General features: G+C 62.0%; 54 protein-coding genes. 19 read left to right on the forward strand and 35 right to left on the reverse strand.

Annotated features, from left to right (window positions below):
• Positions 1–11 precede the first annotated feature (11 nt).
• A complete protein-coding gene (amoA, locus tag EK23_RS19005) occupies positions 12–755 on the forward strand; it encodes a bacterial ammonia monooxygenase, subunit AmoA (RefSeq protein ID WP_045226820.1) in 744 nt (247 codons plus the stop codon).
• 129 nt (positions 756–884) lie between these two features.
• Positions 885–2,129: a bacterial ammonia monooxygenase, subunit AmoB gene (gene amoB / locus EK23_RS19010; protein WP_045226819.1), complete on the forward strand. Its 1,245-nt coding sequence runs from the start codon at positions 885–887 to the stop codon at positions 2,127–2,129.
• Between the two features lie 314 nt (positions 2,130–2,443).
• On the opposite strand, the gene EK23_RS19015 is transcribed toward amoB, so the two are convergent.
• Positions 2,444–3,754: a M18 family aminopeptidase gene (locus tag EK23_RS19015; protein WP_045227027.1), complete on the reverse strand. Its 1,311-nt coding sequence runs from the start codon at positions 3,752–3,754 to the stop codon at positions 2,444–2,446.
• 357 nt (positions 3,755–4,111) lie between these two features.
• Between EK23_RS19015 and EK23_RS19020 the strand changes: the two genes are divergently transcribed.
• The 6 genes from EK23_RS19020 (at position 4,112) to EK23_RS19045 (ending at position 9,860) form a co-directional block, all read left to right on the forward strand.
• Positions 4,112–5,728, forward strand: coding sequence for a multiheme c-type cytochrome (locus tag EK23_RS19020; RefSeq protein ID WP_082054349.1), 1,617 nt, complete (start codon positions 4,112–4,114; stop codon positions 5,726–5,728).
• Between the two features lie 19 nt (positions 5,729–5,747).
• Positions 5,748–6,728, forward strand: coding sequence for a hydroxylamine oxidation protein HaoB (haoB, locus tag EK23_RS19025; protein ID WP_052808361.1), 981 nt, complete (start codon positions 5,748–5,750; stop codon positions 6,726–6,728).
• A 112-nt stretch (positions 6,729–6,840) separates the two neighbouring features.
• Positions 6,841–7,479 carry a cytochrome c biogenesis heme-transporting ATPase CcmA gene (gene ccmA, locus EK23_RS19030; RefSeq protein WP_045226989.1) on the forward strand — a complete coding sequence of 213 codons (639 nt, stop codon included), beginning with the start codon at positions 6,841–6,843 and terminating at the stop codon, positions 7,477–7,479.
• Positions 7,476–8,153 (forward strand): heme exporter protein CcmB, encoded by a 678-nt coding sequence (ccmB, locus tag EK23_RS19035; RefSeq protein WP_097991038.1) that lies wholly within the window; start codon positions 7,476–7,478, stop codon positions 8,151–8,153. Before ccmA ends, ccmB begins: the two co-directional genes overlap by 4 nt.
• Positions 8,154–8,157: 4 nt before the next feature.
• Positions 8,158–8,904: a heme ABC transporter permease gene (locus EK23_RS19040; protein ID WP_045226991.1), complete on the forward strand. Its 747-nt coding sequence runs from the start codon at positions 8,158–8,160 to the stop codon at positions 8,902–8,904.
• Positions 8,905–8,987: 83 nt separating this feature from the next.
• Positions 8,988–9,860, forward strand: a complete 873-nt coding sequence (locus tag EK23_RS19045) for a DMT family transporter (protein WP_045226992.1) — start codon at positions 8,988–8,990, stop codon at positions 9,858–9,860.
• 19 nt (positions 9,861–9,879) lie between these two features.
• Here EK23_RS19045 and EK23_RS19050 read toward each other — a convergent pair whose 3' ends face one another.
• The 5 genes from EK23_RS19050 to EK23_RS19070 all read right to left on the reverse strand — a co-directional run bounded on the left by EK23_RS19050 (position 9,880) and on the right by EK23_RS19070 (position 16,039).
• Positions 9,880–10,629 (reverse strand): Aq_1264-related membrane protein, encoded by a 750-nt coding sequence (locus EK23_RS19050; protein ID WP_045226993.1) that lies wholly within the window; start codon positions 10,627–10,629, stop codon positions 9,880–9,882.
• Positions 10,630–10,719: 90 nt separating this feature from the next.
• Positions 10,720–12,960: a nitric oxide reductase activation protein NorD gene (locus EK23_RS19055; RefSeq protein WP_200892192.1), complete on the reverse strand. Its 2,241-nt coding sequence runs from the start codon at positions 12,958–12,960 to the stop codon at positions 10,720–10,722.
• Between the two features lie 23 nt (positions 12,961–12,983).
• Positions 12,984–13,796, reverse strand: a complete 813-nt coding sequence (locus tag EK23_RS19060) for a CbbQ/NirQ/NorQ/GpvN family protein (RefSeq protein WP_045226994.1) — start codon at positions 13,794–13,796, stop codon at positions 12,984–12,986.
• A 148-nt stretch (positions 13,797–13,944) separates the two neighbouring features.
• Positions 13,945–15,324 (reverse strand): ribulose-bisphosphate carboxylase, encoded by a 1,380-nt coding sequence (locus EK23_RS19065; protein WP_045226995.1) that lies wholly within the window; start codon positions 15,322–15,324, stop codon positions 13,945–13,947.
• A gap of 475 nt (positions 15,325–15,799) precedes the next feature.
• Positions 15,800–16,039, reverse strand: coding sequence for a hypothetical protein (locus tag EK23_RS19070; RefSeq protein WP_045226996.1), 240 nt, complete (start codon positions 16,037–16,039; stop codon positions 15,800–15,802).
• A gap of 188 nt (positions 16,040–16,227) precedes the next feature.
• Between EK23_RS19070 and EK23_RS19075 the strand changes: the two genes are divergently transcribed.
• The 5 genes from EK23_RS19075 (at position 16,228) to EK23_RS19095 (ending at position 18,768) form a co-directional block, all read left to right on the forward strand.
• Positions 16,228–16,440 carry a hypothetical protein gene (locus EK23_RS19075; protein ID WP_145998744.1) on the forward strand — a complete coding sequence of 71 codons (213 nt, stop codon included), beginning with the start codon at positions 16,228–16,230 and terminating at the stop codon, positions 16,438–16,440.
• Positions 16,441–16,531: 91 nt separating this feature from the next.
• Complete coding sequence (locus EK23_RS19080) at positions 16,532–16,924, forward strand: hypothetical protein (RefSeq protein WP_045226998.1); 393 nt, start codon at positions 16,532–16,534, stop codon at positions 16,922–16,924.
• Positions 16,925–16,980: 56 nt separating this feature from the next.
• Entirely contained in the window at positions 16,981–17,283 is a 303-nt protein-coding gene (locus tag EK23_RS19085) for a hypothetical protein (RefSeq protein WP_045226999.1), read from the forward strand.
• Between the two features lie 42 nt (positions 17,284–17,325).
• Positions 17,326–17,862 carry a CreA family protein gene (locus tag EK23_RS19090; protein ID WP_082054350.1) on the forward strand — a complete coding sequence of 179 codons (537 nt, stop codon included), beginning with the start codon at positions 17,326–17,328 and terminating at the stop codon, positions 17,860–17,862.
• A gap of 15 nt (positions 17,863–17,877) precedes the next feature.
• Complete coding sequence (locus EK23_RS19095) at positions 17,878–18,768, forward strand: SDR family oxidoreductase (protein WP_045227000.1); 891 nt, start codon at positions 17,878–17,880, stop codon at positions 18,766–18,768.
• A 10-nt stretch (positions 18,769–18,778) separates the two neighbouring features.
• On the opposite strand, the gene EK23_RS19100 is transcribed toward EK23_RS19095, so the two are convergent.
• From EK23_RS19100 to EK23_RS19125, 6 genes are read right to left on the reverse strand one after another with little or no spacing between them, the layout of a single operon-like run.
• Positions 18,779–19,435, reverse strand: a complete 657-nt coding sequence (locus tag EK23_RS19100; RefSeq protein WP_045227001.1) for an MlaD family protein — start codon at positions 19,433–19,435, stop codon at positions 18,779–18,781.
• Positions 19,436–19,461: 26 nt separating this feature from the next.
• Entirely contained in the window at positions 19,462–19,713 is a 252-nt protein-coding gene (locus tag EK23_RS19105; RefSeq protein WP_045227002.1) for a YfhL family 4Fe-4S dicluster ferredoxin, read from the reverse strand.
• A 4-nt stretch (positions 19,714–19,717) separates the two neighbouring features.
• Positions 19,718–20,209, reverse strand: a complete 492-nt coding sequence (coaD, locus tag EK23_RS19110; protein WP_045227003.1) for a pantetheine-phosphate adenylyltransferase — start codon at positions 20,207–20,209, stop codon at positions 19,718–19,720.
• 7 nt (positions 20,210–20,216) lie between these two features.
• Positions 20,217–20,783 (reverse strand): 16S rRNA (guanine(966)-N(2))-methyltransferase RsmD, encoded by a 567-nt coding sequence (gene rsmD, locus EK23_RS19115; protein WP_045227004.1) that lies wholly within the window; start codon positions 20,781–20,783, stop codon positions 20,217–20,219.
• Between the two features lie 42 nt (positions 20,784–20,825).
• On the reverse strand, positions 20,826–22,163 hold the full coding sequence (locus EK23_RS19120; protein WP_045227005.1) for a M16 family metallopeptidase: 1,338 nt from the start codon (positions 22,161–22,163) through the stop codon (positions 20,826–20,828).
• Positions 22,153–23,541, reverse strand: a complete 1,389-nt coding sequence (locus EK23_RS19125) for a M16 family metallopeptidase (protein WP_097991040.1) — start codon at positions 23,539–23,541, stop codon at positions 22,153–22,155. Before EK23_RS19125 ends, EK23_RS19120 begins: the two co-directional genes overlap by 11 nt.
• Before the next feature lie 95 nt (positions 23,542–23,636).
• Between EK23_RS19125 and cyoE the strand changes: the two genes are divergently transcribed.
• Complete coding sequence (cyoE, locus tag EK23_RS19130; RefSeq protein WP_045227006.1) at positions 23,637–24,533, forward strand: heme o synthase; 897 nt, start codon at positions 23,637–23,639, stop codon at positions 24,531–24,533.
• Between the two features lie 24 nt (positions 24,534–24,557).
• On the opposite strand, the gene EK23_RS22135 is transcribed toward cyoE, so the two are convergent.
• Positions 24,558–26,003, reverse strand: coding sequence for a toll/interleukin-1 receptor domain-containing protein (locus EK23_RS22135; RefSeq protein WP_052808362.1), 1,446 nt, complete (start codon positions 26,001–26,003; stop codon positions 24,558–24,560).
• Between the two features lie 511 nt (positions 26,004–26,514).
• Between EK23_RS22135 and EK23_RS19140 the strand changes: the two genes are divergently transcribed.
• The 5 genes from EK23_RS19140 to EK23_RS19160 all read left to right on the forward strand — a co-directional run bounded on the left by EK23_RS19140 (position 26,515) and on the right by EK23_RS19160 (position 31,482).
• The gene (locus EK23_RS19140; RefSeq protein WP_045227007.1) at positions 26,515–27,078 is read left to right on the forward strand and encodes an SGNH/GDSL hydrolase family protein; all 564 of its coding nucleotides are present in this window, start codon (positions 26,515–26,517) and stop codon (positions 27,076–27,078) included.
• Between the two features lie 12 nt (positions 27,079–27,090).
• Positions 27,091–28,140, forward strand: a complete 1,050-nt coding sequence (gene wecB, locus EK23_RS19145) for a non-hydrolyzing UDP-N-acetylglucosamine 2-epimerase (RefSeq protein WP_045227008.1) — start codon at positions 27,091–27,093, stop codon at positions 28,138–28,140.
• A gap of 98 nt (positions 28,141–28,238) precedes the next feature.
• Positions 28,239–29,462, forward strand: coding sequence for a glycosyltransferase family 4 protein (locus tag EK23_RS19150; RefSeq protein ID WP_045227009.1), 1,224 nt, complete (start codon positions 28,239–28,241; stop codon positions 29,460–29,462).
• Positions 29,459–30,634 (forward strand): radical SAM protein, encoded by a 1,176-nt coding sequence (locus EK23_RS19155; RefSeq protein WP_045227010.1) that lies wholly within the window; start codon positions 29,459–29,461, stop codon positions 30,632–30,634. Before EK23_RS19150 ends, EK23_RS19155 begins: the two co-directional genes overlap by 4 nt.
• A complete protein-coding gene (locus EK23_RS19160) occupies positions 30,631–31,482 on the forward strand; it encodes an SDR family NAD(P)-dependent oxidoreductase (protein ID WP_045227011.1) in 852 nt (283 codons plus the stop codon). Before EK23_RS19155 ends, EK23_RS19160 begins: the two co-directional genes overlap by 4 nt.
• A 214-nt stretch (positions 31,483–31,696) precedes the next feature.
• On the opposite strand, the gene rpoH is transcribed toward EK23_RS19160, so the two are convergent.
• From rpoH to EK23_RS23740, 22 genes are all read right to left on the reverse strand, one after another.
• Positions 31,697–32,554: an RNA polymerase sigma factor RpoH gene (rpoH, locus tag EK23_RS19165; protein WP_045227012.1), complete on the reverse strand. Its 858-nt coding sequence runs from the start codon at positions 32,552–32,554 to the stop codon at positions 31,697–31,699.
• 145 nt (positions 32,555–32,699) lie between these two features.
• Complete coding sequence (locus tag EK23_RS19170) at positions 32,700–33,941, reverse strand: formate/nitrite transporter family protein (RefSeq protein WP_052808364.1); 1,242 nt, start codon at positions 33,939–33,941, stop codon at positions 32,700–32,702.
• A gap of 34 nt (positions 33,942–33,975) precedes the next feature.
• Positions 33,976–34,743 carry a Nif3-like dinuclear metal center hexameric protein gene (locus EK23_RS19175; RefSeq protein ID WP_045227034.1) on the reverse strand — a complete coding sequence of 256 codons (768 nt, stop codon included), beginning with the start codon at positions 34,741–34,743 and terminating at the stop codon, positions 33,976–33,978.
• A 134-nt stretch (positions 34,744–34,877) separates the two neighbouring features.
• Entirely contained in the window at positions 34,878–35,342 is a 465-nt protein-coding gene (locus tag EK23_RS19180) for a ferritin family protein (protein WP_045227013.1), read from the reverse strand.
• 268 nt (positions 35,343–35,610) lie between these two features.
• Entirely contained in the window at positions 35,611–37,038 is a 1,428-nt protein-coding gene (locus EK23_RS19185; protein WP_045227014.1) for an NADH-quinone oxidoreductase subunit N, read from the reverse strand.
• Positions 37,035–38,498, reverse strand: coding sequence for an NADH-quinone oxidoreductase subunit M (gene nuoM, locus EK23_RS19190; RefSeq protein ID WP_045227015.1), 1,464 nt, complete (start codon positions 38,496–38,498; stop codon positions 37,035–37,037). The genes EK23_RS19185 and nuoM overlap by 4 nt, the downstream gene beginning before the upstream one ends.
• Positions 38,495–40,327: an NADH-quinone oxidoreductase subunit L gene (gene nuoL, locus EK23_RS19195; protein WP_045227016.1), complete on the reverse strand. Its 1,833-nt coding sequence runs from the start codon at positions 40,325–40,327 to the stop codon at positions 38,495–38,497. Before nuoL ends, nuoM begins: the two co-directional genes overlap by 4 nt.
• Positions 40,324–40,656: an NADH-quinone oxidoreductase subunit NuoK gene (gene nuoK / locus EK23_RS19200; RefSeq protein WP_045227017.1), complete on the reverse strand. Its 333-nt coding sequence runs from the start codon at positions 40,654–40,656 to the stop codon at positions 40,324–40,326. The genes nuoL and nuoK overlap by 4 nt, the downstream gene beginning before the upstream one ends.
• On the reverse strand, positions 40,653–41,159 hold the full coding sequence (nuoJ, locus tag EK23_RS19205) for an NADH-quinone oxidoreductase subunit J (RefSeq protein WP_045227018.1): 507 nt from the start codon (positions 41,157–41,159) through the stop codon (positions 40,653–40,655). Before nuoJ ends, nuoK begins: the two co-directional genes overlap by 4 nt.
• Positions 41,160–41,529: 370 nt before the next feature.
• On the reverse strand, positions 41,530–42,045 hold the full coding sequence (gene nuoI, locus EK23_RS19210) for an NADH-quinone oxidoreductase subunit NuoI (protein ID WP_045227019.1): 516 nt from the start codon (positions 42,043–42,045) through the stop codon (positions 41,530–41,532).
• 5 nt (positions 42,046–42,050) lie between these two features.
• Entirely contained in the window at positions 42,051–43,004 is a 954-nt protein-coding gene (nuoH, locus tag EK23_RS19215) for an NADH-quinone oxidoreductase subunit NuoH (protein ID WP_045227020.1), read from the reverse strand.
• A 360-nt stretch (positions 43,005–43,364) separates the two neighbouring features.
• Positions 43,365–46,109, reverse strand: coding sequence for an NADH-quinone oxidoreductase subunit NuoG (nuoG, locus tag EK23_RS19220; RefSeq protein ID WP_082054352.1), 2,745 nt, complete (start codon positions 46,107–46,109; stop codon positions 43,365–43,367).
• Positions 46,102–47,385 (reverse strand): NADH-quinone oxidoreductase subunit NuoF, encoded by a 1,284-nt coding sequence (gene nuoF, locus EK23_RS19225; RefSeq protein ID WP_045227021.1) that lies wholly within the window; start codon positions 47,383–47,385, stop codon positions 46,102–46,104. Before nuoF ends, nuoG begins: the two co-directional genes overlap by 8 nt.
• The gene (nuoE, locus tag EK23_RS19230) at positions 47,385–47,858 is read right to left on the reverse strand and encodes an NADH-quinone oxidoreductase subunit NuoE (RefSeq protein WP_045227022.1); all 474 of its coding nucleotides are present in this window, start codon (positions 47,856–47,858) and stop codon (positions 47,385–47,387) included. Before nuoE ends, nuoF begins: the two co-directional genes overlap by 1 nt.
• 1 nt (position 47,859) lies before the next feature.
• The gene (nuoC, locus tag EK23_RS19235) at positions 47,860–49,617 is read right to left on the reverse strand and encodes an NADH-quinone oxidoreductase subunit C/D (protein WP_268748198.1); all 1,758 of its coding nucleotides are present in this window, start codon (positions 49,615–49,617) and stop codon (positions 47,860–47,862) included.
• A gap of 25 nt (positions 49,618–49,642) precedes the next feature.
• Positions 49,643–50,284 (reverse strand): NADH-quinone oxidoreductase subunit B, encoded by a 642-nt coding sequence (locus EK23_RS19240; protein WP_045227023.1) that lies wholly within the window; start codon positions 50,282–50,284, stop codon positions 49,643–49,645.
• 13 nt (positions 50,285–50,297) lie between these two features.
• Entirely contained in the window at positions 50,298–50,717 is a 420-nt protein-coding gene (ndhC, locus tag EK23_RS19245) for an NADH-quinone oxidoreductase subunit A (protein WP_045227037.1), read from the reverse strand.
• Positions 50,718–50,926: 209 nt separating this feature from the next.
• Positions 50,927–51,085 (reverse strand): hypothetical protein, encoded by a 159-nt coding sequence (locus EK23_RS23735; protein ID WP_158002550.1) that lies wholly within the window; start codon positions 51,083–51,085, stop codon positions 50,927–50,929.
• 439 nt (positions 51,086–51,524) lie between these two features.
• Positions 51,525–51,800, reverse strand: coding sequence for a hypothetical protein (locus EK23_RS19250; RefSeq protein WP_045227024.1), 276 nt, complete (start codon positions 51,798–51,800; stop codon positions 51,525–51,527).
• A 101-nt stretch (positions 51,801–51,901) separates the two neighbouring features.
• On the reverse strand, positions 51,902–52,396 hold the full coding sequence (locus tag EK23_RS19255) for a hypothetical protein (RefSeq protein WP_045227025.1): 495 nt from the start codon (positions 52,394–52,396) through the stop codon (positions 51,902–51,904).
• 209 nt (positions 52,397–52,605) lie between these two features.
• Positions 52,606–52,869 carry a hypothetical protein gene (locus EK23_RS23480; RefSeq protein ID WP_145998745.1) on the reverse strand — a complete coding sequence of 88 codons (264 nt, stop codon included), beginning with the start codon at positions 52,867–52,869 and terminating at the stop codon, positions 52,606–52,608.
• A 33-nt stretch (positions 52,870–52,902) separates the two neighbouring features.
• Positions 52,903–55,923, reverse strand: a 3,021-nt coding sequence (locus tag EK23_RS23740) for a hypothetical protein (protein WP_045227026.1), incomplete at its 5' end; no start/stop codon positions are given.

Genomic DNA, 55,923 nt, shown 5'->3' on the forward strand with positions numbered 1-55,923 from the left:
GGAGGTAACTCATGAGCGCACTTCAGTCTGCGGTTCGGTCACACGCCGAAGCAGTACAAGTCTCTCGGACCGTTGATTACTTTGGTCTGTGGATTATTTTCATGGTACTGGTAGGTTCCTACCACATTCACGCGATGCTCACGATGGGTGACTGGGACTTCTGGGTTGACTGGAAGGATCGTCGTCTGTGGGTGACGGTGGTTCCGATCGTGCTGGTGACTTTCCCGGCTGCTGTTCAGGCGTTCCTGTGGGAGCGTTATCGTCTGCCTTGGGGCGCCACCGTGTGCGTCCTGGGTCTGCTGTTTGGTGAGTGGGTCAACCGCTACTTCAACTTCTGGGGTTGGACCTATTTCCCGATCACCCTGGTATTCCCGTCTCAGATCGTTCCGGGCGCCATCCTGCTGGATGTGGCTCTGATGCTGAGCGGCAGCTACCTGTTCACCGCGATCGTGGGTGCAATGGGCTGGGGTCTGATCTTCTACCCGGGCAACTGGCCGGTGATTGCGCCGTACCACGTACCGGTAGAGTACAACGGCATGCTGATGTCGGTTGCTGACCTGTTGGGCTACCACTATGTACGTACCGGCACCCCCGAGTACATCCGTATGGTAGAGAAGGGCACCCTGCGTACCTTCGGTAAGGACGTTGCGCCGGTGTCTGCGTTCTTCTCCGCGTTCATGTCCATCCTGATCTACTTCATCTGGCACTTTGTTGGCCGTTGGTTCTCCTCGGTCCGCTTCCTGAAGCAGAGCTAAGCGAGTAGTGGGATGCACGCGCCGGAGCGGTGAGCCGCTTCGGGGCGAGTAGACGAAAAAAAGACAATGCCGTGAGCCCTATTGGGGGTGGAGCGGCGAAAAATGAACATTCTCGAAAGAGGAGGAACTATGAAAGTAATCAGAGACAGGATCGCGCACTGGTCCTTGGTTGGTCTGCTGCTGGCATTTGCAGCGACCAGCTTCTACGCACCGAGCGCTTCGGCCCACGGCGAAAAGTCCCAGGCTGCGTTCATGCGTATGCGTACCATCCACTGGTTCGATCTGAGCTGGTCGAAGGAGAAGGTGAAGGTCAACGATACCGTGGAGATCACGGGTAAGTTCCACGTGTTCGAAGGTTGGCCGGAAACCGTCCGTGAGCCGAATGTTGCGTTCCTCAACATTGGTATCCCGGGTCCTGTGTTCATCCGCAAGGAGTCCTACATCGGTGGGCAGCTGGTGCCGCGTTCCGTCCGTCTGGAAATCGGCAAGACCTACGAGTTCAAGGTGGTTCTGAAGGCTCGTCGTCCTGGCGACTGGCACGTTCACACCATGATGAACGTCGAAGGCGGTGGTCCGATCATCGGCCCCGGCAAGTGGATCACCATCGACGGTTCTATGAGCGACTTCAAGAACCCGGTGACCACCCTGACCGGTCAGACGGTTGATCTGGAGACCTACGGCGAGAGCAACATTGCCTTCTGGCACGTGTTCTGGGCCGTGTTTGGTGTCGCTTGGATCGTGTACTGGATCCGTCGTCCGGTATTCCTGCCGCGTATCCTGCTGGCTGACGCTGGCCGCGCTGACGAGCTGATCTCTGGCACCGACCGCAAGGTGGCGATGGCCTTTGGTGCCGCGACCATCCTGATCGTGGTCATGTCCATGAGCGCAGCCAACAGCAAGTACCCGATCACCATTCCGCTGCAGGCTGGTACGATGCGCGGCATGGTTCCGATCGAGGACAAGAAGCCGACCATCGCTGTTAAAGTTGAAGATGCAAGCTACCGTGTGCCTGGCCGCGCCATGCGCATGAAGCTGACCATCACCAACAATGGCAGCAGCGCCGTGCGTCTGGGTGAGTTCTACACCGCTTCCGTGCGTTTCCTGGATTCCAGCGTCTACAAAGACACCTCTGGCTATCCGGAAGACCTGCTGGCTGAAGACGGTCTGAGCGTGTCTGACAACTCTCCGCTGGCTCCGGGCGAGACCCGCACCGTGGAAGTACAGGCTTCTGACGCCGCTTGGGAAGTCTATCGTCTGGCCGACATCATCTACGATCCGGACAGCCGTTTTGCTGGTCTGCTGTTCTTCTTCGACGCAGCTGGCACCCGTCAGATCGTACAGGTCGACGCTCCGCTGATCCCGTCCTTCATGTAAGGCGGGTTGAGCCGCCGCCGCAAGAGCGGCGGCTCAAGAAGCAATTGGCCTAATGGTCAAAAGCCCCTGGTGGATTTTCCATCAGGGGCTTTTTTAATTGGATTGGATATCGCGTCAGCGACGGCAAATGGCCGCTCTCCCTAATGCGCCAAGGACTGCACGCCCAGCCGTCTCAGAACCCGACCCCTTGTTTTGCTTTGAAAACCACTACGAGTCAGGATCCAACCGCGCGCTACGGCATGTCCAACGCGATCTGAGCGCCAACATGACCTCGCCCAGCCAGCGGGCCTAGCGGACAATGAGAGCGAAGTCTTTCATGCCTGTTTTTCCCAATACGCTTTGAGCACTTGAATCAGGCTGGAGTGATCCACAACTCCGGCGCTTTCGCGACAACTGTGCATCGCCCACATGGGGTTGCCAACGTCCACCGTACTGACACCCAGACGCGACGCGATGGTAGGTCCTATGGTGCTCCCGCAACCCAGATCCGTGCGGTGCGCGTACTGTTGATATCCGATATTAACCGACTCACAAAGGCTGATGAAGAAGGCCTCCGAAACGCTGTCCGTTGCATAGCGTTGATTGCTATTAGTCTTGATGACCGGACCTGCATTAACGTGCACCTGATGGTTGGGTTCATACGCTGCCGGAAAGTTAGGATGAAAGGCGTGCGCCATGTCGGCACTGATCATGAAGCTACGCGCCAGGGCTTGCTTGTAGGATTCGTGATCGAGGCCAAGCGCTCGAGTCATGCGTTCAAGCACATCCGAAAGAAAGGAACCGTCGGCGCCTTTGGCGCTCTCACTGCCAACTTCTTCGTGATCAAAAAAGCCACAAAGGCCCGTGCGCCAGGGAGCATCCAGTTCCATCAAAGCCGATAGACCGGCGTGGCAGGAAGCGAGATTATCCAACTGACTGTCCGCGATGAACTCCTGGTCCGCACCCCAGAAAGTTCCCTTTTGAGTATCGTAGACATGGAGCTCCCAATTGACGATTTGACCGGCATCCACCCCGGCAGAGGCGGCGAGCAACCCTCGAAAACGCCCTTCGGGGGCCAGCCCGTTCAGTTGCTCAGCCAGGAGAAGGGGAAGTTCGGACTGCTTGTTGAGCTTGAGGCCTTCCTCGTTAACACCGCGGTTCATGTGGATAGCCAGATTCGGCAACCGCACCAAGGGTTCTGCGATACGCACCAGCACGGACTTGGTGGCTCCGTTATTGCGGAGGTTGATTCTACCGGCCAGGGACAAATCCCGGTCTGTAAACGTTGCAAGAATTGGCCCTCCATATACCTCGACCCCGAGCCTCAAGAGCCGCTCCGACGTGTACGCCGCACGAGGCTTAACGCGCAATCCGGGCGAATCCGTATGAGCGCCCACCATAAAGACCCCGGTCTCGTCCGGCGGGGCTTGGCCGACAACAAAAGCAATAACGGAGGATCCTCCACGGGACACGAAATACCGTCCCCCAGTGCGAAGCGCCCATCGATCCGCCTCGCGCAGTTCCTCAAATCCAGCGCCTTGCAACAGCCTGCCGAGTGCCGCTCCTGCGTGCCATGGACTTGGGCTCGCATCGATAAAATCCAACAGTTCCTGCGCCCGTCGACGGGCTTCAGCGGTAATTACCATCGAAATAAATTCTCCCCTGGATTCGCGCGACTGGAAGGTCACGCAGAACATTTCTTGCCGGAGGTAGGGCGGAAATTGAAACCGCGCCTTGCTTCATACGAGAGAAGTTGACCAAAAACCCGCCTTACCCGTTCAATTGACACCCGAAAATCCCATTTAAATGACGCCCTATCAGCAGTTACCCGGATAGCACGCACGATAGATATGACCTAGAAGGTGCAATGAACGGCACTGTACGCCGGCCGGAGCAAAAAATATCGAGAAAAACCCTTCTAGCCCTCTTGCTGTTTTAAGTTCCGACCCGATACTATAGTGCTGCCGGAACCGCCGAAATCCAGTCAGAAATTGGGGATCGCCATGACAACAACAAAGTATCTCGCTCGCTTGCTTCTTGCACTGTTCCTAGTATGGACCGGGGCAAGCCAAGCAATCACCGCCAAAGACCCGCAACAATTGACCAGCCAATACTACGCCGACCATCCAGGCAAGGGGAGCCATGGCGAATATTGGCAACCTATCCCGATCCAAAAATACTGGAACCCGAAGGACTTCTATAAGCCACCCACTAGCGTGACCGGCGAAGTCACCCGCGACCAGTGCGTCGCCTGCCACCAAAGTCTCACACCGGGCGCCTACCATGCGTGGCAGAACAGCTCTCACGCCCACCTGGACCGAATTCGGTCCATCAACAACGGCCAGGATGCGCGCTTTTATAAAAAGGAGAAGCTGGCGGAAATCGAAAGCCACCTGGTGAAACAGGGGATCCTTGAATCCGGCGCGCAGTTAAAGGACGTGGGTTGTATCGACTGCCATGGCCCCGTCGGGGCGCAATCCATCCGACATGATAAGGATCTTGTGATGCCGGACCGTGCAAAGTGCGGAACCTGCCATGTCGACGAGTTCGCGCAAGCCGAATCGGAAAAGGATCAAGAATGGCCACAGAAGCAGTGGGGCAAGGGGCATCCCTCTCACGCAGTGGACTGGGCGGCTAATGTGGAAACCGCCGTATGGGCCGCAATGCCCGAAAGGGAAATCGCGCAGGGCTGCGACATGTGCCACTACCAGCAGAACAAGTGCGACGGATGCCATACCCGGCATACCTTCTCGGCGGCGGAGGCTCGCAAACCCGAGGCTTGCGCAACCTGTCATAACGGCGTGGACCACAATGAATTCGAGAACTTCATGCTATCCAAACACGGTACGGTGTACCAGACACAGCATGACGCCTGGAACTTCGAGGCACCGCTGAAAGACGCATTGACCAAGGGGAACTACACGGCTCCCACGTGTCAGTTCTGCCATTTCGAAGCGGACGGCGAGTTCTCTCACAATCTGGTCAAGAAGGTGCGCTGGGCGTTCAACCCACAGACCACCATCGCCGACAATCTGGACCACCCCTGGTTCAAGGACAGAAAAGCGCTCTGGATCAAGACCTGCTCCAATTGCCACTCGCCAAGCTTTGCGGACGCCTACCTGACCGCGGCGGACAAAGGTACCTTGTCGGGCATCAAGGTTGAGCAGGAAGCCAAGCAAGTCGTGGAGGCTCTGTACAAGGACGGTCTGCTCACAGGCCAGAAAACCAACCGGCCGGCACCCCCCGCGCCTGAAAAGGACGCTGCAGGTGGGTTCTTCCAGTTGTTCTGGTCCAAAGGAAACAACCCGTCCTATGTCGAGCGTGTCTATGCCGACATGTGGGAGCATGATCTGATCAAGCTCTACAAAGGACTGTTCCACGTGAATCCGGGTGGATTCACTTATACCGAAGGCTGGTCGGAACTGATGAGGGACTATGCGATCATCATGGATGAAAATACGAAACTTCGCGAAGGTAAGTCAGCCAAGCTCAGCGACGCCAAATCCGCGCCGCCCGAACGTTCGGTTCTGAACGCCTTCGCTCAAGACTTGTCCAATCGCTACGTCCTAGGCGGCTTGCTCATGGTGGCGGGGTTCGTGCTTGTCCGAAAGAAGAAATAACGACTGGATTGCACGGACTATGTCGAAACCGCAGGTGCGCGCCATGATCCCTTGGCGCCGCCTGACCGGCGGATTGTTCATCCTCGCAGGGATCCTCTATGTATTGTTCGGATGGCCCGATGGTCAGACGTCAATACGATACGAGGTGCCCCGCGAGGTGACGGCGCCGCCCCAGTGGGCGAAAGACCTAGCCCCGCACCTTGCAGCCGTCTCGGTCCGGGAATTCAATATCCGCCGCGATTCGGAGCAAACCCTCCGGATAAGCGCGGTCCAATACCGTGACGCCGAGGGAAAGGAGCGCTCCGCGCTCTTTTTGCCCCCATCCGGAGCAAGCTCCGAAAATTCCTTGCGGCTAGATCTCTGGAGGGAGACCGGCGCCGCCATCCGACAAAATGCCCAACCCGACGCTCTTTTTCTCACGTGGTGGGACAACGCTCAACGTGCTCGCTTCCTTGCCGGGGTGAACACCTGGGTGGATGCTCCGGAAGATGCCGCCTTCCCCGATCAGGATGCCCGTAACTTCTGGCAGAAGGCCGCAGGCGGCTTCATGTCGGGCGAGCGCAACAGGCAGTTGGCCAAGTGGCTGGCAATGAATGCCGAAAACGCGCTCGAGGAAATGAAAAAGGACCTTCCCAAAGACCAACCCGTGTACCTGCTCGTTTCTCTGGATGATCTTGCCAGGCTAAATGAAATCGAAACCCTCGCCGGTACTACCCTGCCGTTCGAGGTCAGGGTGTTTCCATCTTCGGGCAATATACACACACAGATTGCCGCAGTGCGCCGCTGGGCCTCCGACAAAGGGACAGGCTCATACCTGGTGCAACAACTCCCGACCGGCGATGTCAGAGCCTGGCGTATAACCAGCGAAGCGGGAACCCAGACCTTGTTGGCACGGCTCCTGCCGTTTACCTCTTCATTGATGAAGCCGATGGAGAGCCTGAAGTTGATTTATCAATCACGCTGGGGCGCTTACCTCTCACTCTACCAATGGCGGCCGTAAGGGTATATCATCGACCTCCGTAACGCGTTGTCCTCAGTTTATAACCCATGCCACGGGTCTTGTTCGTCCCGTTAAACCATCCGCCTCTCCCAGGTTCCTTGCGCCTCCCACAATGACATCACACAACGACCCTTCGCCCAGCCTGGCGGTGGTCGATCTGGAATGTTTCCGCGGTGATCAACTGCTGTTCAGTGGGCTGAACTTCAAACTCGGACCGTCCCAGTACCTACAAATTGAAGGCGCCAACGGCAGCGGAAAGACCAGTCTGCTTCGCTTGCTCGCCGCACTCAGCCTGCCCAATGCCGGCGAGGTGCGCTGGCGAGGTCTGGACATTCAAACGCATCGGTCCCGTTATTTCGCCGAAATGGCCTACCTGGGGCACCTACTCGGGATAAAGGGCGACCTGACACCTTTCGAGAACCTTAAAGTGTCCATGGCGCTCGGCGGGCTTCGTTGCGACGAATCCGATCTATACGGCGCCTTGGAGCAAACCGGATTGGAAGGGCGCGAGGATATACCGGCGCGCTCGCTGTCCGCCGGCCAGAAACAAAGAATCGCCCTGGCCCGCTTGCTGGTCAGGCCTGCCGCACTGTGGGTCATGGATGAACCCTTCACGGCGCTGGACGTTAGCGGCGTGGCGCTGGTGACGCGACTCATCGAGGAGCACCTCGCATCCGGTGGAATGGCGGTAATGACCTCGCATCAAGCCATCGAAGTGCGCGGCGACGCCGTCAAGGTGAGCCTGACGTGAACGGATTAACCGCGGCCTTTATCGCGATGCTGCGGCGTGACCTGTTGCTGGCCTTTCGCCATCGCGGGGAGTTGGCCAATCCCTTGTTGTTTTTCCTGATGATCGTGACGCTGTATCCCTTGGGTGTGAGTCCCGAGGTGGAATTGCTGCGCCGCATAGCGCCGGGCGTCATATGGATCGCTGCCCTCCTGGCGGCACTCTTTTCCCTGGAGAACCTCTTCCGCAGCGACTTCGAGGACGGTGCCCTGGAACAGATGCTGCTCAGCCCTCAGCCCTTGTCGATGCTGGTGCTGGCCAAGGTCATCGCCCATTGGCTGGTCAGTGGCTTGCCCATGCTGCTGCTGGCGCCGCTCCTCGGCCTGCTCCTCGCCATGCCGGATAAGGCCATGTCCGCCTTGCTACTGACGCTGGCCTTGGGGACCCCATTGCTCAGCCTGATCGGGGCCATTGGCGTGGCGCTGACAGTGGGCCTCAAACGCGGTGGGGTCCTATTGACCTTGCTCATTCTGCCCCTATACATTCCGGTTCTGATCTTCGCCACCAACGCGGTGACGGCATCGGCCGCCGGCATGCCCATCGAAGGGCAGATCTATTTCCTGGCGGCCCTGCTGGTGCTGGCCCTAACCCTAGCACCGCTGGCCATCGCCGCCGCCCTCAGAATCAGTGTGAGTTAATACCATGTGGTTATTTTTCCATAAGCTGGCCTCGCCCCGTTATTTCTACGACATTTCGGGCAAGCTCATTCCCTGGGTCGGTGCGCTGTGCCTGGGGACTATGATGTATGGTCTGTACCTGGGGCTTGTGGTGGCGCCGCCCGACTATCAGCAAGGTGAAAGTTACCGCATCATGTTCGTCCATGTGCCTGCGGCCTGGATGTCCATGTTCATCTACACCTTGATGGCTGTCCTCAGTGCCATCAACCTGATCTGGAATATCAAGCTGGCGGACGTCATGGCCAATAGCTCCGCCGCCATTGGCGCCAGCTTCACGTTCCTGGCGCTGGTCACCGGGTCGCTCTGGGGCAAGCCCATGTGGGGCGCCTGGTGGGTCTGGGATGCGCGCCTGACCTCGGAACTGATCCTGCTGTTCCTCTATCTGGGCTATATCGCCCTGGTATCCGCGATCGACGACAAGCGCACCGCGGCGCGGGCGGGCGGAGTCTTGATCCTCGTGGGTGTGGTCAACATTCCCATCATTCACTACTCGGTGGAATGGTGGAACACCCTGCATCAGGGACCGACGGTGACCAAGCTCGACAAGCCTTCCATCCACCTCAGCATGCTGGTTCCGCTGCTGGTGATGGCGGTGGCGTTCAAGCTGTATTACCTGGCCGTCGTGCTGATGCGTGCCCGCGTCGAAGTGCTGGACCGCGAGCGGCGCAGCGCCTGGGTGCAGGAACTGTTTGGCGCTGCGGATTCGCGCTGATTTCCCGAACACGGCCCCCTTGCGGGGTCGCGTAGTCGACGGGCCAGGGCGCGCTGGGTGCCCGCATGCCAGGACGCATAAACATGGCTGTCTCGCTGGCTTATCTGAGCGTGGTCCTGATCTGGTCCACCACGCCCCTGGCCATCAAGTGGAGCGGAGAGGGGCCCGGCTTCCTTTTCGGTGCCAGCGCGCGCATGGCGATTGGCGGCTGTTGCGTCTGGCTTCTGCTGTTACTGCTGCGTCAGCGCTTGCCCAGCGACAGAAAGTCGCTGCTGGCCTATGCGGGAGCCGCCATTCATATCTATGGTTCGATGCTGGCAGTGTACTGGGGAGCCCAGTTCATCCCATCGGGCTGGGTTGCCGTGATCTTTGGGCTCACACCCATGATGACCGCCCTTATGGCGGCCTTTTGGCTAGGTGAGCGCGGGGCCCTGCTGCCGCGTCTCACCGCTTATGGCCTGGGTATCGGGGGACTGTTCCTGATGATCGAGTCGGCGGCGGAAGTCGGGCCGCAGTCGTTGAAAGGCATCGTCGGCGTACTTCTGTCCGCGTTCCTTCAGGCGTCCAGTTCCATCTGGGTCAAGCGGGTGCATGCGCCACTGCCCTCACTCCAACTTCTGGGAGGGGGGCTGGCTCTCTCGGTACCGGCCTACCTCGCCACGTGGTGGGTCGCGGACGGTCAATGGCCGCAACAGGTCCCATCGGCGAGCCTGATTTCCATTGCGTACCTGGGGGCGGTGGCCACTACCGTCGGCTTTGCCTGCTATTTCTACGTGCTCAAACACCTGGCGGCCACCCGGGTAGCCTTGATTACCCTCGCCACGCCGGTGACGGCCCTTGCCCTGGGTCATCTCGCCAACCGCGAGCCAGTTTCCATCCAGGTTTTCGCGGGCGCCGGGCTCATCCTCTTTGCCCTTTTTATCCACGAGTTCAGCGGACGCCGGCGCGGACGCTGAATCGCCGCGCCGGATGCGTCTACTCCGTTTCCTCTTTTTTGGTCCAGTAAAGCATCCACTGGTTGCGCGGCAGCCACATCTGCGCCAGCGAGGTGAAGATCATGATGGTGGAAGCCAGGCTGTAACCGATGCCGCCGATCATGGTGAGCCAGGCGAAAATCGGCATCACCTTAGTCAGCCACCAGGACAGAATGTCCAGAATGAGGAAGATGAATGGGGTGGCGATCAGAATGAGCTTCCAGCGCGAGGGGTACTCGGCCATGGCAAAGATCCAGCCCACGAACAGGAAGATGAAGGCGATGCCGAACAAATGGATGTGGGAGACCCGGGTCAGGGTCGTGTACGTGGCGCCCTCGTCGACCTCGGCGGCTTTCTGCACCACCTCCTGCTTGGTGAAGTTGGGCAGGCTGGATTCGCCGTTGTGGCAGCTCACGCAGTACTGCTCCATGATGGGCTGAATCTTGCCGGCCCATTCCGTCGGCGGAGCGCCGTCACGCGCCCACTGAATCAGCACGAAGCGGGCTTCGTCCGGCGCCATGGCCTTCATTTGCCCTTCCAGCATGCTTTCCAGTTTGGAGCCGCTTCGGTTGCCGTAGTAGCTGTAGACGATATCGTTGATGGAAAGGCCGGCTTTGCCGTCCGCCTGGCCGTGGGTGAGCATGATCTGGGCGCCGGCCATCATGAGGCCGGTGCCGATGACCATCAGAAATCCGGTGAACAGGACCTTGTAGGCCTTGGGTAGAAGCGCGAGGGTAGTGATTTGTATCATGGGCTGGGCTTCCTGGTGGGTTGGTTATAGTTCTGGCGAACCGACAGTATGAACCAGCCGAACGCTTTAGGTTCAGGCTGCCGCGGGAAACTATTTGGTTAATGCCAGGAACAACTGCGGCAGTCGCTCGGGCAACCGCTGCACGTTGTCGATGACCGTATAGCGCTGATCGAAGATATCACTCACATAGGCGTCCGCTTTCGGGTCCAGGTTGATGCAATAGCTGTAGATCCCTCGCCGATCCAACTCGTGGACGGCTTTGCGCGCGTCCTCGATGAGCAGGCGTTCGTCCTTGCAGTCCACGTCGGCGGGCTCGCCGTCGGTGAGGACCAGCATCAGCTTTTTGTCGGCCTTGCGGCTCTCCAGGTAATGCGCGGCATGGCGCATGGCGGCGCCCATGCGCGTGGAATAGCCCGCCTGCATGGCGGCCAGCCGCGCCTTGACGCCATCGTCCCAGCTTTCGCTGAAGCCCTTGATGTGCAGGTAGCGCACCTCGTGCCGGGTGTTGGAATGAAAGCCGGCGATGGCCAGGGGGTCGCCCAGGCGGTCGATGGCCCAGGCCAGGAGCGAGACCGCCTCCTGGCTCAGCTCCAGGATGGTCTGCTGGCTGCCTGCGGCCTGCTCGCTCAAGGATTCGGAAAGGTCCAGCAGCAGCAGCACGGCGATATCGCGTGAATCGTGGCGATGGCTCATGTTGATGCGCGGGTCCGGCGTCGCGCCGCCCTTGAAGTCCACCAGGGAACGCAGCGCCACGTCCAGGTCCAGCTCGCTGCCCTCTTCCTGGAACCTGACGCGCACCTTGTTCTGCGGCTTGAGGGCATCCAGCAGCCGTTTCAAGCGCTTGGCCAACCCGGCGTGCTTGCACAGGAGATGGTCGATATCGGCGGCCTGCCCCGGCGGGTGCAGGGCCTCGTAGACGCTGACCCAGTCCGGTCGGTAGGTGCCACTGGAATAGTCCCATTCCGGGTAATGACGAGGAGGCAGCCCCGAAGGCTCTGCCTCCTCGGTCTGCCGGTGCTCCTCGAACATCTCCTCGTCATCGCTGAGTTCGTAGAACTTCCACAGGTGCCGGTTGTCGTCGCGGTAGTCGATCTCGGTGTCGAGAAAATGCACCCTGGGCAACTGGTCGCTCTGCCGACGGGTCTTGGCCACGAAGGCCGTGGCCAGTTCCGCGACCTCGGCGGTGCTGCCTCCGCCTTCGCGCATCAGGGCATGAAAACGCGCGGCGAACTCGATGATGTGCGGATTGACGTAACCGTGACCGGGATCGAGGACGGCGCGCGACAGCATGGCTAGGCGGTGGCGCACGGCCGATTCCTGCTCCGGGTCGCAGGCATCCTCACGCGGGTGCGGGTGGAGCGCCAGGAACAGCGGGCGCAGGCCGGGATACTCGCCCATGGCTAGGTACTCGACCCGCGAATCCTCCAGGAACTCGATGGCCATGCGCTGGAAGGGACTGTAGTTGTCCGCGAAGATCTGGCTGCTCCAGCGCCGGTGCGCGGCCATGTGCGCCAAGGTGGCGCGGTAGCGGTCGATGCCGCTGACGCCGGCCCGCTCGGTGTACACATCCGGCAGTCGTATCCCCAGGTGATCGTAATACGGGATTGGCTTGCGCAGCTCATGGAAACCCGTCGAATAGGGCACGAAATGCTCGCTGTCGCGCCACAGCGCCCGCAGATACAGGTCCAACTGGCGCTCATGATCCACCAGCAGGGTGCCTTGCCGTTCACGCTGCAGCATGGCGCGGCTGTCCGCCGACTGCAGGGCAAAATAATCGATCTGGCGCTCCGGGTGGTCGTGATAATTGCGGATCCCGTAGTCCACCCAGTGCTTCAGGCCCTCCACCGACAACTGGCTCACCAGGAAGGGTGCGTGGCGGAAGAATTCCGGCAGGCCCGGGCTGGCGAAGGTGGTATGGATGCCGTGGATGGAACCGGTGGTCCGGTGCATGAAATCCACCACCAGATCAAAAAAGTTCTGCATCTGCTCGTGGGAGTGCAGGCGCCTCGCCACCGCCGGCAGGGACTGCAGAAAAGGTGTGATGGCCTTGCCGTTGGGCGATTTGTGCAGGCTCCGAATGCAGGCGGCGACGGCGGGCAGGGCGGATTCACCCCAGGCGGCGGCGGTCTGCGGCCAGCCTTCGAGAAACGCCAAGACCGGCTCCGCACCGCGCCCAATGCGGTTCAGGAAGCGTGCTTCTTCCAGGTAGGCGGCGACGCCATCGCCGGACAGCACCTTGAGGGCTTCCTCCATGCATTCCTCGAAGACTTCCTTGACCTGGGCGAAGCCGCTGTCCAGTTGCTTCCAATAAACCTGCATGGCTTCATGCATGGTCGTCAGCTCCGGCAATCAGTTCAACCGAGGGTGGCGTCGATGGCGTGATCCAGGGTGGCGCGGATATCGGCGTCGTCCGTGATGGGTCGCACCAGCGCCATGCGGCAGGCGTCGCGAGCGGCGATGCCGCCCTTGATGAGCGTGGCCGCATACACCAGCAGACGGGTCGATATGCCTTCATCGAGCCCGTGGCCTTTCAGGTTGCGGGCCGCCACGCCGATCTTGACCAGCTTGCCCGCCAGTTCCGCGTCCAGCCCGGTTTCCTCGGCCAGAATCTTGGTTTCCAGGTCGCTGGTCGGATAATCGAAATCGAAGGCGGTGAAACGCTGCTTGGTGGACTGCTTCAGATCCTTGAGCAGGCTCTGATAGCCCGGGTTGTAGGAAATGACCAGTTGGAAGTCGGGGTGCGCGGATACCAGCTCGCCCTTCTTGTCCAAGGGCAGGGTGCGGCGGTGGTCGGTGAGCGGGTGGATGACCACGGTCGTGTCCTGGCGCGCCTCGACGATTTCGTCCAGATAGCAGATGGCGCCATGACGCGCCGCCTGGGTCAGCGGACCGTCCAGCCAGCGGGTGCCGTTGGCGTCGAGCAGATAGCGGCCCACCAGATCCGAGGCGGTCATGTCCTCGTTGCAGGCCACGGTGATCAGCGGCCGGCCGAGCTTCCAGGCCATGTATTCGACGAAGCGCGACTTGCCGCAGCCGGTGGGGCCCTTGAGCATTACCGGCAGGCGCGCGGCGTAGGCCGCTTCGTAGAGTTCGATCTCGTTGCCCTGGGGCAGATAGAAGGGTTGCTTGGTGACGCGGTATGGCTCGATGTCGAAGACCTGATTCATGGTGCCCTCAAGTTCTCGGCAGCTACGGGGCTGCGTGCGTAGAAAAGCCCCTGAGAGTCCGGCCCTCAGGGGCTCTGGTCATGGCCGCGCCAGAAGCGCGGCACTGCGGTTCCGAACGGAGTGTTCGGCCCGGCCGATCTGACCGGGCTTACTTGTGCACGCCCAGCTTTTCACGCCAGCCCGGGAACAGCTTGTCCGCATCCTGCGGGAAGGATTCGAAGGCGCGGGCGAATTCCTTGTGCTCCTTGGCCCACTGGATCGGGTCGGCGCCGGCTTTCCAGCATTCGTAGGCCTGACGCAGGGAACGCGCGCCGGCCGCCGGGCTGTCGATATGGCCATAGGAGCCGCCGCCGGCGGTGTTGATGACGTTGCCGTGGCCCAGATTCTCGAAGAAGCCCGGCAGGCGCAGCGCATTCATGCCGCCGGAGATGATCGGCGTGGTGGGCTTCATGCCGAACCATTCCTGATGGTAGGCGGGGCCGGTGTAGCTGTCGCGTTCGATGATATAGGCGATGGCGCGGTCGTCCTTCTCGCCTTCCATCTTGCCGTAGCCCATGGTGCCGACGTGGATGCCGGAAGCCCCCTGCAGTCGGGACAGCTTCGCCAAGACGTAGGCGGTGTAGCCGCGCTGGGACTGGGGCGAGGTCACGGCGCCGTGGCCGGCGCGGTGGTAGTGCAGGTACTGGTTGGGGAACCAGCGCCGTGCGGTGGTGATCATGCCGGGGCCGCCCACATAGCCGTCCACCAGGAAGGCCACCTTGTCGGCGTCGGGGCCGAACTGCTCGAGGATGTATTCGCCGCGGGCCAGCATTTCGGCGTGGTCGTCGGCGGTGATGTTGGCGGAGAAGATCTTGGCTTCGCCGGTTTCGTCCATCGCGCGCTTCATGGCGTCCACCACCAGCGGAATGGTCTTCTTCAGCGGCGCGAACACCTGGTTGCCCTGGGGTTCGTCGTTTTTGATGAAGTCGCCGCCCAGCCAGAATTCGTAGGCGGCCTTGGCGAAGGGCTCGGGACGCAGGCCAAGTTTCGGCTTGATGATAGTGCCGGCGATGTAGCCGCCGTCCTTAAGCGGTCGGCCCAGGATGCGCCACAGGTCGGAGATGTCCTTGGAGGGGCCGTCGAACAGTTGGATCGCCCGCGGCGGAACCCAGAAGTCGTACATCTTGCCGTATTCTACGTCGCCCATGCCCTGGTTATTGCCGATGGCCAGGGTCAGGAAGGAAACCACCATCATGCGGCCGTCGGTGATATTGCGGTCGAACAGGTCCAGGGGATACGCGATGCGCATTTCCTCGGTGGCTTCGTCGATGTGATAGACCAGCGCGTCAACGCCGCGGGTAAAGTCATCCGTGGTGCTCACTTCCACGTTGGTGCCGGTGGAGGATTCGGCGGCGAAGTGGGCGGCGGTTTCAAGGTAGCCATAACCGGTCTTGGGCTTCATCTTGTAGGCGACCAGGATATGGTTGCCTCCCTTGATTAGGTCTTCTTCTTTCAGACTCAGATCGGCGTATCGAGCGGACTGATCCATCGCTATCTCCTCATGTATTAGTAGTTATTGGTGGAAACCCGGGCAATTGCCCGTTCAACTTCGGGTATAGAGAGGGTCCTACAGATATGCGATCTAGTTCGAACTCGCGCTCCACAGTCGCACATTAAACCCGGCGCCGTCGCCGCACAATAGCGTGCTTGCTTCCGCGCCTGACCCGATGAAGGTCATGAACCGCACCTTCATGGGGCAGCACTATAAGCCCGCTTTTACATAAATTAAATTCAAAACATATGATGCCTTAAATAAGGGCGTCTTATGTTAGAGAGGGGCGGTATCCCGATCGAGGGGTTTAGGATAATCCAATGGGCAGGGCAGACCAAGAACGCGAGGGTGCCGAATACAGGCAGCGGGAGTAATCATTCAAACCGGCGCTGCGTGCTTCCGGCTGCGTGGTGCGGACCGGACACAGGGACTGCATTCGGCCCGCGAGACCCGGGCACTGAGGGGGGCGGGCTCAGGAATCGTTCTGGAAGCGCAAAGGGGCGGAGAAGCCGCGCTTTTTGTATTCGCGACGGATGATGTTCTTGAGAGCCGTCGGTGTCTTGGAGAGCTGGTACATGCTCAGCTCATATTCCAGAAAATAGTAGGCGGCGCGCGGGTCTCCAGAAATCATGTAGTCCACGTATTTCTTGGCGACCATTTCCCACAGGCGGACATCGGGGAACGGAATGATCTGGCAGGAATGCGTATTCATGGCGTCTTACCTCTGACCATTAGTTCGGCAGGAACCAACGGAAGTTCAGGCCCTCAGCATAATTTCCGCGCGACATGCCCGTATTCGATATAGGGTCTTTGCTGATTGCAAATTAAAAAAGCTTGGCGAATAATCGCCCTCCGCTCTGTTGCGTTTCGGTTTTCGTGATTGAGGTTCGGATCATGTTTATGCACTGCCTGAATTGCGCGGAGATCATTCATCACCAGATGGTGATTCCCCTGGTCATGCTCAAGAAGAGCTATTTCTCCTGGCCGGACGTGCAGGAAGAAGACGACAAGTTTTTCATTACATGCCCCAGTTGTAACAGGCGTAATTTCTTCATCAAGGAATACTCCGGCTATTCGGGAGCGAGCCTGCGTCTGTCTCACGTGGAGCAGTAAGGGCGCGACGTTTGGCCGAGGCGGCGAAACGGCACTTCCACGCGATTCTGGTGTCTGAAGTCTGGGAATAAAAACTTCACCCGGAGACGCCATGACTATCTTGCGATTCACCGCCCTGTTCCTCGTGATCCATGCCACCTCTGTTTCCACAGCCTATGCCTATGGCGGTGGTGGGAACAGTTCGAGCAGTTGCGCCGAACCCCAGTTTTACGAAGAGAATCCGCCCAAGAACAGCAAGCTGTCCTCGCTGAACGAGATTTCCGTGGTGGCCTCGGACAACACCGACACGGCCAGCCTGGAGTTGGAGGTGAATGGCAAGCGCCTGCAGCCGGAACTCTCCCAACGCCGCTCCGGCGAATGGCTGATCAAACAGCGACTGCCGGAAGCCATCACTCAGCCCGGCAAAGTCCGCGTCACCCTGACCGCCAAGAGCAAGGATGGCTGCTCGGCCTTTCATCCCTTTTATCTGGAAATCGCACCCTGAGGTGACCGGGACGGTTCGCTTGCCGTTCCCGACATGAGCAATGGTAAGATGTGGCCATGCAGGTTGAATGGTATCGAATCCGCTTGACCAGGGAGGAGGTGGCCGGCGGAGAACTGGAGATTTTGCGGGGCGCTTTCCGCGACGTGTATATTGCCCGCAACGCGCCGCGGGGCATGGCGTTGCTCGGAGCCTGGCACGAAGCCAGCCAGCGCTACCTGATCTATTGCACCCCCGCCGCCGTTCGCCACGTGCGGCCACTTTTGGATGCCTATTCGGCGGTGCGTGAGGCCCCGCGCTATCCGCGGGCCCTGGATTGCCTTTGCGGTGACGAAGCCAGTCTGTCCGTGCTGCTCTGTTGAGGCAGAACTACTCAGTCGTTTTTATAGGATCGGACCGAAGCCATGACACCGAGGAAAACTGCTGCCGGCGCTGCGAAACTGGAACGATCAACTGGTTTGCGGAGCGATTGCCGTCGCATCCTGCGGACGGGATTCCTCGGGGCCGCGATCCTTGCCGGATGCGCCGGGGTTCAGGCCGAAGAGGTGGGTTGCGTCACCACCGCCTGGAAACTAGTAGGCGCCAACCACAAAGTGTGCGTCGACGCCTTCGACGATCCCAAGGTCCCCGGCGTCACCTGTCATATCAGCCAGGCTCGCACCGGCGGCATTTCGGGGGGCTTGGGCTTGGCGGAAGATCCTTCGCATTTCTCTCTGGCCTGCCGTCAGACTGGCCCCATTACCCTGCCGGCGAAACTGCCGGATGACGAAACGGTGTTTTCCGAGGACACCTCCCTGCTGTTCAAGACCACCAAGATCGTGAGACTCTGGGACAAGAAGCACAACACCCTGGTGTACGTGGCCATCAGCCGGCGAATCATCGAAGGCGCGCCGGCCAACAGTGTCTCCACGGTGCCGATCATGGCCTGGGGCAAGCCGTAATCCCGGAGTCCCGCGGTGGCGAGATCTGCGGCCGGGGGCCGGCGCGATGTTCTCATCGTCGGGTGCGGTGATATAGGTCGGCGCGTAGCGGTACTGGAACAGGCCGAAGGGCACGATGTGGCGGGCAGCGCCCGCTCGGCCCAGGCTGAGGCCTCGCTAAGGGAACTCGGCATCCCTCCCTTGCGGATGGATCTGGACGATCCGGCGACGCTTTCGAGCCTCGACCTGCGCGATCAGGTGCTCTATTACTTCGCCCCGCCTCCGGCTTCCGGCGAGGGCGATCCCCGATTGTCCGCCCTGCTCGCCTCCATCAACCCACCGCACTATCCGATGAAGCTGGTCTACATCAGCACCAGCGGAGTGTATGGCGATTGTCAGGGGGCCTGGATCGATGAAACCCATCCACTGAACGCCAAGAGCGAGCGGGCGCGCCGGCGCGTCGCTGCCGAGGAACTGTTGCAAGCCTGGGGTCGTGCCACCGGCGTGCCTTTCGTTATTCTGCGGGTGCCCGGCATCTACGGGCCTGGCCGTTTGCCGGCGGAGCGTCTGCGTGCGGGGACGCCGGTCGTGTGCGAGGCTGAAGCCCCCTACAGCAACCGGATTCATGCGGACGACCTGGCCGCCGTCTGTCTGGCGGCCGCGCGCCATGGGCGGTCAGGGCAAGCGTATAACGTGAGTGATGGCCATCCCACCACCATGACCGATTACTTCTTCCGCGTGGCCGACATACTGGGCCTCAAGCGCCCGCCGACAATAAGCCTGGAAGAGGCAAGACGCGTACTGAGCCCTTCCATGCTGTCTTTCCTGGAAGAATCCAAACGCCTGGATAATCGCAAGATGCTGGCGGAATTGCAGATCAGCCTGCGTTATCCCGACTTGCAGACCGGCCTGCCCGCTTGTCTGTGAGCCGCGAGGCTCAGGTCTCTAGCGGCTTGCCGGGCTTCTTGGGCTCCTTCTGCAGTTCCTCCAGCTTCTTGCGCAGCACGTCCAGTTCTTCCTGCAGTTTCGGCACCACATCCTTGCGCAGTGTGCTTTCGGCCGAACTCTGGGCCTTCGTCAACTCGTCCAGGAGCTTGCGCCAGTCCTGCTGCAGCCGTTTGCCTTCCTCGGAATCCGGGAGCTTTTCAAATTCCTTGCGGTAGCGTTCCACCTGCCCGGTGAAATCCTTCATGGCCCGCCCTATCTCCTTGAACAGTTCACCGAAAGGGAAGTTACCTAAAGGCGTCGGGTAGGAGCCCTCCACGGTCGCCCCCTCAACGATCGGCTTGCCGCCGGGGCGGCTCTGCACGATCTCGATGCACTTCTGCGACGCGTCATTGGGAAGGTCGGCCAGCACGAACTGGGAATCTTCCGTTGCCACGGCCTGATGCTGGCGATCGATGGAAACGCCGACCAAATAGCCTTTTCCGGCGTCGCCTTCGATGCCCGTCACCTCGCCCACCGGCTGGCTGTCGGCGAGCACCGACGCGCCAGCCTTAAGGCCGCCGATGTCGGCAAAATGGACCTTGAAATTCAGATCCTGGCCGCAAGCGGTCAAGAGCAAGAACATGACTGTCAGGATGATCCTGTACATGGCGGGCCTCCTGGGCGGGTGCGGCGCTACTTGACCGCTGTGAGCTTCAGGTACTTCTGATGCAGGCTGTCCTTGTCCTCCGGATGGTCTGGGTCCAGGGTGATGCAGTCCACCGGACACACCTCGATGCACTGGGGCTTGTCGAAATGACCCACGCATTCGGTGCACAGGGCGGGGTTGATGACGTATATGTCCTCGCCCTGGGAGATCGCGCCGTTGGGGCATTCGGGTTCGCACACATCACAGTTGATGCATTCGTCGTGGATGATCAAAGCCATGGTTTCAACTCCTGGGTACTGAATATTTTTCCTGTAGCGCGAGCCGCACCGTTTCGGGAACGAAGCTGCTGACATCGCCACCGAGCTTGGCGATTTCGCGAATGACGGTCGAGGACACGAAGGCGTACTGCTCCGAGGGCGTCAGGAACATGGTCTCCAGTTCCTTGCACAGATGGCGGTTCATGCCTGCCAACTGGAATTCGAACTCGAAATCCGAGACCGCGCGCAGTCCGCGCAGGATCACGTCGGCGCCGCATTTCCGGGCACATTCCACCAGCAGGGTATCGAAGCCCACGACCTCGATATTGCCCATGCCCTCGAGGCAGTTGCGCGCCAGATTCACCCGTTCCTCGATGTTGAACAGCGGTGTCTTGTTCTTGTTTTCAGCGACCGCGACGATGACGCGGTCGAATATCTTGATCGCCCGCGTCACCAGATCGATGTGCCCATTGGTGATGGGGTCGAAGGTGCCCGGATAGATGGCGGCGCATTGCATGGCGAGGTCAGCCTGGTTGTGAGAGGGGGCGGCGGAACAGATGATATCCCACTTCGCCTGCGGTCTTGGTCTTCAGCAGTTCCCAGGATTCCGGCAATCCCTCTGGAACCCAATGGCGCTCGCTCTCGATGTAGATGCGCGCACCCGGCGCCAGCCAGCCGCGTTCCTCCAGCAAGCGGCAGGTGGGCGCGACCAGATCCTGATGAAAGGGCGGGTCGAGGAAGGCCACATCAAACGCCTCCGGTGTCCCCATCAGGTAGCGAGCCACGTCCTGCTGAACGACCTCGACATGATTGGCGTCCAAGAGCGCGCAGTTCTGCTTCAGTGCCGAGCAGGCTTCGCCCGAGCGCTCCACAGCAACCACGCGCGGAGCGCCGCGGGAGGCAGCCTCAAGGCCCAGGGCGCCACTGCCGGCGAAAAGATCCAGGCAACGGTAGCCCTCGAGATCCTGCCGCAGCCAGTTGAACAGGGTCTCGCGGATGCGGTCCGAGGTGGGCCGAAGGCCCGGGATCGCCGGAAACCTCAGCTTACGGCTGCGCCACTGGCCGCCGATGATCCTGAGTTCATTTTTCACACGCGAGCGCGTCAGTCCCGTAATGCAAGCCGAACAGTGCCATCATTTGGCCTTGGCGGGAGTGGCCGAGGTGCCCGCCTTGGCGCCCACCATCACGGTCTGCAGGCGGTTAGGGTCGATGCGCGACTTGAAGGCGCGCTGGACGTCCTGGGCGGTGACCGCTTCCACCTTGGCGATGAAGGTGTCCAGGTAATTCAGCGGCAAGCCGGATATGGCGATCGTCGCCACCTGCTCAGCGAGCTTCTGGTTGCTGTCCAGCCGCATGGGGAAGCCGCCGGTGATGTTCTTCTTGGAGTCCTGCAACTCCTTCTCGGTCGGACCCTTGGCAATGAACTCGCGCAGGGTGTCCTGCATCACCTTCACCGCTTCCTCGGCGCTGTCGTTCTTGGTCTGCAGGCCCATCAGGAATGGACCTTCCTGCCGGAACGGGTAGAAATAGCTGAAGGCGCTGTAGGACAAGCCGCGCTTTTCCCGCACTTCCTCGGAGATGCGCGAGACGAGTCCACTGCCGCCCAGGACGTGATTGCCCACGTACAGGGGGAAGTAGTCCGGGTCGCCCATCTTCATCGCTGGCACGCCGGAGTACACATGGGTCTGCGCCGAGGGGAAGCTCTTGCGCTCGGTCTTTGTGGCAACCGGGAGAGTCACCGGCGGCAGCGACGGTGCCGCTTCGCCAGCGGGCATGCCTTGCAGAAGGTCCTCCGCGATCTTTTCCGCCTGCGCTTTCTGCACGTCGCCGACGATGATCAGCATGGCGTTGCGGGTCACGTAATAACGCTGGTAGAAGGCCTTGAGATCGGCCGGCGTGAGCTTTTCCACCGTATCCAGATTGCCTTCCTTGGGATGGGCGTAGGGGTGGCTGCCATACAGGGCCTCAAAGAAGGCGATGCCGGCGATGTCGGCCGGAGATTCCTCACGCTGCTTGAGGCCCACCAGAAGGTTCTTCTTCTCCCGGTCGAAATCGGTCTGGTTGAAGGCCGGTTTGACCAGCACCTCGTGCGCCGTTTCCAGGGCTGTCTCCAGCAGCTTGGGCTGGGTCAGCGAGCGCAGCGACAGCCAGGCCGAATCCCGGGAAATGCCGGTGCCCATGCGCGCGCCGACGCCTTCCAGGCGCTGGGCGATGGTGTCCGCGTCCCAACTGCCGGCACCGGTGTCCAGGAGCCCCGAGGTCAGCGTCGCCAGGCCGAACTGGCTGCCGTCGCGGGCGCTGCCGGCATCGAAGACCACGCGCACGTCCACCATGGGCAGACCTTCGGTGGGCACGAAGAAGACGTGGCTGCCGCCCGTCGTGGTCCAGGTCTGGATCTTCGGCGTCGCCAGGGCATATGAATTCCAAAGCAGGCCGATGAAGGCGATCAGGATCAGGCGTTTAGCGGACATGGTCACCTCCCATGGGCGCGCGGTCCTCCGGCGCGGTCTCGCCCTCCGGGATGGGGAGAGGCTCTAGGTAGCCGACGGTCAGGCTATCCTCCACCAGGTATTTCTGGGCGACTTTCTGGATCTGCTCCGGGGTCACGGCGTTGATCTTGTCCACGTATTCTTCCACTTTCTTCCAGCCCAGGCCGACGGTTTCGGCGATGCCCAGTTGCATCGCCTGATAGAAGATCGAATCCCGCTCGTACACCTTGCTGGCCAGAACCTGCGCTTTCACGCGCTCCAGTTCTTCCGCCAGCACCGGTTCGTCCTGCAACTTCTTGACTTCGGCGAGCAGGGCTTTTTCAAGCGCCTGCAGGTTCTTGCCATCGACGGGCGTGCCTTCCAGCATGAACAGGGACGGCAGCCGCGAATACAGATCGTAGCCCGCGCCTGCCGATGAGGCGATTTGCTGACCACGCACCAGCCGGCTGGAGAAGCGCGCGCTGTTGCCGCCGTCGAGGATGCCGGCAGCGACTTCCAGGGCATAGGGTTCCCACTCTTCCTTGGCACCTTTCAGCGCCGGCGCTTTGTAGCCCATGGCCAGGTAGGGCAGCTTGGCCGGGACGCGCACGATCAGCCGACGCTCGCCCAGTTGCTCCACTTCGCCTCGCGGCTTGATGGGCGGCAGGGTGCTGGGCTTGAGCGGGCCGAAATGCTCCTTGGCCTGTTTGTAGACGCTTTTGGGGTCCACGTCGCCCACCACCACCAGGGTGGCGTTGTTGGGCGCATACCAGAGGGAATACCACTGGGACAGGTCCGATACGGTCAGGCCGGAGACATCATCCGGCCAGCCGATGACCGGGTTCTTGTACGGCGAATTGGTGTAGGCCACGGCATCGAAGTGCTCGGAGAGCTTGGCCCGCGGCTGGTCGTCGGTGCGCAAACGGCGCTCCTCCAGGACCACCTGCTGCTCCTTCTTGAACTCCTCGGGGAGCAGGCGCAAATGGCGCATGCGGTCGGCTTCCAGTTCGAAACTGACGGGCAGGCGCGATTTCTCCAGGGTCTGGAAATAGGCGGTATAGTCTTGTCCGGTAAAGGCGTTTTCACTCCCACCGTTTGTTGAGATAATGCGGGAGAATTCCCCTGGCGGATGCTTGTCCGTACCCTTGAACATCATGTGCTCCAGCATGTGGGAGATGCCGGTGATGCCGCCGTGTTCGTAGCTGGCACCGACCTTGTACCACACCTGGGTCACGGCGACGGGGGCGCGGTGGTCTTCCTGCACCAGGATCTTGAGGCCGTTGTCCAGCTTGAATTCGGTCACCTTGGGCGCGGCCGCATGCAGACTTAGCGGCGCGGCCAGGAGCAGGCTCAGACTGACGAGCCTTCGATTTGACACCATGTGCTTATTCTCCGTGATGGGGGCGGCGCGTACCGACGGATCGGCATTCGATAGGCACCGGGACAATTATTGTAAACGAAGTATCTGCTGAAACGATGACAACCAACGTCCATGCCGCCGCCGCCAGCCCGCCGTCCTGGAGGACCTATCTGGGACTGTGCAAACTGAATGTGGTCGGCCACATCGTGTTCACCGCGGTGATCGGCATGTTCCTGGCCGTGCCCGGCTGGCCGCCGCTGGACCTGGCCGCCTTCGGCAGTATCGGCATCGGATTGGCCGCGGCGTCCGCGGCGGCTCTCAACCATTTCCTCGACCGCAAGGCCGATGCGGAGATGGCCCGCACCAAGCGCAGGCCGCTTCCGCAGGGCCAGGTGAAACCCGGTCAGGTGGTCACCTTCGCCCTCATCCTGGGCGCGCTGTCCATGCTGATCCTGGGTCTCTTCGTCAATGCATTGACCGCCTTCCTGACATTTTTATCCCTGATCGGCTACGCCATCATCTACACCGTGTATCTGAAGCGGGCGACGCCCCAGAATATCGTCATCGGCGGCGCGGCGGGCGCGGCCCCGCCGGTACTGGGCTGGTGCGCGGTGACGGGCCAGGTGCATCCCTACGCCCTGCTGCTGTTCCTGCTGATCTTTGTCTGGACGCCGCCGCACTTCTGGGCCTATGCCATCGCCAAGCGCGACGATTACGCCAAGGTCAACATTCCCATGCTTCCGGTGACCCACGGCATTCCCATCACTCAACTGCACGTGCTGCTCTACACCGTCCTGCTGTTCCTGGTGAGTCTGCTGCCCTTCCTCACCGGCATGAGCGGCTGGATCTACCTGGCCGGCGCATTCGTGCTGGGCGGCATCTTCCTCTGGTATGCGTGGCGCTTGAAGCAGGACGCCAATGCCAAGCTTGCCATGAAGACCTTCGCCTATTCCCTGATTTATCTGGTGGGCATCTTCTCGTCCTTGCTGGTGGACCATTACCTGTCGTTCTAGGCGCCCGGGAACCCGGGCCGGCGCTCACTCTCGTGGCGTCGAGTATCTCGCCAGATCCCTTAGCACGCGGATGTTGCACTGGATGGCGCGGAACCAGGCGATGGCGGCGAGAAACCCGACAAAGCCAGCGACGCCCAGGGTTCCAAGCAGCACGGCGTTGGCGGTGGATGAGGCCCAGGGACTCAACATCAGGCCGGCGGCGATGGCGAGCATGGGCAGTGAGCCGGCCAGTGCCAGGTACTGCCAGCTCCGCCCCTCCAGGGTCTGCAGGGCGGCCTGGTCGGACTCCAGGGCCGAACCGGGCGGCGTCAACTCCGCATGCAGGAATTGGGTGCACAGCCAGGCCACGCCGAAGAAGGGATAGGCCGCGGCGATCAGCCCGCAGAAGAACAGGGATGCCGTGAAAAAGGCGTAGTCGCGGAGCAGCATGCTGCCGATCAAGGCCGGATAGACCGGGCCTGCCGCCAGCCACATGCCCGCGCCCAGCAGGGCCACCCAGTGGGCCAGCCGCAAACAGCGTTGGCGTGCTTGAGCGAGCACGTAACGGCCGACCAGATCGCCGGCGCGCAGGCTGTGCAGCACCTTGGCGAGGGGCCTCGTGAATCTCACGAAGGTGAAGATGGCCAGGGCGAAGGCAAGGCCGTTGACCAGCATCGAGGTACGCTCGAACAGCGACTCGGCGTCCGCGACCCCGCGCAATTGCATGGGATGCACGATGATCTGCCAGTTGTAGACATAGTTGAAGGCCCCCGCCAGGAGATTGGGCAGAAGGCCCAGCACGACCATCGCGACTACGGGAAATTCCCCGGCGATGCGCATCCAGCCGGCATGCCCCGGCCCCAGCCGCGCTGCCTGCTCTGCCAGTTCCCGCAGCGGTTGCAAGCGCTCGGCGCTGTCGCGGAAATCGGCGCGCTGCCGCACGATGTCCCCATAGATTTCCAGCGCCGCCCGCCACTGCCCCTGACGCGTCAACTGCCGCGCCTGCAGGTAGCTGCGCGAAAGCCGGGGCTCTTCGGTGACGGTCTCGATGGCGCGCAGCAGCCAGCGGATGTCATCGTTCCAGCGTTCGTGGGAGAGTTTCAGCGCCTGGAGCCGCGCGAGGGGCCCCAGGCATTCCGGCAGTTGCTCCTCGCCCGGCATCGGCGTGCTTTCCACCAGCACCGGAATGGTCGGTATGCCCTGCTGCAGCGCGCTCTGGATCTCCAAGCGAACGAAGTCGTCCGCCTGGTCCAGGCGCCGCTCCCCTTCCCCGTCGGTGATGTGCAGCCACTGCGGCCCGATAATGACCAGCAGCACTTCGCTGGCCCTGAGCGCGGTGTCGATGGTGTGGGCAAAATCCGTCCCGGCCTCGATGCTGGCCATATCCAGAAAGGCGGTTTCGTCACCGAAGGTCCGGTTGATTTCGTTCAACAGGGCACGGACGTACCCGGAGCAATCCTGGCGGCGGTAGCTGATGAAGATGGTACCCAACGCGACTCCCTCCTGGCGCTTTGCGGCCGTGCTATCCGGGTCGCGGATTTCCGGCCGGGCCGCTGATGATGGCTATCCCCCATGCGAGGGTGCCACGGCTACGCCGTCAATTTTGCATCAAGCGTTTCAGCCCCGCCATTCCGGGCCTACGACGGCCTTGGAGCGTGTGATCCCGAGCAGACGTCTTCGAGACATTTGGAGCGCGGTTGTGCTCCTCAATTAGCAGATGATTTGCGTCACGATTACATGCCATTCGGCGCTTTGACAAATCCACGGTGCATGGGCATGCTCTGTCATTTATGCGTAGGCGCACGTAAGAACTTTCTTGTGATTTCACGTAGATTTTGCCGAGTCGTTCGAAGCACGCCCGTAAAAGATTCGAAAGCAAGCCAAACCCCGATGATTTCCAGTTCATCCGGACGGTATAGCCGGGCTATGTCACGTTTTCATTTATACACTTAAGCCCCATAAGGATGGGGTGCATCTTGCGGATGCGTGCTGTTGTGTCGTTATGAATTATCAAAAGATCATCTGCTGGGGCGACAGCCAGACATTCGGCGCTCGTACTTATGGCTGCTACCCTCTGTATCTGGGGCAACTATTGGATTCGCGCACACGCTACGCCTGGCAGGTCATCAATTTCAGCGCGAATGGACACACCGCGCGCGACCTGTGGTTTCGAATGGGACGCGAACTGAACCAAGTCAAGGATGTTCATCAGGCCTGCATTTTGATTGGCGCTAATGATGTCGGAAACGGATCGCCGGTAGACGTGTTTGAAGAGTACTTTCGTCAGATTCTGACGGCGCTGCAAATCCACCGGTTTCGTGCGGTGTACTGTGGAGAGATTCCTCCGATCTGGCCAGACGGCCATGCCTTTTTCCCCGTGGATACCCGTGAGCGTCGATCGGCTTATAACGCCGCCATTCGCCGCTGCGTTGAAGCTTCAGCGATTGCCCGGCTGGTGGAATTCGAAGGTTTGTCGCAAGAATGTTTTGTCGATCCGGTTCACTTTCACGAGACGGGAAACAAAGCGGTAGCCCAAGCTTTTGCTGATGCCATCACTGCGTTTTGACGGCGTAAGAGCATGCGCATTGCGGTGGTGCAGGGAACCCGGCCTGAAATTGTCAAGAATTACTCCGTTGTCAAAGCCTTAAGGAATGAGGGCGTACCATTTCGGGTATTGCACACCAACCAGCACGTTGCCCAATCGATGTGCTCCGTCATGTACGAGGATATGGCGTACCAGCCCGACTTTCACTTGCCTGGCACCTATCGGTTGGGTGCGGCCATCGATTGGCTGCAGGATACTTTTCGAGAAAATAGGATCACGCATGTCGTCGTGAACGGAGACACAGCCGCCGCGCTTGCCGGTGCCGTGGCGGCGCTGTATTCCGATATATCCCTGACCCATATCGAAGCCGGTTTGCGCTCGGGCGACCGATACATGTTGGAAGAGCGCAACCGCATCATGGTCGATTCGGTGGCTGATTTGTTGGTGGCGTACACCGCATATGAGGCTAAAGCCTTGCGGTCCAGTAAATCCGTCAGAGGGCAGGTTTTTGTGGAAGGCAATACGACAGCCGACGTTCTGGAAGACTTTGCATCCCGTTTGGTCCCTCCCACGATCATCGAAGGCCCTTATCTGTTTGCCACCATGCACAGGCGGGAATTCACCGAATGCCCAAACCGAATGCGCGAGGTATTTTCTTCCTTTGCCCGGATTGCCGAATCTCTATGTCCCCTGATTCTCCCTATGCATCTCCGTACCCGAGATGCCATGCAGCGGCATGGCATCCCATGGGATATTCTGGGACAGGTCACTGTGCTGGAGCCCTTGCCCATCTTCGATTCACTATCCTTGCAGAAGCACGCGGCCGCTGTCCTGACCGATAGCGGGTGCATACAGGAGGAAGCCTATATGCTCGGCGTTCCCTGCGTGACGATTCGTGAAAATACCGAGCGTCATCTGACCGTGCAGCATGGCGCCAACGCACTTAGCGGCTTTAGAGGCGATGATATCGTGTCCGCCGTGCAGGCCGCCTTAGCCTTGCGCTCGCGTGATTGGCCGCCGATATACGGCGGGCCGGGTGCGGGTCAGCGCATCCTCGAGCGCATTTTGCGTGAGTTCGGTTGATGGGCGATTTAGGGTATCGCCGATGGATTCCAGTCTTTCATTGATGCGCAGCAACAGAATCCGACGACCGAATTCGCTATTGCCGAGATAAGCTTGACTTGAAAACCCTACTTTCCGTCAACAGTTATTACTACCGCCGCGATGGTTCCGAGGTGGTTTACCTCGGTCATAACGAGCTGTTTCAGCGCCAGGGCTGGCGTGTCGTCCCATTTGCCATGCGCCATCCACAGAATCTCCCCAGCGAATGGTCAAGCTATTTTGCTACCGATGTGGAGTTCGGCGAGAACTATTCCCTTTGGCAGAAGCTGCGGCGCGTACCGAAAGTGATTTATTCGCTGGAAGCCAGGCGAAGCATCCAACAATTATTGAAAAAAACAACACCGAATATCTGTCATCTGCATAGTATCTACCACCATTTGTCGCCCTCGATACTTGGGGCCATCCATGACGCTGGCGTGCCGGCCATCATGACGCTGCACGATTTGAAAATCGCCTGCCCCGCTTACCATATGTATAACCAAAGGGGTATCTGCGAAAGCTGCAAGGATGGCGGAATACATCAGGTGGTCAAGCAGCGCTGCATCAAGAATTCCCTGGCCTTGAGCAGTGTGATTTATCTGGAAGGGCTGTTGCACAAAATATTGGATTCCTACGGCCGCCACATCGACCGCTTTGTGTCGCCGTGTCAATTCTATATCGACAAACTGGTGGCCTGGGGGTGGCCGCGTGAGCGCTTCGTGCACATTCCCAATTTCGTCGACGTCGATTCCAGCGCCTCCGGCCATCCTGTTGGCCAGTCGTTCCTGTATTTCGGGCGCCTTTCTGCGGAGAAAGGCCTGCATACCCTGATCCGGGCGGCGAAAGCGGCGGGCGTCGGTCTGCGCCTCGCGGGCCACGGTCCTGATGAGGCGGGGTTGCGGGAACTGGCGGAACGTCTCCAGGCCGATGTCAAATTTCTCGGCCATCTGGATACCGATCGCCTGCGTGACGAAATCCTGGCTTCACGGGCCACGGTGCTGGCTGCGGAATGGTACGAAAACAATCCGATGAGCATACTGGAATCCTTCGCGCTGGCCCGCCCGGTGATCGGCGCCGATATCGGCGGAATTCCCGAACTGATTGAGCATGAGGAAACGGGCTGGCTGTTCCCCAGCGGGTCGGTGGAGGCCTTGGCGGAAACCTTGGCCGCTGTGATGCGAATGCCGTCCAGCCGGATTGAGGAAATGGGTGCGGCCTGCCAGCGTGCGATCGAACAGAATTTTTCCAGCGCCCGTTATGTCGAGCGGATCACTGCGCTTTATGCCTCGCTCGGGGTGCGATGAAGCGCGAATCGGGTTTGCCTGCGAAAGCGATACCCTTATCCCAGCGCGGTGAGATCCGGCTGGGGTTTCGATGCAATGCGCGCTGCGGCTTTTGCTATTATCAGGACCTTCTCGACAATCCGGTGGAGCTTGAGCCCACCTACCAGGCGTTGCGAGGACAGTTGGCAGCTTTGCGTGGCCTCGGCGCCAGCGAAGTGGAATTCACCGGGGGCGAACCGACGATTCGAGGCGACCTGCTCGATCTGGTCAAGTACGCGCGCGAACTTGGGTTTTCCAATATTTCCCTGATCACCAATGGCCTCAGGCTTGCGAATGCCGGGTATGCCGCGCGCCTGGCACAAGCCGGTGTGAACGACGTGCTGTTTTCCCTGCATGGCCCTGATGACGCAATTCACGACCAGCACACCGCCATTCCCGGCAGTTTTTCGAAGATTCTGCAGGCTTTTGCCCATATGCGTGAGTTGGGTGTCCGCTGCCGGATTACGACCACGGTCACCGGGCTCAACGTCGGGCATGTGCCTGCCATATTCGGGCTGGCGCTGGGCCTGGGAGCGCAATGCATCCACATGGCGGTATTCAGTCCGGTCGCGGAGGCCGGCAACACGGACCCACGCTTTTTTGTAGACTATGAGCAAGCGGCGGCCGCCATCAAGGAGGCCATCGATCGCTTTAAGCCCCGTCTCCCGCCGGTGAGTGTCAAGTATCTTCCGTTTTGCTTCATGCAAGGCTATGAGGAATACGTCATGAACCTCTACCAGCAAAGCTACGACCCGGATGACTGGAACTATTACTTCAGCAATCGGGTGCGGCGTGCAGGCTCAAGCTTAAAGGGCCTCGCGTTCGACGTGATCTGTGCCGGCGGGTTCCTGCTGGCCAAGGAGTGGTCCGTTCCCTGGCGAAATGGCTGGCTGGGTATCAAGGTCGCGGGCCTCACGCGCTGGGTCGAACTCCTGAGAAAGACCCGCCTTCCCGCGTGCCGTCAGTGCCGTTACGAAACGGTCTGCGATTTTGGTTGGAAAACCTATGTACAGCGTTTCGGCAGCGCCGGCTTTCATGCCGTGCCGGGCGACAAGCTGAAACATCCGGCCTGGGCTTATGTCATGTCGCGCTATCGGCAGCCGGGAGCCCGTCTGTCCGCGCATGCCGCCTCCGAAGGAGCCCACACGGCATGACAGAGGAGGCTGTTCTCGTCACGGGCGCCGGGAGCGGAATCGGTCGCAGTTGTGCTGAATTGCTGGCGGCGGAGGGGTATACGGTTTACGCGGGAATGCGCAAACTGCAGTCGTCGCCTTTCGGGCCCGCGGCGGGCGGACAGATTATCCCGCTGGCGATGGACATCGCTAGCGATGACAGTGTTGCCGCTGCCGCCACGGCCATTGCGCAATCCGGAAGCCAACTGCGGGGCTTGGTTAACTGCGCCGGGGTGGGTCTCTCCGGACCGCTCCAATACCTGGAAAGTGTGGAACTGACGACCCTGTTCGACGTCAATGTCGTTGGCCCGATGCGGGTTGTGCGGAACTGCTTGCCCTTGCTGCAGCCTTGCGCCGGGAAGATCATCATGATCGGTTCAACCAGCGCCTACATTCCGGGTGTGTTTACCGGCGCTTACAGCGCGACCAAGTTCGCGCTATATGCGATCAGCGCGGTACTGCGAGCCGAGCTTGCGAACAGTGGCATCGCGGTCAGCGTCATCGACCCTGGCATGATCGGCACGCCGCATTGGGAGAAGATGCTGCGGCAAGCCAGGGCTCTCTTGCTGGGGCGCTCCGATGCGCTTGCCGACCCGCATCTGGATGCCAGTTTCAGCGATTGGGCGGAGAAGGTCGGCAGGATGGGGGAATCCGCCGAGGATGCTCAGCCGGTCGCGAGGAAGGTCTTGCAGATTCTGCAGACGGCGAAGCCGTCGTTCCGCCATGTGGTGGGCAGGAAAGCGAAGCTGAAACTGGCGGTCTGGCAGTTCCTCCCGCAAGGGCTTAAGGAGAGGATCATCAAGCGTCCGCTTGCTACGGGAAAGCAGTGATGCCGCTGGAAATCAGCTTCGAGATGAATTCCGGCGGGTCATCCGGTGCGATCGGAATAGGATGTTTTGCGTGAATATGAGCGCATCGATTCGGGACATGCCGCGAATGATGCGTCTCCCAGGTTGGGACATCCCAAGGTTCTGTGGGACAAAATGAAAAGCCCCGTCGCGGGCGCGACAGGGCTGGGTAGCGGGATGATCGCCTGGCCCGCGATCAGGCAGGCGCGGCCAGGGTTTTCCTGAGCTTCTTCATGGCGCTGTTCTCCAACTGGCGGATGCGCTCGGCGGACACGTTGTAGCGCGCGGCGAGATCGTGCAGGGTCAGCTTTTCCTCGGCGAGCCAGCGGCTGGCGAGGATGTCCCGGCTACGCTCGTCCAGTTCCTCGATGGCGGCGCTGAGTCGCTCCTGTTCCCTGGACTCCCATTCCCGCTCCGCCAGCACTTCCGCCGGATCGGCGTTAACTTGCTGCAGGTATTGAGCGGGGGCCACCTCGCGCTCGTCGCCGTCATCTTCCGCGTGGGCGTCGAAGGCCATGTCCTGGTTGCTCAGGCGGCTCTCCATCTCGTAGACGCTGCTTACATCCACGCCCAGTTCGTCGGCCACGGCGCGGGCTTCGTCCTGGCTGAACCAGCCCAGACGGTTCTTGAACTTGCGCAGGTTGAAGAACAGCTTGCGCTGAGCCTTGGTGGTGGCCACCTTCACGATGCGCCAGTTCTGGATGATGAATTCATGGATCTCGGCCCGGATCCAGTGCACGGCAAAGGAAACCAGGCGGACGCCCACATCGGGGTCGTAGCGCTTTACGGCCTTCATCAGGCCGATGTTGCCTTCCTGGATCAGGTCGGGCAGCGGCAATCCGTACCCCATGTAGCCGCGGGCCACGTGTACAACGAAACGCAGGTTGGCCAGAACCAGTTGGCGGGCGGCGTCCAGATCGTCTTCCTCGCGGAAGCGGCGAGCGAGGGCACGCTCCTCCTCCGCGTCGAAGCGGGGCATCAGGTTGACGGCGCCGACATACTCCTCGATGGAACCGAGGGATAGGTTGACCGGTAGTGACAAGGCGTTACTCATGGTTGTTCCTGTTGAATCAACAAATCGAGCGTTCACAATGTTAGCACTCTGCTCTTTGGAGTGCTAACGATTTTAGAAGTTCCGGGGTGGAGCGCATCGGGATGATTACGGACGGAATATTGCTCGTAGCCGCCGCGTCCGGAGCTTAGTTATGCGCGACCAGCTTTTTCAATTCGGCCCGCGCCTTGTCGCTGATCTTGCCCAGGCGGACCGAGTAGGTGAGGAAATCCCGGCCCATGAGGTTTTTGTCCGTATTGCTGTTGACGATGATGCCCGGCAGGTCGTTGAGTTCCAGTTGTCCGTTGTTGATCTTGAGGTCCATGTGGATGCTGTCCTGGATCACAGGCAGTCCGGTGGCTTCGTAGAATTCGGCCATCACCCCGGCTTCGCTCAGGTTGCGCAGCTTGCCGTGGAACTGGCGTCCGCCGAAGCGGAAGATGGCGATGCCCTGCACGTCCGCCCGCTTGCCCTGGCGACGGCCGCCATAGGTCAGGCGCCGCAGCAGTTCCTTGTCCTCCGAACGCAGCATGATGTTGGAGCGGCAGTAGATGACCCAGTACATAAGCCCCACCACCAGCCCGCCCAAGGTGTTGCCGACGGTGACCGGCAGCAGGTTCCCGAGCAGATAGTTCTTCCAGGTAATCGCGGCGAATTGCTCGGCACTGGCGCCGATCTGCTGCCAGTAGCCGGGGTCTACCCCATCCTTGATGAACAGGGCGATGGACATGAAGTACATATTGGCCACGCAGTGCTCGAAGCCGGCGGTGACGAAGGCGGTGATGGGAAACAGGATCACCGCCACCTTGTCGATGGCGGTGCGCCCGGAGAGGCTCAGCCAGATGGCGAGGCACACCAGGGTGTTGCAAAAAAGCGCCCGCATCAGTGCCTGGCTGAAGCTCAGCTCGCATTTGACCCGGGCAATCTCCAGGGCCATGCGACCCACCTGCCCGTTCATCAGCATGTACTGGCCGGTGAGAAAGATCAGGTAGGCGGTGGCCGTGGCGCCGACCAGGTTGCCCAGGAACACGATGCTCCAGTTGCGGCTCAGCTTGCGGGCGCTGATTTTGCGGCTGGCCGCCGCCATCACCAACAGGACGTTGCCCGTGAACATCTCGGCCCCGGCGATGGTGACCAGGATCAGGCCCAGGCAGAAGGATGCGGCGCCGATGAGGCGGATCAAGCCGAAGGGGAGCTTGATGGCCCCGTCCAGCCCATTGCCCGTCATCACCGTGGTACTGAACACGGCGCCGAAGCCGATGAAGGCCCCAGCCAGGAGGGACAGCATCAGGGTGGACATGAAATCCAGATTGGCCTTGATGACCCCGGCGTTTTCCGCCTGCATGGCGACATCGCGGGGCATCAAGCTTTCGATGGAATTATTGGCCATGCTCTCGCCTTTAAGTGGAATCCATTTAAGCCTGTCAGGCCGGGTTCGCGCTGTCCAGGAACAGGCAGTCGGCGCCGAAATCCTCTTCCAACCGCGCCATTAAAGCCTGTATGCCCAGCCGCTCGGTGGCGTGATGGCCGCCGGCGAACATGGTCACGCCCGCCTCGCGGCTTTCGTGCCAGTCGTGCTCGCTCATCTCGCCCGTGATATAGGCATCCAGCCCTTCCGCTGCGGCCAGCTTCCAGTCGCCATTGGCGCCCCCCGTGATGATGCCGATGCTCTGGATGGCTCCGGCTTGATCCGGAGAGGCCAACAACACGGGATGTTTCAGCAGCGATTCCAGCCGCTCGCGCAGGTTAGCGGCGTCCAGCGGCTGGTCCAGTTGGCCTCTCACGCCGGTGGGCGCGCCGTTGCAATCGCCGAAGGGTTCCAGGTCTTGCAATCCGATCCCCTTCGCCAGCATGGCCGCGTTGCCCAGTTCCGGATGGGCGTCCAGGGGCAAATGATAGGCGAACAAATTGATTTGGTGCCGCACCAGGGGAAAGATGCGTTTCGCAAAGGGTCCCACCAGGGGCCTGGCGCCATGGAACTTCCAGAACAGGCCGTGGTGCACCACCAGGGCCTGAGCGCCGGACGCAACCGCGCCGTTAACGGATTCCGCCGTGGCCGAGACGGCAAAGGCGATGCGGTCGATCGTCGGCGCGCCTTCCACCTGCAACCCGTTGGGGCCGTAATCCTTGAAGCCCTCGGGCCGCAGCAAGGCGGCGAAGTAGGATTCCAGGGCATGTCGTTGGATACTCATGGTGCCAATGAAGGTGGTGCGGAAGAAATGATTGGCCGCAAAAAGACGGCCGGCTTTGGGGCCGGTTCGGATGAAACGAGGCGCCGGGGTCGCTCGCCACGGATGGGCGGGCAACCCCGGTGCGAGGTCCGTGGCTACATGTCGCCGAACATCAGGGTGTCGCGGACCATCTTCAGCTTCTCGTGGCTTTCCAACTCCACCAGATTGCGGAAGACATCCTTGACGCGGGAAATGTCGGCCTCGTCGGCGGCCTCCCGGTACAGTTCCACCATGGCGTCGTCGAACTCGATGGCCAGGCGCACCACCTCGTCCACCGACATGTCGCCATGGGCGGCGAGGCTCTTGACGTTGATGAGCTTGTTCACGTCGATGCTGGGGGCGTACTGCATCCAGGTGTCCAGCACCTGCCGCCTGCTTTCTCCCTCGAAGCGGGCGACGGTTTCTTCCAGGTGCCGCTCATGGCGGCTCAGGTAATCTAGCAACAGGTGCACGCGTGCCTGCTGCTCCCTTTCGTTGAGGGATTCGTAGAATCCCCTGAGGTCGGCATGCAACTGCCGGCCGTGGTCCAGGACGTCTTTGACTTGTTCAAAGTTGTGCATGACAGATCTCCTACCTTCTGTATTTATATTTCTAAGACCTTCCGGATCGGCGGCCAGCCGCTTCGCCGGAATTGCACTTTCCATCCACTGCAAATCGACAGTTCCTGTGGGAACCCCTCTCACGGCGGGACCTTGAACTGCTACCGCTGGTCCCGCTCGTCATCGGTCGGACCGGTGACGAACCCCGGCAAGTCTTCGAGGACCTTGCCGGCGATTCCCGCGCGCGCCGTTTTGCGCTGCGTCCCTGCGCCACGCGATCCCCCTTCCTTCAGGGATGCACGACTACCCTCGCCATGCTCAGCAGGGCCTGCATGAGTGGCTCGGGATAGATTCCAAGGCCCAGCACCGCCAGGGTCATGCCGCTCAGGGCGAGCAGGCTGGAGCCGGCGGGCTCACTGGTTTGCTGGTCGCCGGCCGTATCGATCATGACCAGCACCACGCGAAGATAATAATAAAGTCCCAGGCCGCTGCCGAGTACCACGGCGGCCACCAGCCACCACAGCCCCGCTTCCACGCCGGCGGCGAACACATAGAATTTGCCCACGAAGCCGACGGTGAGCGGGATGCCGGCCAGGGACAGCAGGCTCACGGTGAGCAGGGCCGCGATCAGGGGGCGGCTCCAGAACAGGCCGCGATAGCACTCCAGGTGCTCGCTTTCCTCCGCCTCCGAGGACAGGGCCGAAACCGTGCCCAGGGCCACCAGGCTGGTCAGCACGTAGGCGGCCAAGTAGAAGGCCACGCTCTCCGGCTGGAACGGCCCGCCCAGGGCACTGCCTGCCACGAAGGCCGCCAGGGCGTAGCCCATGTGGGCGATGGAGGAATAGGCCAGCAGCCGCTTGAGGCTTTGCTGCAACAGGGCCAGGACATTGCCGGCGAGGATGGAGATCGCCGCGATGCCCCCCAGGACCAGTTGAAACGGTTCCATCGGCTGCACCTGCCCGTTCTGCCACAGGCGTAGCAGCAGCACGAACACGGCGCCCTTGGACACGGTGGCCAGGAAGGTCGTCACCGGCGCCGGCGCGCCCTGGTAGACGTCGGGTGTCCACAGGTGGAAGGGCACCAGGGACAGCTTGAAGCCCAGGCCCGCCAGCAGCATGAGGCCGCCCACCACCACCAGGGGGCTGCCAAAGGAAGCCGCGGCCAGTTCGCGAAAGGACAAGACCCCTAAGGCGGCGTACATCAGGGCCATGCCGAACAGGAGCAGGGCCGAGGCGATGCCGGACAGAATCAGGTACTTCACCCCCGCTTCGATGGAGTTCCCCTCGCGGATGCGGAAGGCGACCATGGGAAAGAGGGATACGCTGAGGATCTCCAGCCCCAGGAAGAAGCTGGCGAAATGCACGCTGGCCGCCAGCATCAGGGCGCCCAGGGTGGCGGTGAGCAGCAGCACGAAGATTTCCTCTTCGCCCTCGCGCCCGAAATAGGCGCCACATAGCAGCGTGCAGACCAGGGCGGCCAGCAGGAACAGGACGCTGAAGAAGACCGCGTAGGCGTCCATCATCATCAGGCCGGTGAGACCGATGGGAAGCAGGTCGCGGGCCAGCCACAGGGAGGCCAGCGCCAGCACGAGTCCCGCCACGGTCATCCCGTGGGCGCGGCGGAAATCCCGCCTCAGGGCAATGGCCAGCATCACCGCCACCGCCGTGGCGGAAATCAGGATCATGGGCAGCAGGGCGAGGAGTATGTCCAGGTTCATGGGTGCGCCTCCCCCGCCGCCTTTTCCAGTACAGCGACCGCATCCGCAGAGCGCGTCAGCATGGGCTGCGGATACAGGCCCAGCCAGAGGGTGGCGGCCATCATCGCCGCGAGCAGGCCGGTCTCACGCCATCGGAAATCGGCGGGCTGGTGCTCCGCCGGGGGGCCATGAAACACCTTCTGCATCACGATCAGGGCATAGATGGGCGCGCCCACCAGACCCAGCGCGGCCAGGGCGGTGAGGGGCAGGCTGACCCGGTAGGCGCCGAGCAGGACCAGGAACTCGCCGATGAAGTTGCCCAGGCCCGGCATGCCCAAGGCGGCGACGGAGAAGAACAGAGTCAGCGCGCCAAGCCGCGGCGCCTTGGCCCAGAATCCGCCCATGCGGCTCATCTCGCGGGTGTGCAACCGCTCCTGCAGGGCGCCGGCGATCATGAACAGGGCGGCGGCGCTGATGCCGTGGGCCAGCATGGTCATCACCGCGCCCTGGGTGGCGTAGACGTTGAAGGCGAACACGCCCACCAGCACGAAGCCCATGTGGCTGACGCTGGTGTAGGCGATGAGTCGCTTGAAATCGGACTGCGCGAAGGCCAGTTTGGCGGCGTAGACGATGCTCACGGCGCCCAGCAGCATGGCGATGGGGGCGAAATCCCGCGAGGCCTCCGGAAACAGCGGCACGACGAAGCGCAGCAGGCCGTAGGCGCCGGTCTTGAGCAGGATGCCCGCCAGCAGCACGCTGCCGCCGGTGGGCGCCTGGGTATGGGCGTCCGGCAGCCAGGTATGGAACGGCACGCTGGGCAGTTTCACCGCGAAGGCCAGGAAGAAGCCCAGCATGACCCAGCGCGCGGTGGCCAGGTCCATGCCGCTGTTCAGCAGATCCAGGTAATCGAAGCTCAGTTTGCCCGTGGCCTTCTGGTGCAGGAACACCAGGGCGAGGATGGCGATGAGCATCAAGAGGCCCGAGACCTGGGTGAAAATGAAGAACTTGATGGCCGCGTAGGCGCGGTTCTCGTGGCCCCAGATGCTGATCAGGAAATACATGGGGATCAGCATGGTTTCCCAGAAGAAGAAGAACAGCAGCAGGTCCAGGGCCAGGAACACGCCGATGACGCCGGCCACGGTCCACAGCAGGTTGAAGTGGAAGAAGCCGACGCGTTCCTTGATCTCCGTCCACGAGCAGCCCAGGGCTATCAGGCCCAGGAACAGAGTCAGGGTGCTCAGCATCAGGCTGAGGCCGTCCATCGCCAGATGGAAGCTGACGCCGAAGCGGGGAATCCAGGGCAGGGTAAGCGAGGCCAGCCAGGGCGTTTCGCCGGCGCCGAACAGGGGCAGCAGGATCAGGGCGTCGAGTAGCAACGCCGCGAGGGTGATCCAGCGGGTCAGTTGCCCGCCCAGGCGCTCCGCGTACCAGGCGCCCAGGCCGCCGATGAGGGGAACCGCTATCAGCCAGAACAGGATCATGCGAAGACCCCCATTGCGATCATGGCGCCCACGCCAAGCACCATGCCGGCCGCGTACCAGCGCAGGCTCCCGGTCTGGCTGCGGGCGAGAAAGCGATTGGCGGCGCGCGCCACAAAGGCTACGGCGCGGAAGGGGCTATCGACGATGTCCGCCTTGTTGAGGGCGGCCAGCCGGCAATAGGGACGGACCAGCAGGAATTCATAAAGCCGGTCGAAGCCCCAGCCGGAAAACCAGAAGGCGCGCAGGTCCATGGCCGCCGGCACCGTCATCAGGGCGTCGGCCTTCGCGCGGCCGACCGAATAGAAGGGATAGGCCGCCAGGATACCCAGGAAGGGCGCGGCCAGCGTGATCCCATCCACCAGCCAGCCGGCGTCATGGCCCGAGGGTTCCGGCAGCACCGAGCCCAGATCCAGCTTGGCCAGGCCGCCGATCAGGGACAAGAGTCCCAGCAGCACCAGCGGTAGGGTGATGGACAAGGGCAGCCGCTCGTGGGCGTTGCGGTTTTCCGGTCCGAAGAAGGTCACCAGGATCAGCCGCGTGCTATAGGCTCCGGTCAGCACGGCGCCCAGGACGCCGGCGCCCCACAGCCAGTGGCTGCCGGAGGCGAAGGCCGAGAGCAGGATCTCGTGCTTGCTGGCGTAGCCCGAGGTCAGCGGCAGGGCGACCAGGGCGGCGGAGCCGATCAGGAAACTCCAGAAAGCTACCGGCAGCCGCGTTCGAAGACCGCCCATGCGGAAGATATCCTGCTCGTGGTGCATGGAGATGATCACCGCCCCCGCTGCGAGGAACAGCAAAGCTTTGAAGAAGGCGTGGGTGGTCAGGTGGAAGATGGCGGCGGACCAAGCGCCCGCCCCCAATGCCAGGAACATATAGCCGATCTGGCTGACCGTGGAATAGGCCAGGATGCGCTTGATGTCGGTCTGGGTCAGGGCGGTGAAGCCGGAGAGCAGCAGGGTGAGCGCGCCGATGGCGCCCACCAGGGCCTGGGCTTCGGGTGCGAGCAGGAATACCGCGTGGGTGCGGGCAATCAGGTAGACGCCGGCGGTGACCATGGTGGCGGCATGGATCAGGGCGCTGATGGGGGTCGGGCCGGCCATGGCGTCGGGCAGCCACACCTGCAGGGGAAGCTGGGCCGATTTGCCCACGGCCCCGCCTAATAGCAAAAGCGCCGCCGCCAGGGCATAGCCGCTGCCCGGCTGCCAGTGGGCCTGGGCGCGGGTCATGGTCTCCTGGATGTTCAGTGACCCCAGTTGGGTGAACAGCAGGAAAAGTCCCAGGGCCATGGCGGTGTCGCCGACGCGGGTGACCACGAAGGCCTTGCGCGCCGCATAGCCATTTTCCGGCTTGTCCCACCAGAAGCCGATCAGCAGATAACTGCACAGGCCCACGCCCTCCCAGCCCAGGAACAGCAGGGGCAGGTTGTCCGCCAGTACCAGCATCAGCATGGCGAACACGAACAGGTTCATGTAGGCGAAGAAGCGCGCGTAGCCGGGGTCGTCCGCCATGTACCCGGCGGAATAGACGTGGATGAGGAAGCCGATACCGGTCACCACGAACAGCATGTTCAGGGACAGGGCATCCAGGTAGAGGGCGAAATCGGCCTTCAGATCGCCGACGCCGAGCCAGGTCCACAGCACCTGACGGAACGCCGCCTCGTTGGCTTGGGTCAGGAACTCCTGCCCGGCCAGGCCGCTGACCAGGGCGGCCAGGCCCACCGAGCCCGCGCCGACCCATGGCACGGCGGCTCGCGGCAGCCGCTCCTGGAACAGCACCAGGATGAGAAATCCCAGCAGCGGCAGGCTGGGCACGAGCCAGAGCAGGTTCATCATGAGGCCTCCCCCCCTTCCGGCAGTTCCCGCATCTGGTTCAGGGCGTCCGCGTCCAGGCTCTTGTAGCGGTGGTAGATCTGCATCACCAGGCCAAGCCCCACGCCGATTTCCGCCGCCGCCAGGGTGAGGATCAGCAGGAACATCACCTGCCCGTCCGGCTGGCCCCAGCGCGAGCCGCCAGCGATGAAGGCCAGGCCGGCCGCGTTGAGCATGATCTCGATGGACATCAGCATCACGATCAGGTTGCGCCGCACCAGCAGGCCCACCATGCCAACCGCGAACAGCAGGGACGCCACGATCAGCACGTGCTCCATCGGAATCGGCGTCATGGCGCGGATCTCCCACTCAAGGGACGGCCCAGGTGATAGGCGCCCACCAGCCCGGCCAGGAGCAGCATGGACGCGGCTTCCACCGTCAGGAGATAGGGTCCGAACAAGGTGATGCCCACGTGCTTGGAATCCACCACATGCCCGGCAAAGCCCACCGGCGTGGTGGTGAGGGTGTACAGGAGTTCAGCCAGCAGCAGCGCCGTGAGGATCACCGGTCCGCGCCAGATGCCGGGGTAGAGCCATCGCTTCTCCTGCTCGACGGTGGCCTTGCCCTGGTTCAGCATCATGATGACGAACACGAACAGCACCATGATGGCGCCGGCGTAGATGATGACCTCCAGCACCGCGGCGAAGTAGGCGCCCAGCAGGTAGAAGATGAAGCCCGAGGCCAGCAGCGACACGATCAGGTAGAGCAGGCCGTGCACCGCGTTGAACTGGATCACCACCATGGTGGTGGAAACCAGGGCGATCAGAGCGGTAATGTAGAAGATCGTGAGTTCCAAGGGGTCACCTTTGTTCTTTTTCTACGCTTTACGCCGTTGTCAGAATGTCGGTTCCTTTGCACTGAGCGATACGCTGTGCCCATCGTCCCGTAGGCGGCGCCGAGCATCGCAGCTTTACGACGGAAACCGCCCGAAGGGGCGCTTCACGGATGAAGCGCGTCTATCGAGGGACAGGGATGGACCTTCGATAGACCCCGTCGTCAAGCGAGAAGCGGAGGGTAAAGCCGCCTCCGGGTCGCCTTTTCTTTGGGTACTTTCTTTTGGCGACGCAAAAGAAAGTACCTCGCCCGTGGGCGCGAGAACCCACCCCAAAATGAGCTATCGCGTAGCGATGCAAAGCCATTCGCGGTTCCGGGTAGGACCGCAGAAGCTAGGGCAACAAACTCTTCACGTCGATGGGCGGCTCCTCGTTTTCCGCCTCCCCCTTGTCCTTGCCGCCGATGGCCATGCCGGCGACCCGGTAGAAGTTGTAATCGTGATACTTGCCCGTACCCTGTATGAGCAGGTGCTCCTTCTCGTACACCATGTTGCGGCGGTCGTACTCGCACATCTCGAAATCCGGCGTGAGCTGGATGGCGTAGGTGGGGCAGGCTTCCTCGCACAGGCCGCAGAGGATGCAGCGGGAGAAATTGATGCGGAAGAATTCCGGGTACCAGCGGCCGGTTTCGTCCTCGGCCTTTTGCAGGGCGATGCAATCCACGGGACAGGCCGCCGCGCACAGGTTGCAGGCCACGCAGCGCTCCTGACCGTCCGGATCGCGGGTCAGCACGATGCGGCCGCGGTAGCGCGGATACAGATGGGGCCGCTCCTCCGGATACTGGACCGTATCCGCCGGCATGAAAGTGTGTTTCAGGACGCCCCAGAGGGTGCGAAGGTGGCTGAACATGGGCGCTATCCTCCCGCCAGGGCGATGCCGCCCGTAATGACGATGTTGACCAGGGTGAGGGGCAGCATCACCTTCCAGCCGAAGGCCATCAACTGGTCATAGCGCGGGCGCGGCAGGGCGGCCCGGATCAGGATGAAGAAGATGATGAACACCGAGGTTTTCAGGATGAACCAGGCCAGAGGCGGCAGGAACGAAGGCCCCAGCCAGCCGCCGAAGAACAGGGTGACGATGATGGCGGAACTGAGGGTGACGCCCAGGTATTCTCCGACGAAGAACATGCCGAACTTCATGCCCGAATATTCGGTATGGAAGCCGGCGACGATCTCGTGCTCGGCCTCGGGCAGGTCGAAGGGTGCGCGGTGGCTCTCGGCCACGGTCGCCACCACGAAGGCCGCCAGGCCCAGTATCTGCGGCACGCAGAACCAAAGGCCCTTCTGGGCCTCGACGATGTCACGCAGGTTGAAGGTACCCGCCATCATTACCACGCCCATTGCCGCCAGGCCCATGAAGACTTCGTAGCTGAGGGTCTGGGCGGCGGCGCGCAGGCTGCCGAGCAGGGCGTACTTGTTGTTGGAGGCATAGCCCGCCAGCACCTGGCTGTAGACCGCCAGGGACGAGAGGGCGAAGAAGTACAGCAGGCCGAAATTGAAATCGATGATGCCGATACCCGGCGCGAAGGGCACCACCACGAAACCCAGCAGCATGCAGAACATGATGATCGCGGGGGCGATGATGAACACCGGCTTGTCGGCGAAGGGTGGTATCCAGTCTTCCTTGAAGAAGATCTTCACCATGTCCGCGACCACCTGCAACAGGCCCAAGGGCCCCAGTCGGTTGGGTCCCAACCGGTCCTGCCAGATGCCGATGAGCCGCCGCTCCACCCAAATCAACAGGGCGGCCACCGCCAGCACGGCGGCCAGTATGCCGATGATGTCAGCGGGAGAACCGATCTGGTTCATGGCCTTTCCCCTTTGGTTCCAAGCGACCGGGGCTTCTCCGGGCAGCCCGCAGATTCGCGAGAGCCAAGGTTTGTATCCCGTAGGCCGCGCCGAGCACCGCAGCTTTCGATGGGGCTTACCCGAAGGGGCGCGGCAAGGATGCCGCGCGGCGGCAGAGGGACAGGGACGAACCTTCTGCCGGCTCCCGGAGAAAGCGAGGAGCACAGGGTACGCCGCGAGCGGCGCGTGGCCTCCGGGTCGCCTTTTCTTTGGGTCCTTTCTTTTGGCGACGCAAAAGAAAGGACCTCGCCTTCCGGTGCGAGAACCGGAATCAAAAGAGCGTCGCGTAGCGACACTGGTTTTTCCTCGACTCGGGTGGCATCAACTGCCCACATTTCCGCCCCCCCGAACTTCCCAAATTTGTTCTCCATCTCCAATCCACGGCAGCCCCGGCAATCCGGCCGGAATGCCCGCCAGCCCCGCTGCCAGACCGGGCAGGATGGAAACCGGCAGTTGCCGCGTTTCGCCGGATAGGGGCACCGCGACGATGTCTCCCGCCTTCAGCCGCAGCTTTTCAGCGTCCTCCGGACACAAGGCCAGGTAAGGCGCCGGGGCGCGCTGGGCGATGGCGTCGGCGAACGCGCTCAATTCCTCGCTACCGAAAATGTGAGGCAAGGGGATCAGTCGCAGGGTGCCGGCTGGTAGCGCCTTCTCCGTCGCGGGGGGGGCGTGCCATTCAGGATTCCTTGGGCCCTGCGGCTCGAGGAGCCTGACGCCGGGATCGCCGCCTCGCAGGGCGCCGCCAATCGCCGCCTGGAACTTGCCCACGGCCTGGTTGGAATTCCAGCCGGGGGCCCATACGTAAGGATTGAGCGCCGGCGGGCGGCCGTTCTGGATGCCTTCCATGGAGAAGGCCAGAGCCGATTCCTGATCCACCGTCTGCTTGGGTTCATGAATGCGCACATTGGCCAGCATGGCGGTGCGGCCGCTGTAGCGATGGGTTTGCCGCGGGATCTTCTGCCCCAGGATGCGGAAGCCGGCGCCGGGCGCGACCCGCACGACCTCCTGCAGGGCCGGGATGGCCTCGGCGCAGGCGGCGGTCAGGGCATCGATATGCTGCCTGGGGTTTTCGCGGGCATCGTCCAGCCAGCGCCAGCTCTCGCGCACGTCGCCCGCCGGCGGAAAGGCTGCGAAGTGGCATTGTGCTCGCCCCTCGCTGCTGACCAGAGTGCCTTCGCTTTCCGCAAAGCTCGCCGCGGGTAGCGCCAGGCTCGCTCTGCGCGCGGTCTCGGTCTGGAGATGATCGATGACGATGGTCTGAAGGCCTTCGGCGAACAGGCCTTCCACGGCGGACCGGGCTGCGCGCCGGTACAGATCGTTCTCCAGGATCACCACGGTGTCGGCAGCACCCGAAGACACGGCGGCAAAGGCCTGCTCCAGGGGATGGGCTTCCAGCAGGGCCAGCCCCAGGCTGTTGCATTCAGGGAGCATGACGTGGACATCGGTGGCCGCGCCCAGTCGCGTGGCGAGGGCCTGGGCGATCTGCGCGGCGGCTTGCAGCAGGGCCGGGCTGGCGATGCCAAAGACGATCAATGGGCGCTTCGCCCCGGCGAGGGCTTCCGTCGCTACTTCGGCCACTGCGCGCATCGAATCATCCAGACCCTGGACGGCGGGTGCCGCCGCGTCGATGCCGTGCGCCACGGCGAAGGCGAAGCGTGCCAGTTCGCCCGGCGCTGCACGCAGGGTCTTGAGCGCGATGTCGTCCAGCCGCGTCGGCGCGGGGCTTGCCACGAACAGCGGGCTGCGTTCCTGTTGGGCTGCGTTGCGCACGGCAGCGTCCTGCCAGCGGGGTATGCGCAGTTGATCGGCAATTTCCAGGGCGCGTCCACGAACGGCTTGGCGCAGGGCCAGGGCCAGACGCGGCGCGGTTTGTGTCGGATCTTCGCCCAGAACCAGGACCGCATCGGCCTGCTCGGCATTGTGGATGGAGGCCAGGCGCAGCGGCTTGCCGCGCAGGATCTCCAGCAGCGAGCGCATCTGTGCGTGCTCGGTGGCGCTGACACCGGCGTAGAAGTTCTCCGCTCCCACCAGATCGCGTAGGGCGAAGTTGGCCTCCAGGCTGGCGCGGGGCGAACCGATGCCGATGGCCTTGCGCGCCTTGGTGAGCATGCGCCCGAACAGGTTGCGCGCGCCCTGCCCATCCAGCGGCGGCTGGCTGCGCACCGTGGCGCGGCGCAGGCGCTTGGCGCTGTTGACGAAGTCGTAGCCGAAGCGGCCGCGGTCGCAGAGGAAATAGCCGTTCACCTGGCCGTGGTAGCGGTTGACGATGCGGCGCAGGCTGCCGTAGCGCTCGCCCGGGCTGGTGTTGCAGCCCACCGCGCAGTGCACGCAGACCGATGGGGCGGACTGCAGATCCCATTTGCGCGCGTAGTGGGCGCTGAAGGTCTTGTCGGTGAACACGCCGGTGGGGCAGACCTCCACCAGGTTGCCGCTGAACTCGTTCTCCAGGGTGCCGTCCTCGTGGCGGCCGAAATAGACGTGATTGTGGGAGGCGAACACCTGCAGGTCATCGCCGCCGGCGTAATCCTGGTAGTAGCGCACGCAGCGGTAGCAGGCGATGCAGCGGTTCATCTCGTGATTGATGAAGGGCCCCAGATCCTGATTGCGGTGGGTGCGTTTATGGCCGCGGAACCGGCGGAAGGTGTGGCCGGACATTTCGGTCATGTCCTGCAAATGGCACTCGCCGCCTTCCTCGCAGACCGGGCAGTCATGGGGGTGGTTGGTCATCAGCAGCTCGATGATTTCGCCGCGGAAGTCCACCGCCTCGGGACTCTTGAGGGAGACGCGCATGCCTTCCGTGACCGGGGTCATGCAGCCCATGACGATGCGGCCGCGGGTGTCCTCGGCGTTTTGATACTGGATGACGGCGCACTGGCGGCAGGCGCCCACCGACCCCAGGGCGGGGTGCCAGCAGAAATAAGGGAGATTCAGGCCCAGTTCCAGGCAGGCCTTGAGCAGGTTGTCGCCGCTCTTGACCGTGTACTCCTGGCCATCGATCTGGACCCGCACGCCCCCCTCCTGAGTTTGGGCCTGGGCCTGGGATTTTGCGGTGGTCTGCTCAGGCATGGGCGGCTCCGGCGGCGGCGACGCGGGGCAGATAGGCTTCGAAATCGCTGCGGAAATGTTTGAGCGCGCTCTGCAGCGGCTCCATGGCGCCCGGCGCGAGGGCGCAGAAGGTGTTGCCGGGGCCGAGAAACCCGCACAGCCGCTCCAGGGTGGCCAGGTCCTCGGGCCGGCCCCGGCCATCCACCAGGCCCTGCAGCAGGCTGACGGTCCAGGGCAGGCCGTCGCGGCAGGGAGTGCACCAGCCACAGGATTCCTGGGCAAAGAACTGTTCCAGGTTCAGCACCATGCGCACCGGGCAGGTCTGGTCGTCGAGCAGGATCATGGTGCCGGTGCCCAGGCGGCTGCCGCACTTGCCGATGGAGCCGTAGTCCATGGGCACGTCCAGATGTTCCGGCAGCAGGAAGTCGGTGGAAGCGCCGCCCGGCAGGAAGCCGCGCAGCTTGTAGCCGTCCTGCATGCCGCCGGCGTGTTCCTCGATGATCTCGCGCGCGGTGACGCCCATGGGCAGCTCCCAGGCGCCGGGCCGCTTGACCCGGCCACTCACGCCGTAGAGCTTGGTGCCGGCGTCGGGGCCACGGCTCAGGCCCTTGAACCACTCCGCTCCGTAATGGACGATGTGGGGCACGTTGCACAGGGTTTCCACGTTGTTGACGATGGTGGGCTTGCCCCAGAGGCCCGACACCTGCGGGAAGGGCGGCTTGGCCCGGGGGTTGGCGCGCTTGCCTTCCAGGGAATTGATCAGGGCGGTCTCCTCGCCGCAAATGTAGCGCCCGGCGCTGGTGTGCAAATGCACCTCCAGGCTGAAGTCCGAGCCCAGAATGTTCGTCCCGAGGTAGCCAGCCGCGTGCGCCTCGGCGATGGCCTGGCGCAGCCGGGCGGCGCCCAGGTGGTATTCGCCGCGCAGGAAGATATAGGCGGTGGAGGCCTGGATGGCATAGGCGCTGACCGCCACGCCCTCGACCAACTGGTGCGGGTCGCCTTCGATCAGCAACCGATCCTTGAAGGTGCCCGGCTCCATTTCGTCGCCGTTGACCACCAGGTACTTGGTCTTGGGCGTGTTCTCGCCCATGGGCACGAAACTCCATTTCACGCCGGTGGGGAACCCGGCCCCGCCGCGCCCCCTCAGGCCCGCGTCCTTGACCAGGTGCTGGACTTCTTCCGGCTGGTAGTCCTTGAGAGCCTTGCGCAGGCCTTCGTAGCCGCCGGACTTGATGCATTCCTTAAGGCTGGCGGCGGTGCCGTCGGGCTTGATATTCCGGGTCAGGGGCTTGCCCATCAGCTTCCCCCCCTGGTCGAAACGATACGGTCGATGGCGGCGCGGTCCACATTCATATGGGTTTCATCGCCCACCATCATCACCGGCGCCTTGTCGCAGGCGCCCAGGCAGACGATGGGCAGCAGGGTGAATTCGCCGTCGGCGGTGGTTTCGCCCAGCTTGACGCCGAGCTTCTGCTGCAGGTACTCGCGATGGTCCTCGGCCCCCAGCATCCAGCAGCTCACGCTGTTGCAATAGTGGATCACCTTGCGCCCCACCGGCCGGCGGTAGATCAGGTTGTAGAAGGTGGCCACGCCGTCCAGTTGCGCCGGCGACATGCCCAAAAGTTCGGCGATATCCGCCAGGTTCTCGTCGGAAACCCAGCCGCGATGGGCCTGAACGATCTTCAGCGCCTCGATGGAGGCGGCGGAGGCCTGCTCGTAGTGGGCGGCTTCGGCGCGGATGGCTTCGATTTCCTCTGCTGTCAGGTTCATGTCATCGGTCCACGTCCGCCATGACAAAATCGATGCTGGCCAGAATGGCGATCAGGTCCGCCACCATCATGCCCCGGCTCATCAGGGGGATCATCTGCAGGTGCGGGAACGACGGCGTGCGGATGCGCGTGCGGTAGGACATGGTGCCTCCGTCGGAGGTCAGGTAATAGCTGTTGAGGCCTTTGGTGGCCTCGATGGTCATAGCCGCCTCGCCCGGCGGGATTACCGGCCCCCAGCTGACGTTCACGAAATGCTGGATCAGGGTCTCGATGTCGTGCATGGTCCTTTCCTTGGGCGGCGGCGTGGTGAGCGGGTGGTGGGCCTTGTAGGGCCCTTCCGGCATATTGTTCACGCACTGCTCGATGATGCGCAGGCTCTGCCGCATTTCCTCGACGCGCACAGCGCAGCGGTCGTAGCAATCGCCCTTGGTTGCGGTCGGAATGTCGAACTCGAAGCGTTCGTAGCCGGAATAAGGCCGCGCCCTGCGGTAGTCCCAGCCCATGCCGGTGGCGCGAAGGCCCGCCCCCGTGACGCCCCATTCGATGGCCTCTCCCGTGGTATAGGCGCCCACACCCATGGTGCGGCGCTGGATCAGCTTGTTCTTCATCACTGTGCGGTCGTATTCGTCCAGGCGCGCCGGGAAATAGGCGATGAATTCCCGGATCAGCCTGTCCCAGCCTTCCGGCAGGTCCAGGGCGACGCCGCCGATGCGGAAGAAGCTGGAGTGCATGCGAGCGCCGGTGAAGGATTCGATGATGGCGAACACTTTCTCCCGGTCGATGAACATGTAGAAGATCGGCGACATCTGTCCCACGTCCTGGGCGAAGGTGCCGTAGAACAGCAAATGGCTGGCGATACGATAGAACTCGGAGATCATCACCCGGATCACCTGGGCGCGCTCGGGCACCTGGATGCCGGCGAGCCTTTCCACCGCCATGACATAGGGCAGGTTGTTCATGGACCCGCCCAGGTAATCCACCCGGTCCGTGTAGGGAATGTAGGTGTGCCAGGACTGGCGCTCGCCCATCTTTTCCGCGCCGCGGTGGTGGTAGCCGATGTCGGGCACGGCGTCGATGATCTCCTCGCCGTCCAGTTGCAGGGCGATGCGGAATACACCATGCACGCTGGGGTGGTTGGGGCCCAGGTTGAGAAAGAGGAAGTCGCTGTTCTCGCTCTCCCGCTGCATGCCCCATTCCTCCGGCACGAAGCGCAGGGCGTCCTGCTCGAAGTCGCGGGCGTCGTCACTCAGGCTGTAGGGCTCCAGTTCGGTGGCGCGGGCGGGATGGTCCTTGCGCAACGGATGGCCCTTCCAGGTCGGCGGCATGATGATGCGGCGCAGGTTCGGGTGTCCCTCGAAGCGGATGCCGAACAGGTCGAACACCTCGCGCTCGTACCAATTGGCCATGGGCCAGATGCCGGTGATGGAAGGCGCGGCAGGCTCGTCGCCGGTGAGGGCCAGCTTCAGCCGCAGATCCTCATTGCGCTGGAAGGACAGCAGGTGATAGACGACGGTGAAATCGCTGGGCGGCAAGCCCTCTCGATGGCTGCGGGTGCGCTCGTCCACCCCTGTCAGATCGAGCAGAAGCGGATAGGGCTGCGGCACCTGCTCCTTGAGGAAGCTCAGCACCGGGCACAGTTGATCCCGTTCCACCCAGAAGGTCGGTATGCCGTCGGCGGTGAATTGCCGGTAGATGCTGTTCGCGCCGAAACGCGCATGCAAGGCCTGCTCGATGGGTTCCACGCCTGCTGGTTGTTGCATGACCGCGGCCATCGGCATTCTCGCGCTATTTCAGATGGAAAGGGTCGCGCAGCTCGGTGGCCTGCACCCGGTCCGGCTGCTTCAGGTCTCGCCGGCTGACGGGCTGCGGTTTTTCGATGCCCTGGGGACCGACCACCCAGCTCAAGGGGCGCCGTTCCTTGCCCACCGATTCCTGCAGCATCATCAACCCTTCCAGCAGGGCCTCGGGTCGCGGCGGGCAGCCGGGCACATAAACGTCCACCGGCAGGAACTTGTCCGCCCCCTGCACCACGCTGTAGATATCGTACATGCCGCCGGAATTGGCGCAGGAACCCATGGAGATCACCCATTTCGGCTCCAGCAACTGATCGTACAGCTGCTTCACCACTGGCGCCATCTTGCGGAATACGGTGCCGGAGATGACCATCAGATCGGCCTGGCGGGGAGTGGCGCGGATCACTTCGGAACCGAAGCGGGCAATGTCGAAGCGGCTGGTGAAGGCGGTCGCCATTTCCACGTAGCAGCAGGAGAGGCCGAAGTTGAACGGCCAGATGGAGTTTTTGCGGCCCCAGGCGATGAGGTCCTCCAGTCGGGCGAACATCACGTTGCGGCGGATCGCCTCGTCGTAGGTGGTCTGCCCCGGTCTGGGGTTCGGGGCCTGATCGGCCGGTGTCAGGGTCCAGCGCATGGGCAATCGGTCCTTACCAGGGAATTTTCGGAGCGGTGGCCTTTTGCCGGGCGGTGCGCCAATCCAGCGCGCCCAGCAGCCACAGATACGCCAGCGCCGCCACGAGCACGGCGATGAACACCAGGATTTCGATGTAGCCGGCCCAGCCGCTCTCGCGGAAGGCGATGGCCCAGGCGAAGATGAAGACCGCCTCGATATCGAAGATGACGAAGAAGATGGCGACCAGGTAGAAACTGACGGAGAAGCGCAGCTGAGGGCTGCCAATGGCGACGATGCCGGATTCGAAGGGCGAAAGGGTTGCTGTGGTAGGCCGGCGGCTGCGTTCGCCAAGTAGGGCGGAAGCGCCGAGCATGACGCCGACCACGACGCAGACGGCAAGAAAATACGCGACCAGAGGCCAGAGTTCGGGCGGTGCAGCAGTGTTCGGATCCATCAGCATGGTTCCCGTTCTTGCGTTTCCTCCCGGCACCTTCGGGAAACTTCCCCGGATGCCGACCGCAGCGCCTCAACAGGCGCTGGTGTTCTTGGTGCAGCGGGTATTTCTTAACATGTTCGCCGGCAGGAGTAAATCACGTTGTGAAATCCACTCGCCGGTTCATCCCCTTTTCATGGTTTTCCTGCCCGGTTTGACGGAGCCCAGGTTCAAAGGTTCAGCAATAAGAGCAGATCCTGGGCATGCTCGATGGCGTGTCGTTCCCTGAGTCGCCCGGCGCGCAGCGCGTCAACAAAGCGTCCCGGCTCGAGGATGACCCGCGCCAAGGCCGAGCTGATTTTCTCGGGGTTCGGGTCCTCGAAGCCCACGCCGTTGCGCCGAATCCGCCAGCCTACGACAGTCTGCCACGGGTACGTTCAGAACGATCCCTGACCATGGGGTGGACGAGAAAGGAGAGCCCAACAGCGCCAGGCTTTTGAAACCACAGCAAGGTAAGGTTCGAGGACTTCGTCTATCCGATGCAACGCGACGGCCATCCGGTAAAGCACTTCAAGCCTGTGGTGATAGGCCAGAAGAGACCGCCACACTCTCCACGGCTTGCCCTCATTGCCATGGCGGCGGGAAGCCTGGTCTTAGAGTACCCAGCCAAACTCCGGATGGGCATGGCTCAACACCGCCATGATGGGGCGCCCCAAACACCTTGCTTCAGTAGCGATGATGACGCGGTGACCGTCACGCAGAGCGCCGTGTACGATCCAGCGCAGATAAAGCGGGTGATGGCCCCGACCAACGCTTGGATAGGCGCGTCTACCGCGGCGATGCGCACTGGTAGGGGTAGAAGTGATGGTAACAGTACCCGCGCGGGTCGCCGATGCCCGATTCCGAGTTGATCAGACACTGCTCGGCGATACTTTTGGAGGTTTCCTGATAGTCGTCGCGGGATTCCTCGTCATTCTTGCACTGCATGCAGATGGCGTGGTGATCGTACACCGACAGGATCCTCAGGTCGGCGCTCTGCAGTCTGCGTTGGCAGCGAGAGCAATGGGTCGCGCAGCTCAATTCTTCCAGCCAAGGCTTGGTCATCGACGTCACCTCCTGACAAGATCAAGCGAGTAGCCTACCGCTCCGAGGCCCTTGCTGCAAATCCGATCGGGGGTGAGCAGGTTACGATGGGTTGTGCTCGCCTATTGCCAGTGGGAAACCGGGATAGTCCGGACGGTTTCAGATGTCTGCGGTTGCTGGCTGCCGGCCGGACGGGTCAGTTTGGTAATGGAGAGGACGGCCTGCTTGGATCCGTCCGGCGCGCGCCCTGCGTCGTGAAAGCCTACCGCTGTCCATTCCTGGCTCTGGTTTGATTCAGCGGGCAACTTTGATGTGTCCAGATAGATGGTGACCCCGGGCGCGCTGCCGTCGTCGGTGGTTTCCACGGGGACCGATGCCTTGTGGCTCTCGATGTTTGTCACCGCTCTTTGCTCCATGCGGGCACGCAATAGAGCCATCTCCTGCAACAGTTTGGCGTAATCGCTACGCATGCGCTGCAATTCCGCCGAAGCTTCGCGCGACTGCCCGGCTTGGCCATCCGATTGCGCGGTGCTATAGGACCCCTCCTCGGGCAGGCTGAGGAAGAGCAAGGAGCTGATCAGTATGAGTACGACGAATAAAAGGATGTTCGGTTTCATGGTTCTGTCCCGGTCGGTCGTGAGCCCGGCAAGCGCATACGTGCAACTCTCGGGCTACCTGGGGAACAGATTAGGGGAAGGGGCGCGGCGATTCAGTCCCGGGTTACCCGGGGTTTTGTGAAATATTACCGGTTTTTCTGTCGGAACGTGTTTACCGGTAAGACAGGGTGCGCCTGATCATCGCCGCGCGTGGACCTTGGAAGCGCGGGTCACTGGCACACGGTGCTGCAGGCGCTGGCCTTGGAAGCGCAGGTGTAGCGCTGTGTGGGTTTGTCGCAGTCCACCATGGATCCGCTGTAGGAGCGGCATTTGCCGCAATTCCCGAGCGTCGTCTCGTCGGTGACTTCGGAGGTTTGCTCCAGGCTTGCCGTCGAGCCAGTCGGGGATGGGGTCCTGGTTCCGACGAAGGCGAGAACGCTCACAACGGCTAAGCAACCAAACAGCACATAACGATACCTTTCTATCACGTACATGGCGGACCTCGTGGTGGGTAAAAACGAGCAAACTCAAAATGCCAGGGTAAATCGGGCAGACACGGAAAAGTCGGGCGCAAAAGGCAGGCCGGATGGTATGCCGCCGTTCAAATTACTCGGATCTGCTCTGAGCCCGTAGGCTTCGTAGCGGTAGTGCTGGTCCAGCAGGTTCTGGAGCTGCACTTCGAGCAGACCGAGACGTCTCGGGAATCGGTAACCAAGTCCCAAGTCTAGAAAAACGGCATCATCTGAGCCACTGCGACTGCCGTCGGAGACCCGCTGATGGTAATGGGTCGCCCGCAACCGGGTGAACCAGCCCGTGGGGTCGAAATAGGCGACGCTGGCGGGAATGTACTGGGTCTGGGTGTCCCTGGGGCCACCCTGATCTATTGATTCCAGATTGGCAAAATCCTCGCGGTAATACTCCAGAGTCGTTGCCCATTGAGACGCGGGTGTCCACAAAAGGTAGCCGCGGTACTGGGTTTCACGCCAACTTTGGTAATCTGCTCCCAGGGAGGGCACCTGCAATTGCCGTTCGGAAAGTTCGGCGCCCCCGTTCAGGGTGGGCGTGAAGCGCTGGTCCAGGCCTATGCCGTAGCGGTCGGCGCGGGTGCCATTCGGATCATCGTAAAACTGGTTGAAGCCGGCCAACTGGGTCGGCTCCAGGGTCTGTCCAGCAAACAGGAAGCGCTTCTGGGTGCGAAAGGCGGCGGCCCTTAGGGTCGTGTCCGGGGTGATGTTCCAGAGGATGCCGCCCTTGGGATTGAAACTACGCCGTGTTTCGTTGTCGAGAGAGTCGTCCATGAAATCGGCGCTGGCACCGAAAGTCCAGCTCACCTCGGACGGGGCGCGCAAAATACCGTACCAATAGCCATTGCCTTGCTGCTGCCGGGAAAATGAGACGGCATCGTCGTTGAAGTCGATTTGCCCGTATCCGCCACCCAGAATCGAGTTGAAGCCCTCGCGCCCATAACGGTGCTGGATTTCACCGCTATTCCCGCGGACGAAATGGTCGTCCACCGATGCCGGGAAAAAGGTCGGCGCAGCCTTTCCGGGTTCTACCACGGAATAGGGCCCCTGCCGGAACGAGCCTGAATTTTCCAGATGGACGAAGGATCCGAGGAATTTGGAGTGCTCCGTCGCAGCCCAATTGAAACCAATTCGATAGAGGTCGTTACTGGATTGCCGACGCTGATTTTCCCGAAGCGGCTCGAGGAACGGCCGCAAGTCTTCTGAAATCGGCAAAAGTTCGGAGCTCAGGTCGCCGTATTCCAGGTCACGGTGGCGGTACTCGGCCTGGACGCCGAAATCGGGGGTGATGCGACCCTGCACGAAGGCGTTGTAGAGGTTGGCGTCGATGTCGTTGTTCTTCCGATAACCTCCGGTTTGGTAATGCATCTGGCCCAAACTGTAGGACCAGTTGTCCCAGATGCCCGAATGCACCACTTCGTCACCATAGGTGTCCTGGCTGCCCACCAGGCCGGACACCAGGGTGGCAAAGCCGTTACGGTCGAAGAGGGGGTTGAATTCGTTGAGCGACAGGGCGGAGGGTCCCAGGTTGCCGATCAAAAACAGGCTGCTTTCGGCCAGCCGTGGCTGCACCGGCGTGATGTTGATGGGCTGCAGGAGCTGGGATTGCAGCAACTCGCTGGCCCGCGCGAAGTCATGGCGGGGGAGCGCTGAATAGGAGTCGGACAGCAGACGGTGCGAGCTATAGTCCCCCGGATCTGCGGCTAATGCCTTCCAGCTTTCCACCAGCCCACGGGGCGCGAACCCCAGCTCGTTGTAAATGCGCCCGATGGCGGCTCCCCGGGCGGCGAGGTCGCTGTCGAGCATCTGCCGGGAACGGTAGACGGCCCGGTCATGGTTCAGTTCGATCGCGTGCTGAAGGTCGGCGATGGCTTCCACCGGCCGATTTTCCGCCTGTTTCTTGATGGCGTCGTAGAACCAGGGGGTGGGGTCCTTGGGGTCGTATTGCTTGGCCAGGTCGTACTGGCCCTGGGCGGGCTTGGAGCGCTTCTGCTCGTAGTAGGCTTTGCCCACATAGCTGCGGGTAAGGCTGTCGTTGGGATCAAGGCTGGCGGCGAGTTCGAGTTCCGCAGTGCCGGCTTCCAGTTCTCCCCCTCGAATCTGTGTCAAGCCCCGCCCGAAATGGGCCAGGGGGTCGCTGGGATCGGTCCTCAGGGCGGTGTCGAAGCTGGTTTGCGCGGCATCACTATCCAGGTCGGCCAGTTGGGTGAAGCCGAGCAGGGTCCAGCCGCGGGCGAGGGCCGGATTCAGTTCGGTGGCGCGCTGCGCGGCCTTGTGAGCGCCACGACGGTCGCCGGTGGCGTCCAGCAGTTCCGCCAGCCGGGTTTGGACCAGGCCGTTGTCGGGGGCGAGTTCGGCGGCCTTTTGCGCGGCGGCAAGGGCGCCCGGCAGATCGAACTGGGCCTGACGGACATAGGACAGGGCGGTCCAGGGCACGGGCGAGGCGGGCTGTGCCTGGGTGGCCTGCTCAGCCAGGAGCAGGGCCTGGTGTCTATCGCCGCGGGTCAGGGCGATGACAGAGCGCAGGGCTTGGGCTTGGCCCAATTCGGCCTTGGGAATCTGGGCGATCAGGGGCTGGGCCTCGTCGAGGCGGCCTAGGCTCAGCAGCAGGGAGGCGCGCAATGCCACATGGGCGCTGCCGTCGGCTTCCAACTCGCGCAGGGCGCCGAGGCTGTCGCCGGCGAGGTAAAGGGATGCGGCGCGCTTGACGGCGGGGTCTGCCGCGGCCTTGCGCAGGGTGGCCAGGTCGATCAGGGGCGGATAGTACAGCGCCCACTGCACGGCGTCCTCGGGGGCGATGACAATCTTGCGCAGCGGTGCCTGTCCGGCCTGAGCGGTGGCGGTCTGTCCGGAGTCGAGGGTCACCGAGCCCTTGGGGTTGGAGGCCTCGACCCGGCCTTCGAAGACAGTGACCTGGCCTTCGGCCTCGCCGCTGGCGACCAGGAACTCGGTGCCCTTGATGGCGGCGTTGATGAAGGGAGTCTTGACGTCGAGGGAACTGGGGGTGCGGCTGCGCAGGTAGAT

Source organism: Methyloterricola oryzae, assembly GCF_000934725.1.
In the GTDB taxonomy this organism is placed as follows: Bacteria; Pseudomonadota; Gammaproteobacteria; order Methylococcales; family Methylococcaceae; genus Methyloterricola; species Methyloterricola oryzae.

Excerpts from the sequence above, each read along its gene's own strand:
- ndhC (WP_045227037.1), bottom strand. The coding sequence starts at position 50,717 with ATGGATCCGAACACTGCTGCACCGCCCGAACTCTGGCCTCTGGTCGCG.
- EK23_RS19065 (WP_045226995.1), bottom strand. The coding sequence starts at position 15,324 with ATGGATCAGTCCGCTCGATACGCCGATCTGAGTCTGAAAGAAGAAGAC.
- nuoK (WP_045227017.1), bottom strand. The coding sequence starts at position 40,656 with ATGACGCCGATTCCGATGGAGCACGTGCTGATCGTGGCGTCCCTGCTG.
- EK23_RS19105 (WP_045227002.1), bottom strand. The coding sequence starts at position 19,713 with ATGGCTTTGATCATCCACGACGAATGCATCAACTGTGATGTGTGCGAA.
- nuoL (WP_045227016.1), bottom strand. The coding sequence starts at position 40,327 with ATGATGAACCTGCTCTGGCTCGTGCCCAGCCTGCCGCTGCTGGGATTT.
- nuoG (WP_082054352.1), bottom strand. The coding sequence starts at position 46,109 with ATGCCTGAGCAGACCACCGCAAAATCCCAGGCCCAGGCCCAAACTCAG.
- EK23_RS19020 (WP_082054349.1), top strand. The coding sequence starts at position 4,112 with ATGACAACAACAAAGTATCTCGCTCGCTTGCTTCTTGCACTGTTCCTA.
- EK23_RS19015 (WP_045227027.1), bottom strand. The coding sequence starts at position 3,754 with ATGGTAATTACCGCTGAAGCCCGTCGACGGGCGCAGGAACTGTTGGAT.
- EK23_RS19255 (WP_045227025.1), bottom strand. The coding sequence starts at position 52,396 with ATGAAACCGAACATCCTTTTATTCGTCGTACTCATACTGATCAGCTCC.
- EK23_RS19140 (WP_045227007.1), top strand. The coding sequence starts at position 26,515 with ATGAATTATCAAAAGATCATCTGCTGGGGCGACAGCCAGACATTCGGC.
- EK23_RS19180 (WP_045227013.1), bottom strand. The coding sequence starts at position 35,342 with ATGCACAACTTTGAACAAGTCAAAGACGTCCTGGACCACGGCCGGCAG.
- haoB (WP_052808361.1), top strand. The coding sequence starts at position 5,748 with ATGTCGAAACCGCAGGTGCGCGCCATGATCCCTTGGCGCCGCCTGACC.
- amoA (WP_045226820.1), top strand. The coding sequence starts at position 12 with ATGAGCGCACTTCAGTCTGCGGTTCGGTCACACGCCGAAGCAGTACAA.
- EK23_RS19120 (WP_045227005.1), bottom strand. The coding sequence starts at position 22,163 with ATGTCCGCTAAACGCCTGATCCTGATCGCCTTCATCGGCCTGCTTTGG.
- EK23_RS19175 (WP_045227034.1), bottom strand. The coding sequence starts at position 34,743 with ATGAGTATCCAACGACATGCCCTGGAATCCTACTTCGCCGCCTTGCTG.
- EK23_RS19125 (WP_097991040.1), bottom strand. The coding sequence starts at position 23,541 with ATGGTGTCAAATCGAAGGCTCGTCAGTCTGAGCCTGCTCCTGGCCGCG.
- EK23_RS19075 (WP_145998744.1), top strand. The coding sequence starts at position 16,228 with ATGCACTGCCTGAATTGCGCGGAGATCATTCATCACCAGATGGTGATT.
- EK23_RS19100 (WP_045227001.1), bottom strand. The coding sequence starts at position 19,435 with ATGTACAGGATCATCCTGACAGTCATGTTCTTGCTCTTGACCGCTTGC.
- EK23_RS19050 (WP_045226993.1), bottom strand. The coding sequence starts at position 10,629 with ATGATACAAATCACTACCCTCGCGCTTCTACCCAAGGCCTACAAGGTC.
- nuoF (WP_045227021.1), bottom strand. The coding sequence starts at position 47,385 with ATGGGCAAGCCCCTGACCCGGAATATCAAGCCCGACGGCACCGCCGCC.
- EK23_RS19060 (WP_045226994.1), bottom strand. The coding sequence starts at position 13,796 with ATGAATCAGGTCTTCGACATCGAGCCATACCGCGTCACCAAGCAACCC.
- EK23_RS19080 (WP_045226998.1), top strand. The coding sequence starts at position 16,532 with ATGACTATCTTGCGATTCACCGCCCTGTTCCTCGTGATCCATGCCACC.
- nuoH (WP_045227020.1), bottom strand. The coding sequence starts at position 43,004 with ATGAACCAGATCGGTTCTCCCGCTGACATCATCGGCATACTGGCCGCC.
- EK23_RS19240 (WP_045227023.1), bottom strand. The coding sequence starts at position 50,284 with ATGCGCTGGACCCTGACACCGGCCGATCAGGCCCCGAACCCCAGACCG.
- EK23_RS19160 (WP_045227011.1), top strand. The coding sequence starts at position 30,631 with ATGACAGAGGAGGCTGTTCTCGTCACGGGCGCCGGGAGCGGAATCGGT.
- EK23_RS19045 (WP_045226992.1), top strand. The coding sequence starts at position 8,988 with ATGGCTGTCTCGCTGGCTTATCTGAGCGTGGTCCTGATCTGGTCCACC.
- EK23_RS19040 (WP_045226991.1), top strand. The coding sequence starts at position 8,158 with ATGTGGTTATTTTTCCATAAGCTGGCCTCGCCCCGTTATTTCTACGAC.
- amoB (WP_045226819.1), top strand. The coding sequence starts at position 885 with ATGAAAGTAATCAGAGACAGGATCGCGCACTGGTCCTTGGTTGGTCTG.
- EK23_RS19250 (WP_045227024.1), bottom strand. The coding sequence starts at position 51,800 with ATGACCAAGCCTTGGCTGGAAGAATTGAGCTGCGCGACCCATTGCTCT.
- EK23_RS19090 (WP_082054350.1), top strand. The coding sequence starts at position 17,326 with ATGACACCGAGGAAAACTGCTGCCGGCGCTGCGAAACTGGAACGATCA.
- nuoM (WP_045227015.1), bottom strand. The coding sequence starts at position 38,498 with ATGATCCTGTTCTGGCTGATAGCGGTTCCCCTCATCGGCGGCCTGGGC.
- EK23_RS19055 (WP_200892192.1), bottom strand. The coding sequence starts at position 12,960 with ATGCATGAAGCCATGCAGGTTTATTGGAAGCAACTGGACAGCGGCTTC.
- EK23_RS19085 (WP_045226999.1), top strand. The coding sequence starts at position 16,981 with ATGCAGGTTGAATGGTATCGAATCCGCTTGACCAGGGAGGAGGTGGCC.
- EK23_RS19185 (WP_045227014.1), bottom strand. The coding sequence starts at position 37,038 with ATGAACCTGGACATACTCCTCGCCCTGCTGCCCATGATCCTGATTTCC.
- nuoI (WP_045227019.1), bottom strand. The coding sequence starts at position 42,045 with ATGTTCAGCCACCTTCGCACCCTCTGGGGCGTCCTGAAACACACTTTC.
- nuoE (WP_045227022.1), bottom strand. The coding sequence starts at position 47,858 with ATGAACCTGACAGCAGAGGAAATCGAAGCCATCCGCGCCGAAGCCGCC.
- EK23_RS23480 (WP_145998745.1), bottom strand. The coding sequence starts at position 52,869 with ATGTACGTGATAGAAAGGTATCGTTATGTGCTGTTTGGTTGCTTAGCC.
- nuoC (WP_268748198.1), bottom strand. The coding sequence starts at position 49,617 with ATGCAACAACCAGCAGGCGTGGAACCCATCGAGCAGGCCTTGCATGCG.
- EK23_RS19170 (WP_052808364.1), bottom strand. The coding sequence starts at position 33,941 with ATGGCCAATAATTCCATCGAAAGCTTGATGCCCCGCGATGTCGCCATG.
- ccmA (WP_045226989.1), top strand. The coding sequence starts at position 6,841 with ATGACATCACACAACGACCCTTCGCCCAGCCTGGCGGTGGTCGATCTG.
- coaD (WP_045227003.1), bottom strand. The coding sequence starts at position 20,209 with ATGCAATGCGCCGCCATCTATCCGGGCACCTTCGACCCCATCACCAAT.
- EK23_RS19070 (WP_045226996.1), bottom strand. The coding sequence starts at position 16,039 with ATGAATACGCATTCCTGCCAGATCATTCCGTTCCCCGATGTCCGCCTG.
- EK23_RS19155 (WP_045227010.1), top strand. The coding sequence starts at position 29,459 with ATGAAGCGCGAATCGGGTTTGCCTGCGAAAGCGATACCCTTATCCCAG.
- wecB (WP_045227008.1), top strand. The coding sequence starts at position 27,091 with ATGCGCATTGCGGTGGTGCAGGGAACCCGGCCTGAAATTGTCAAGAAT.
- rpoH (WP_045227012.1), bottom strand. The coding sequence starts at position 32,554 with ATGAGTAACGCCTTGTCACTACCGGTCAACCTATCCCTCGGTTCCATC.
- cyoE (WP_045227006.1), top strand. The coding sequence starts at position 23,637 with ATGACAACCAACGTCCATGCCGCCGCCGCCAGCCCGCCGTCCTGGAGG.